This window comes from Rhodoplanes sp. P11 (assembly GCF_964266735.1).
GTDB classification, from domain to species: Bacteria; Pseudomonadota; Alphaproteobacteria; order Rhizobiales; family Xanthobacteraceae; genus Rhodoplanes; species Rhodoplanes serenus.
The window spans coordinates 55,586-111,397 of the sequence record NZ_CAXWGY010000001.1; the positions used below are offsets into that span (position 1 = coordinate 55,586).

The window sequence follows — 55,812 nt, forward strand, 5'->3', positions numbered from 1 at the left end:
CTCACGTCCGGTGTCCGGAGTGCTCCCCCGCGCTCCGGACACTCGGCACCGCGACGAACGCCGCGTCGCCGCCCGGTGGCGCAGCGTTCGTCCGTGGTGGCCCTTCACACTCCCGCCCCTTACCCGCCCGTCATGGACATCTGAGAACCACGGCTCCCTGGACCGCCGTGCGGGCGATCGACGCCGGCGGTCTGCGCCGCGGTCGCGGCGCCGCGTCGGTCGGCAGGCCGACTAAGTAATCCAACCAGCGCGCCGAGGCCCCATCGGCTGCGATACTGAGCATGGGCCCGACCACTGCCGGATCGAGGAGATCGGCAGGCGGGACATCGCAGCGCGAGCGGCCGTCGTTTTCGGGTTCCGTCGGCAGGGCGTCGGCCCGGGCGCATCCCGCCCGCTCCCTCTTGCCGGACGTCATCGTCGAGAAGACGACGCCTGCGAAGAAGACCAAGAGACTGGCGAGGCGAGACGTGAAGGTCGTGACGGTACGCTGCCCCTATCGCGGGCGCGCGGTGTCTACTGGAATCGAGATCGAGGACGCGGAGTTCGCCCGCCTGCCCGACACGCTGCTGGTGACGCGCTGCCCGCTCTGCGGGCTCGAACACGTGGTGTGGACCAGCGAAGCGTGGCTGGAGCCGGTGCGCTACGACAGAAGCGCCGGCGAGCCGACCTGAGCGGCAGGCTCCGCCGGCGTCGGGACGCTCGTCGTCGCGGGGTGGGGCTCGGCGTCCGCCGGTTCGGCCACCGGCAGGCCGGCCGTCACCGGCAGGCCGGCGGTGATCCCCTCGTCACCAGGCCGGGTGCCCTCCGGCGCCCCGTCCCAACGGGCGGCCGCGGTGCTCCACACCTCCACCTCGTGGACCGCATCGCGCATGCGCAGCACGAGCTCCTGCTCGGTGAAGTAGCGGCGCCATCGTCCGCTGCGATAGAGCTCGACGAGATGCGCCCGGCGGCGCTCCGCCAGCATCAAGCCTCGGCGAAGGGTAGCGGCCGAAATGGCACGCGGAATCGGAGAGGGCATCGGGTGCGCCCGCTGAGCTGACGATTCTGATGGTGGAACACGCGCACAAGGACGCGTACAGAAAGCGACCGACTCGGTACGCGATGCTGTGGCCACTTTATGGCGATACCGCCGTGACAGGCGAGCAAAATTTTTCGTGGCGGCCTCGATCGCGACGGAGGGCAGAACCGTTTTAGCCCGGATTGGCGGGCTTTCGGCGCCCCCCGTTCTGCGGCGCTTCATCGACGCATGCGAGACATGCGGAAGGCCACGAGGGAATCCCGTCCGGCGCGCCCGGGCGACGTCACTGGGCCTTGGCGACGAAGCCGACCACCGCCGTCTCGGCCTGCCAGGTGGCCAGCAGGCGGGCGAAGTCGTCGTCGGTCAACGCCTCGCCGGCGACGCGAACGCGATAGAGACCGCCGGGCTTCGGCCCGTCCACGATGGTGGCGCCGCGCGCCTCCAGCACCCTGGCGATGTCAGCCGCCGTCGCCTGCGGGACGAAGCGGACGAGGGCGAACGCCCCGGCCGCCGGAGCGGCCGAGCCGGCCGGCGCATCGTAGGAGGCCATCTCCAGCACGGCCCCGCCGCGCTCGCCGACCGCCAGGCCGGCAATCAAGCCGGCCTGCACCAGGATCACCACGGCGGCGGCGGCACCGGCCCAGGCCACCGCCCGCGGCGACAGCACGTCCAGCACGGCGGCAATCCGGCTCAGCACCGCGGCTGGGCCACGACGCGAGGCGGCACGCGGGTCGCGCGCCACCGCGTCCTGCGTCATCGCGGCCATCACGCGGTCCAAGGCGCGGGCCGACGGCGCTCCCAGGCTCTCGTTGAGATGGATGGTCTCCAGGTGCTCCTCGCGCACCAGCTCGTAGCGGCGGGCGAGCTCCGGATCGCGGGCCAGCGCCTGCTCCACCGCCTCGGCCTCGGCCCGCCCCAGGGTGCCGGCCGCATGCCAGGGCAGCATCTCCTCGAGGGCGGCCCGATCGAGACCCCGTTCGTGCGTCGTCGTCATGGCCAACCTCGTTCGACCCCGGCCGCCTTCAGCAGCTCGCCCAGCCTCTTGCGCGCGTAGAACATGCGCGTCTTCACGGTGTTCCCCGGGATGCCTACGATCCGCGCCACGTCCTCCACCGAGCGTTCGTGGTAGTAGACGAGGTCGATGATCTCCCGGTGCTCGGGCGACAGGGACATGAGGCACTTCTGCAACACCGCACTCTTGTCCTTCTTCTGAGCCGCGACCTCCGGATCGTCCGAAGGGTCCTCGATGGCCGCCGCCGCGTCGTCGTCCAGCGCCTCGTCGCCGCGCCGCCGGATCGCCGACAGCGCCTTGAACCGCGCGATGGCGAGGAGCCAGGTCGACACGGCGCTGCGTCCCTCGAAACGGTCCGCCTGGCGCCACACGTCCAGAAACACCTCGCCGATCATGTCCTCCGCGATCGTCTCGCTGCCCACGATCCGCAGCACGAAGCGATAGACGCGGACATGGTGCCTCGAGAACAGCACCTGCATGGCGAGCCGGTCGCCAGTCGCGATCCGGCCGATCAGCTCGGCATCCGAGGTGGCGGGATCGGCGTTCAACGGTCGGCTCGTGAGGGTAGTCGCGACCAAAAAGTCGGCGGTTCAAACGCGAACGTCATGAATGGGCCCATCCCCCCGCATGCCGGCCCGGGTGCGACCTTCCTGCAACACCCGGCTGCGCCCCATCGCGCCAACACGGGCGCGCACGGGGGAAGATCGCGGCCTTCCCCCTCGCCGCCCCGGCCCGGCGCCGTGCGCAGCAGCCCGTGCACGGCAGCCCCGCACACCCGATTCTGCGCGCATCGGGAGGCTAACACGGTCGGCACGACGATTCATCGCTCGAAAGCCCGACCGGCTAGCCAGTCCCTAATCGGGGCCGGTGCGAGACGCCACGACCCTCGCCGCGGGGCGAGCGGCATGCCGACGCAGCCGGTCGGCCGACCCGCGACCTGACGTCATAGCGGCGTCCCGCAGACCCCGGCCCCGGATCACTGCTTATTGATTCGTCTAGGATATATGGCGCTAGTGCATAACTGCCGCGAGGCCGGGGGATTCGACGAAGCAGCGGCCTTATGGTGTAGTCGCCCCGGCCGCGGTTCACGAACACTGATCTGGCCGAGGCCGCTTTGGTGCGGTGGACGGGGCACGCGACGCGACGTCGTCATTCATCAGGCATCGCGGAACAGGGGGGCGAGCATGCCGCTCGACGAGGAACTACGGTCGACGCTGGCGCGGCGACGCGACAAGGTGATGGCGGCCGGCGGCGCCAAGAAGACAGCCGATCGGCATACCAAGGGGCTGATGACGGCGCGTGAGCGCCTCGCCGCCCTGCTCCAGGACGGCACCTTCCAGGAATACGGCGCCCACATCCGCCACGGCTGCACCGCCTTCGGCATGTCCGAGGTGGACATCCCGGCCGACGGCGTGGTGGTCGGCACCGGCTATGTGGACGGCCGCCAGATCGCCGCCTTCAGCCAGGACTTCACCGTGGTCGGCGGCACGCTCGGCAAGTCGCACGGCCAGAAGATCGTCTGGGCCCAGGACTACGCCGAGAAGAACGGCGTTCCGCTGGTCGGCTTCAAGGACTCGGGCGGCGCCCGCATCCAGGAGGGCATCGACGCCCTCTCGGGCTACGGCGAGGTGTTCTACCGCAACGTCTCGCTCTCCGGCGTGGTGCCGCAGATCGCCATCATCGCCGGCCCGTGCGCCGGCGGCGCCTCCTACTCTCCCGCGCTGATGGACTTCATCATCATGACGCGGAAGAACGCCCAGATGTTCATCACCGGCCCGCAGGTGATCAAGGCGGTGTCGGGGCGCGACGTCAGCATGGAGGATGTCGGCGGCGCCGAGATGCACGCCGCGGTGAGCGGCAATGTCCATCTCCTCGCCGACGACGATCGCCACGCGGTGGAGCTGACCCGCAAGCTGCTGTCGTTCTTCCCGAGCAACAACACCGACGATCCGCCGCACGATCCGAGCCCGCAGCTCGACATGGAGCCGGACCCGGGGATGGACGCCCTGGTGCGTTCGGACGCCTCCGACCCGATGGACATGCTGGCCATCCTGCGGCGCGTGCTCGACGGCGGCGACCTGTTCCAGATCCACGCCAATTTCGCCAAGAACCTGATCGTCGGCTTCGGCCGCGTGCAGGGCGTGGTGGTCGGCGTGCTCGCCAACAACTCGATGGAGAAGGCGGGCTGCCTCGACATCGACTCCTCCGACAAGGGCGCGCGGTTCATCCGCTTCTGCAACGCCTTCAACATCCCGATCGTGACCTTCGTGGACGTGCCCGGCTTCCTGCCGGGCACCGACCAGGAGCGCGGCGGCATCATCCGGCACGGCGCCAAGATGCTGTTCGCCTATTCGAGCGCCACCGTGCCGAAGATCACCATCGTGACCCGCAAGGCGTATGGCGGCTCCTATCTCGCCATGTGCAGCCAGGAGATGGGCGCCGACGTGGTGTTCGCCTGGCCGACCGCCCAGATCGCCGTGATGGGCGCCGAGGGCGCGGTCAACATCCTGTACAGCAAGGAGCTGAAGGCGATCGAGGACGCCGAGGCCAAGAAGGCCAAGCGCAAGGAGTTCGTCGAGCACTATCGCAACGAGTTCGCCTCGCCCTATCTGGCCGCCTGCAAGGGCTACATCACCGACATCATCGAGCCGGAGCTGACCCGCGCCGTGGTGTCGATGTCGCTCCGCAAGCTGCTCACCAAGCGCGAGCTGCGGCCGCCGAAGAAGCACGGCCTGATCCCGCTCTGATCGATGTCGCAGCCAGTCCAGCCAAACGGAGTTCGCCGGTCATGAATCCGGAGATGCTCGAGGGCATCCTTCTCTATCTCTACGGCTCGTTCCTGGTGAGCGCCGTCGTCGCCGCCCTGACCGCGATCGTCACGGTGCGGATCATGACGGGACGCAACGCGGAGCGAAGCGCCGCCGCGGCCGTACCGGCCCCGGCCGCCACCGCGGCCATGCCGGCCGCAGCCGTGCCCGCCGCGGCTCCGGCCGTCGCGGCCGGCCCGAGCGCCGACGACTATGCCGTGGTCGCCGCCATCGCGGCGGCCGCCTTCGGGGCCCACCGCATCGTCTATATCGGCGAGGCGCGGTCCGGCTCCGGCTGGGCGGCGCAGATGCGCAGCCGCCATCACAGCTCCCACGCCCCCTATCACCCCAACCATTGAATCGCGCCGCTCGGGACGAGACCAATCATGATGAGACACCTGAGGATCACAGTCGACGGCCGGGTTTTCGACGTCGTCGTCGAGGACGTCACCGAGTCCGGCGGGGCGTCCGGCTACGCCTCCATCCCGGCGCCGGTCGCCGCCCCCGTGGCCCCGCGGCCCGCGCCCGCCCCCGTGGCACCGCCGCCGCCTGCCCCGGCAGCCGCTCCCGCCCCGGCCCCCGCCGCGCCGGCTCCGGCCGCGCCCGCCGCCAAGGGCGCCGGCCCGAGCGGCGGCGCCGACGACCGCCTCGCCCCGCTCGCCGGCGTGGTGCTGGAGGTCAGCGTCTCGGTGGGTGACAGCGTCGATGTCGACGACCAAGTGGTCGTGCTCGAAGCGATGAAGATGAAGACGGTGATCGGCGCCCACAAGGCCGGCAAGGTCACCGGCGTGCATGTGAAGTCGGGCGACGCCGTCGACGCCGACCAGCCGCTGGTGACGATCAGCTAGAGCATTTTCCGGCGAAGTGGGACCCGGTTCGCCGTCGAAAATGCGATCGAATAACGACTTCTAGAGCGGGGCCGATCCAGTTGGATCGGATACCGCTCCAGTCTTCCCGGATACGGGACACCAGAAAGCCGGCCGCGCTCGCGGCCGGCTTTTTTCGTCGTCGCTCGGCCGGGACCGTCAGACCGCCTCGCGCATCGCTCCCGCATCGCTGGCCGGCGCTTTTCCGGCCATGGCGTCGCGCAGCTTGCCGCGATCGAGCTCGCCCTCCCACCACGACACCACGATGCAGGCGACGCCGTTGCCGACGATGTTGGTGAGGGCGCGGCACTCGCTCATGAACTTGTCGATCGAGAAGACGATCGCCATGCCGGGCACCAGCACCGGGTTGACCACCGACAGTGTCGCGGCGAGCGTGACGAAGCCGGCGCCGGTGACGCCGCTCGCGCCCTTCGAGGTCAGCATCGCCACCAGCAGGATGGTGAGCTGGTCGCCGTAGCTCAGCTCGACCCCCATGGCCTGGGCGATGAACAGGGTGGCGAGCGTCATGTAGATGTTGGTGCCGTCGAGATTGAACGAATAGCCGGTCGGCACCACGAGGCCCACCACCGACTTGGAGCAGCCGAGCGCCTCCAGCTTGCGCATGAGCTGCGGCAGCGCGCTCTCCGACGACGAGGTGCCGAGCACGATCAGCAGCTCGTCCTTGATGTAGGCGAGGAAGCGCACGATGCGGAAACCGGCGATGCGGGCGATGGTGCCGAGCACCACGAACACGAACAGCGCCGCCGTCATGTAGAACAGGCCGACGAGGCCGGCGAGATTGCCGAGCGCGGCCGGGCCGAACTTGCCGATCGTGTAGGCCATCGCGCCGAAGGCGCCGAACGGCGCCGCCTTCATGACGATGGCGATGACGCCGAAGACGCCCTGCGCCAGCTCGTCGATCAAGGTGCGCACGCCATGGCCGCGATCGCCGAGCAGCATCAGGGCGAAGCCGAACAGGATCGAGAACAGCAGGATCTGGAGAATGTCGCCGCGCGCGAAGGCGCCCACCACGCTGTCCGGAATGATGCCGAGGACGAAGTCGACGGTGCGGTGCTCGCCCGCCTGCTTGGCGTAGCTGGCGACCGCCTGGGCGTTGGCCTGCGCTCCGATGCCGTGGCCGACCTGGAACAGGTTGCCGACCACGAGGCCGATCACCAGCGCGAAGGTCGACACCACCTCGAAGTAGAGCAGCGCCTTGACGCCGACCCGCCCGACCTTCTTGGCATCCTGGATGTGGGCGATGCCCGACACCACGGTGCAGAAGATGATCGGGCCGATCACCATCTTGATGAGCTTGATGAAGCCGTCGCCGAGCGCCTTGATCCACTCGTTGGTGGCGATCTGCGGCTCCAGCCAGCCGAGCAGGCCGCCCACCACGATGGCAAAGAGAACCTGCACGTACAGGGTCTTGTAGAAGGCTTTGCGGGCGCGCGCCGGCGTTCCCGCCTCCACATGCAGGGTCATGGTCGACATCGGGCTCTCCGGATCGAACGCATCGATTGACAATGCGGTGGAGAGTCACTGCGACGCAGCGCCGCTGTCCATCAGTAGAAATGACCGTTTTGGTAGAACTTTGGTCGCAAGCCTCAACCTCGACGAGAGTTTGGCCGCCGCCTCCCCTCAGCGGGCGCGAATGGTCTCCGCGCCCGGACGGGCCTTAGCGGCCTGGTCGATCAGCGCCACGAGCCCCTGCAACAGGTCGATCGGGCGTGGCGGGCAGCCGCGGATCGTGAGATCGACCGGAATCACCTTGTCGACCGCACCGACCACCGCGTAGCTGCCCTCGAACACGCCGCAGCCGGCGCCGCAATCGCCTACCGCCACCACCCACTTGGGATCGGGCGTCGCCGCATAGGTGCGCTCCAGCGCCACCTTCATGTTGCGGGTGACCGGCCCGGTCACCATCAGCACGTCGGCATGGCGCGGCGAGGCGACGAAGCGCAGGCCGAAGCGCTCGCAATCGTAGACGGCGTTGTTGAGCGCGTGGATCTCCAGCTCGCAGCCGTTGCAGGAGCCGGCATCGACCTCGCGGATCGCCAGCGAGCGACCGTAGACGCGGCGCACTCGCGCCTCCAGGGCACGGCCGACCTCCTCCAGCGCGGCGGTCGCAGGGTCCGGCGCCGGCACGGTGACGGGCCTGGCGAACAGCGACTTCAGGATCAGCGTGCGCATGAGGGCCTCGTCGCGAGGAAGCGGCCTCCGGGCATCGCCGCCGTCCTCATACTGTTTCCGGTGATCAGTTCGCCGTCGTTCCGGGGCGCGGGCACCCGGATCGGCGCTTCGCGCCGTCCGGGCGTCGCGAACCCGGAACCCAGCGAAACACGACATCCAGCGGCAAACTCCAAGCTCTCGGCTGGATTCCGGACAGCCGCTTCGCGGCTTCCGGAATGACGACCGAATTGATCAGCCGGATCTCGTATCACAGGTCGTGTCCCGAGTAGGAGCAGTTGAACGACTTGTTGCACAGCGGGAAGTCGGCCACGATGTTGCCCTCGATGGCGGCTTCCAGCAGCGGCCACTGGAACCACGAGGCGTCGCGCACATGGCAGCGCGCCACCCGTCCTCCCGCTGCGAGCCGCACCCACACCAGCAGATCGCCGCGGAACGCCTCGGTGACCGCGATGCCCTCGCACGGGGCCACCGCCTCGGGCACCGGCGCCAGGATCGGCCCCTCCGGCATGGTCGCCAGCAGCGCCCGGATCAGCGTCGCCGAGGCGGCGATCTCCCCGATGCGCACCCGGATGCGGGCGTCGACGTCACCGGCGGTGAACACCGGCACGTCGAAGGCGCGACCCTCGTAGGGCGGATAGGCGAGATCGCGCCGCGCGTCGAAGTCGCGCGCCGAGGCGCGCCCGACCGGCCCGCCGGCCGCGAAGCGCACCGCGAGGTCGGCGGCGAGATGGCCGGTGCCACAGGTGCGATCCTGGATCGACGGCGTGTCCTCGTAGAGACGGACGATCTCGTCGAAGGCCGGCAGCAGCGCATCGAGCGTGGCGACGATCATGCGGGCGGCCTCGGCCGTGATGTTGGCGGCGACACCGCCCGGCACGATCGTGTCCATCATCAGGCGGTGGCCGAACACGGCGGCGGAGAGCGCCAGGATGCGCTCGCGGAAAATGCCGCAATGGGCCAGCACGATCGCGAAGGCGGCGTCGTTGCAGATGGCGCCGACATCGCCGAAATGGTTGGCGAGCCGCTCCAGCTCGGCCATCACGCCGCGGATGGCGGCGGCGCGCGGCGGAACCGCGATGTCGAGCGCCGCCTCGACGGCACGCGCGAACGCGAAGCTCGCCGCCACGGTGGAATCGCCGGAGAGGCGCGCCACCCGCTCGGCGGCGCGGGCGATCGGCACATCGGTGGTGAGCGCGTCGATCCCCTTGTGGACGTAGCCGAGGCGCTCCTCCAGCCGCACCACCGTTTCGCCATTGGCGGTGAACCGGAAATGGCCGGGCTCAATGATGCCGGCATGCACCGGGCCGACGGGGATCTGATGCAGCGCCTCGCCGATCACCGGCAGCATCTCGTAGTCGGCCGGATCGCGCCGCACCGCCGGGCCGGCCGCACCGAGCGGGGCCGCACGGTCCCACGCCCCGTGGTCGAGCCACGGCCGGACGTCGGGCGCCCCCTCGGGCTCGTAGCCGAACAGGTCGCGGATCGCCCGCTCCGGCCGGATCGCCGGCGGATGCCAGCGGCCGACCGACGGGAAGCGGCCATCGACCACCGCGGTGGAGATCACGCACGGCATCTCGCCGACCATGCGGATCGCCATGTGGACCAGTCCGGGCTCGCCCCACAGGGCGAGAAGCTCGCGCTCGCCGGCGCCGAGCGCCTCGGCGATGGTGGCGAAGACGGCGGCGTCGACCTCGTGACGCGGCCACGGACGAAGTGGTCCGGCAGGAACGTCGGCGAGCAGAGCGGAAACCCGATCCTGACGCATCGCGATCACCCGAGCAGCGAGGCGACGCTGCGGAACCAGCGCACCAGCGCCTCCGGCAGCCACAGGCCGGCGACCAGCGCCAGCGCGAGATGGACGAACAGCGGCACGTAGGACGCCTCCACCGGATCGGCCTTTCCGCGCGGCTCGCCGAACACCACCTGCTGGAGGCGCAAGAGGAGCGCCCCGAGCGCGACCAGCAGGCCGACGACCAGGATCACGGTGAGGATCGGCTGGTGCGTGAAGGCGATGGAGATCAGCAGGAACTCGCTGGTGAACACGCCGAACGGCGGCAGCCCGACGATCGCCACGACGCCGAGCGCGAAGCCGACCGCCAGCATCGGATGGGTCGCCGAGAGGCCGCCGAGATCGGCGAGACGCTGGGTGCCCTTGGCCTGGGCGATGTGGCCGACCGCAAAGAAGATCGCCGACTTGACCAGCGAATGCATGCTCATGTGCAAGAGGCCGGCGAAGTTGGCGAGCGGCCCGCCGATGCCGAACGCGAAGGTGGCGATGCCCATGTGCTCGATCGACGAGTAGGCGAACAGCCGCTTGATGTCGCGCCGCCGGTACAGCATCAGGGCGGCGAACAGCACACTGACCAGCCCGAGCGTCATCATGATGGCGCCGACGTCGATCGCCCCGGCATTGCCGGCCAGCACCATCTTGAAGCGCAGCAGCGCATAGAGCGCGACGTTGAGCAGGAGGCCCGACAGCACCGCCGAGATCGGCGTCGGGCCTTCGGCATGGGCGTCCGGCAGCCAGGCGTGGAACGGAGCCAGCCCGACCTTGGTGCCGTAGCCGACCAGGAGGAACACGAAGGCGAGCGACAGGAGTCGCGGCTCCAGCTTGGCGGCGTTGACGAGAATCTGGTCCCACGCCATCGCCGGAACGCCGCCGCCGATGACGCTCGACGACACCATGTAGATCAGGATGGTGCCGAAGAAGGCCAGCCCGATGCCGACGCTGCCGAGGATGAAGTACTTCCACGCCGCCTCGATGGCCTCCGGGGTACGGTAGAGCCCGACCATCATCACGGTGGCGAGCGTGGCCACCTCCAGCCCCACCCACATCAGGCCGATATTGTTGGAGACGAGCGCCAGATTCATGGCGCCCATCATGGCTTGGTACATGGCGTGGTAGAAGCGCAGGAACACCGGCGTCAGCCGGCCGATGTCGAGCTCGTGGCCGATATAGCTGGCGCTGTACACGCTGGTCGAGAAGCCGACGAAGGCGGTGAGGACCACGAGGAAGATGTTGAAGTCGTCGACGATCAGGAAATCGCCGCGCACCCGCGGCGCGACCAGCAGCATCAGCCCCGCCACGAGCGTGAGACCGGAGGCGAGCACGTTGAGGCCGGCGCCGAGCCGATAGTTGGAGATGACGGCGAGCACCGGAATCGCGAGCGCCGGGATCAGCAGAACCAACGCCACCGGCGGCAGCGGCAGAGCGGCGACGAGGTCGGTCATCGCATCCTCGTCGAACTCTGAGTCGCCATGTCGGCGCGCGTCGCGGACATGACCAGGGACGGGCCGATGGCGATGGCGGCGATGCTCCCCATCACAGATGCTCCCGCCGCTCGCCGCGGAAGCGTTCGAGCACGTTGACGTCGACGGTGTCGAAGCGCTCGCGAATGCGGAACACGAACACCCCGAAGACGATGAAGGCGATCAGCACCGAGAAGGCGACCGACACCTCGACCACCAGCGGCATGCCCTTGGCGCCGGTGGCGGCGAGCACCAGGCCGTTCTCCAGCGACATGAAGCCGACCACCTGGGTGACGGCGTTGCGCCGCGTGATCATCATCAGCAGGCCGAGCAGCACCACGGCGAGCGCGAAGGCGAAGTCCTCGCGCGCCACCGGGTCGGCGGTGTCGACCACCGGCTCGACCAGCAGGATCGACAGCGCCACCAGGCCGAGGCCGGCCAGCATGGTCGGTCCGCCGCCGATCGCCCGCTCGACCTCGCGATGAACATCGAGCTTGCGGACGATGCGATGTAGCGCGGTCGGGATGATCAGGCCCTTGGCCACCAGCGCGATCACCGCGGTGGCGACGAGATGCGGCGCCCCCTGCACCACCGACTGCCAGGCGACCGACAGCGACAGCACCACTGCCTGGAGCGCGAACACGTTGATCACCGCGGTGATGCGGTCCTGGTAGAGCAGCGCCAGGCTGAGCACCAGCACGCCGCCGGCGAACAGATGCGCGATATCGAACCACAACGTCGACATCAGAACCCCCGCGAGACGAAGCGCAGGAACACCGCGAGCGCCGCCGCCGCGAAGGCGCTGCCGATGAAGGCCGGATAGCGGAACACCCGCATCTTGGCGACGGTGGTCTCGGCGATCGGCAGCAGCACCGCGAAGACGACCAGCTTGGCCACGAAGGTGGCGAGCCCGATGGCGAGCGCCGGCAACGTCTTGTCGCCGGTCGCCATGCCGAACGGCACGAAAAGGCAGCCGACCAGCGAGAAGTAGAGCACCAGCTTGAGGTGCGAGGCGGCCTCGATCATGGCGAGATGGCGGCCCGAGTATTCGAGGATCATCGCCTCGTGCACCATGGTCAGCTCGAGATGCGTCGACGGATTGTCGATCGGAATGCGGGCGTTCTCGGCGATGCCGACGATGACGAGAGCGAGCAGCGCCAGGCCGAGCGACACCCGCAGCCCGACATCCCCGGTGGCGAACAAGGCCGCGATGGCGGAGAGCTGGGTGGTGCCGGCGATCAGCGCGACCGCGAAGGCGATCAGCAGCATCGCGGGCTCCGCCAGCGACGCGATCATCATCTCGCGCGAGGCGCCGAGGCCCCCGAAGGCGGTGCCGACATCCATGGCGGCCAGCGCCAGGGCGAAGCGCGCGGTGCCGAGCAGCGCCACCACGGCGATCAGGTCGGCCGACCACGAGAACAACAGCCCGGTCGCGTAGGTCGGCACCAGACCGGCCGCCACCCAGGTCGCTGCGAACACCATGTAGGGAGCGCGGCGATAGACCCACGAGGCGTTGTCGGCGACCACCGCCTCCTTGTGCATCTGCTTCCACAGGTCGTGATAGGGTTGCAGCAGCGGCGGCCCGCGCCGGCGCAGGAGCCGTGCCCGCACCTTGCGGGTGATGCCGACGATGAGCGGCGCGATCGCCACCAACAGGGTGATCTGCACGAGCTGGAGCGCGAGATCGAGCATCATCGCCATGCCGCCACCACCAGCATGAGGACCACCAGGGCCGCGAACACCAGCGCGAGATAGCGGCGAATGGTCAGGAACTGGAGCCGGTTGAGTCGGCGGGCGGCCCGCTCGACGCCGCGCGCGAGCGGCCCGTAGAAGAACCGCCAGGCGGGATCGCGCACCCGCAGGCGGAAGCGCGCCGGCCGCATCTCGCCGGGGCGCGGCATGTCGACGGTCTCGTGCACCCCGAAGGTGACGGTGGCGAACACGCGGCGGATCGGCATCGCGAAGCTCGCTCCCGAATACTGGGTGAGCGGGCTGTCGAGCGGATAGCCGCAGTCCCAGGCGGGCGCCCGGCGGGTGCGCCGGCTCGCCACACGATGCACCGCGATGGCCGTGAAGGAGCCGGAGGCGACGAGGAAGAAGAAGACGACGAGGCCGTTGTAGGAGCTGCGGCTCTCGGCGATCGGCACGATCGACAGCCATGGCAGGCTGGCCTGCGCCGGCAGCGCGCTGCCGGTGAGATCACGGGTGACCGGCGCGAGCGCATCGATGACGAAGCCGGGCAGCGTGCCGGCGGCGAGGCAGATCCAGGCGAGCGTCAGCATGGCGGTGAGCCCGAAGGCGTCGATCTCGTGCGCCGTCGCGGCGGCGGGCGAGCGCGGCCGGCCCAGGAACACCACCCCGAACGCCTTGACGAAGCAGGCGCCGGCGAGCGCCGCCGCCAGCGCCAGCAGGGCGCCGACCGCCGGCACCGCGAACTTGAGCCCCCATTGCGGCAGCTGCGGGCTGAGCAGGATGGCTTGGAAGGTCAGCCACTCGGAGACGAAGCCGTTGAGCGGCGGCAGCGCCGCGATCGACATGCAGCCGAGCAGGAACACCACGGCGGTCTGCGGCATACGGTGGACGAGGCCGCCGAGCTTCTCCATGTCGCGCTCGCCGCTCCCCGCCAGCACCGCGCCGGCCCCGAAGAACAACAGGCTCTTGAAGGCCGCGTGATTGAGGACGTGGAACAGCGCCGCGGTCATCGCCAGCGCGGCCGCCGGCCCCTGCCCGTTGGCCCGGAAGGCGAGCGCCAGGCCGAGGCCGATGAACACGATGCCGACATTCTCGACCGTCGAATAGGCGAGCAGCCGCTTCAGGTCGCGCTGCATCACCGCGTAGAGCACGCCGAGCACCGCGGTGCCGCCGCCCGACATCACGACGACCAAGCCCACCCACGGGCTGAAATCGCCGATCACGTCGAACACGAGGCGGATGAAGGCATAGATGCCGACCTTGGTCATCACGCCGCTGAGCAGCGCCGAGACGTGGCTCGGTGCGGCCGGATGAGCGAGCGGCAGCCACACATGCAGAGGCATCAGACCGGCCTTGGAGCCGGTGCCGACGATCACCAGCATGGTGGCCAGCGCCGTCGCGGTCTCGCCCGCGCCGGCGGTGCGCAGATGCGCGAAGGTGAAGTCGCCGCTGGTCCCGGCGAGCAGGCCGAAGGCGAGCAGCAGGCAGAGGGTGCCGAAGCCCGCCATCAACAGATAGACGTAGCCGGCCCGCAGGCTGGCGGAGCTGCGATGATCGGACACCACCAGCGCCCACGAGGCCAGCGACATGAACTCCCAGGAGAGCAGGAACGTGAAGGCATCGGCGGCGAGCACCACCAGGTTCATGCCGGCCAGGAAGGTGCCGTAGAACGGCAGCACCCGCCGCGGCTCGGCCGCGTGGCGGCCGTAGCCGATGGCGTAGAGGCTCGCGGCGGCGGCGCCGAGATCGACCACCAGCATGAAGAAGGCGGCGAGCGGATCGAGGCGGACATGGGCGCCGATGCCGGGCAGCCCCACCGGCAGCACCGACGCCGTGGCCGGAGCCCCGCCGAACAGCACCCCGAGAGCGACCAGCACGCCGAGCAGCGCGATCGCGAGGCAAGCCCCGTAGACGAGCGGCGTGGCGAACGGACGGTTCCCCAGGACGGCGCCGACGACGCCCGCTCCGAGAAAGCCCGCGATGCACCACAGCGCGACTGCGACCTCAGGCATGCCGCCCACCTCGCCTTGCCGATCCGGGAGCCACGGTCGCCAGGGCGGCGGCCATCACGGCACGGCGAGGGCCGCCGTGCGGGCCGGGCAGGAGCATCGCAGGAACGGCCTGCGCGCAGCGCGAGCACGTCGCACCGCGGAATCCGAACTCGGTCCGGCCAGATCGGAAAGCGGTTCCTTATCGCACAGAACCGCGGACGGCCAGGGTTTTTTCCCGGAACAGGGCGTGAGGACGAGATCGAGCAACCGTGTGTTTGTCATTCTCGCCGCCGGCGCGCGCGGCGGGGCGGCCACCCGCCGCCAACTGGCGGCAGCAGCGCCGTCCAGCCCGAATCCACCCGGACGGCGAAGCTCAGAAACGCAACATGGCCAGGCTCGGCCCGGCTGACCCGCTCTCTCCGTCATGGCCGGGCCGGCCGCAGGCCGTGACCCGGCCATCCATCCCCTGGCGGGAGTCTCGTTTCTGATGATGGATACGCGGGTCGAGCCCGCGTATGACGCGCCTGGGCAGATGCGGGCGGGTCGAGCCCGCGTAGGACGAGCGGGCGAGCGGCGCCGCACGCCGCCCACCCGAAACGCGACATGGCCGGGCTCGGCCCGGCCATGTCTCACGTCACGATATCAATGCGGTCGACCGATGGTCAGCGGGTCAGCACGATGAAGTCGGTGCCGCGTCCGGTCTGCGGGCCGAGGCCCTTGTCGGAGACGATCAGCGAGGAGCCCGGCGCCATCATCTCGGCGAGGCGCTCCACCACCTCGGCGGGCAGCTCGATGCGTTCGAGCGCCTCGCGGGCGGAGGCGGTCGATCCGGCGGCCGTCGTCGCGGGCACAGCCTTGGCGGCGGCGCCGCGGACCTTGCGGCCCTCGACCGGCTCGGCGCGCGGCTCGGCCGGCAGCGACATCACCGACCAGCGCAGGCTGCGGCCGTTCTCGTCGAGCGCCATGGCGGTGAACACATGGGTGCCGAGCGCCGCGTCCGGCTGGGAGATCGTCACCGGGGTCTCGTAGATCGGCTCGAAGTTCTTGCGAACGAAGAGCTTGCCTTCCTTCTTGCTGACGAAGATCGAGATCGGGCCGGACTTCTGCGGCAGCGGCGGCCCGTACTCCACCAGCGGCGCCGGCGGCCCGGCCGGGGCCGTGGCAGATGGCGCCGCGGCCGGCGCGTCCGCCGGAGCGGGGATTGCGGCCGGCGCGGCCTCGCCCGCACCGGACGTCGAAGTGGCCAGCGGCATCGCCGGCTTCGGGGCATCCGACAGGGTCTGCTCGGCCGCCGCCGTCTTGATCGGCGCGGCCGGCAGCGTCACCACCGGGGTCGCGGCATCCGGCTTGCGGTCGAAGCGGGCGAGCTGCGGGTGGCTGATCTCGACCGGCGTCACCGTGCTGCGCGCCACGATCACCCGGGTGCCGAGCTTGGTCATGCCCCACAGATGCGACGCGAACGAGTTCGGCATGCGGATGCAGCCGTGCGAGGCCGGATAGCCGGGGAGCGCGCCGGTGTGCATGGCGGTGCCCGACCAGGTCAGCCGCTGCATGTAGGGCATCGGCGCGTTGGCGTAGAGATTCGAGAAGTGGTGGCGGTTCTTCTGGATGATGCTGAACACGCCGGTCAGGGTCGGGTGGCTCTTGGTGCCGCTGGAGATCGGCGCCTCGGCGACCTGGCCGCCGGCATCGAACACGCGCACCCGCTGGTCGCCGAGCGACACCGAGACGAGCAGCGGCCCGCGCGGCGCCCGCGCCGCGGCCTCACCCTTCGGCTTGCCGGCCTGCGGCTGGTCGGCGGCCGGGCGGCGCGCCTTCTTGGCGGCGGGGCGCGGCGTCGCCGGCAGGTAGACGCTGCCCGGCGCATAGGCGCTCGGATGTCCGTAATAATAGTAGTACGAGGCATCGGCCGTGCCGACCGAGAGAACCGTCAGCGCCGCCCCGAGGGCGAGCCCGGCGAGACCGCCATGGCCGAACGTCGCGCTTCCGCGCAGCCGGCCGCACGCACGCAGCACGTCACACGTCGTATCGGTCACGAGCTCCCCCCGTGTTGAACGGCGCGCCGATGTCCGCTTCGCGCCGTGTATAAGAACGCGAATGCCCCGCCAAGGTTCCAGCGCTGTTTGTGCTTATTGTCGCCTTCAATTCTTAAAGGACATGGCCATCCGGCCACACCCCGCCGGGGCGCAACACCGTACGAAACGTCGTTTCGGGCGCGAGGGTTAGCCTCGTCTTCGGCGGATCGGTCGAATTCTAACGAGTCGCGGAGACCCCCTCCTCGACCAGCCGACGCAGATAGGCGCCGTAGGAGGTCTTGTCGAAGCGGCCGGCGATTCGCAGCACGCTGTCGCCGTCGATGAAGCCCTGGAGATAGGCGATCTCCTCCAGGCAGCCGACCAGGAGGCCCTGGCGGGCCTGGATCGAGCGGACGAACTCGGAGGCTTCCAGCAGCGCGTCGTGGGTGCCGGTGTCGAGCCAGGCATAGCCGCGGCCGAGCTTCACCACCTCGAGGGCGCCGAGCTCCAGGTAGCGGCGGTTGACGTCGGTGATCTCCAGCTCGCCGCGCGGCGACGGCTTCAGGTCGGCGGCGATGTCGAGCACCCGGTTGTCGTAGAAGTAGAGGCCCGTCACCGCCCAGTTGGACCGGAACGTCTGGGGCTTCTCGATCAGCTCCACCGGCCGCCCGGCCGCGTCGAAGACGACGACGCCGTACTGGCTAGGATCGCGCACGTAATAGCCGAACACGGTGGCGCCCGCCGGCGAGGCCGTGGCCTGCGCCAGCGCGGCCGATAGGCCGTGGCCGTAGAAGATGTTGTCGCCGAGGATGAGGCACACCTTGTCGCCGCCGACGAAGTCGCGGCCGAGCACGAAGGCGTGGGCGAGACCGACCGGCTTGTCCTGCACCACGTAGTCGAGCCGGATGCCCCAGGTGGAGCCGTCGCCGAGCAGCCGCTGGTAGAAGCCGAGATGCTCGGGCGTCGAGATCAGCAGGATGTCCCGGATGCCGGCCAGCATCAGCACCGACAACGGGTAGTAGATCATCGGCTTGTCGTAGACCGGCAGGAGCTGCTTGTTGACCGCTAGCGTCGCCGGATAGAGCCGGGTGCCGCTGCCGCCGGCCAGGATGATGCCCTTCATGAGTCGGTCCTGCGCAGAAGCCGCTCGACCGTGGTGGCGAGCGTGGCCCGCCAGTCGGGCTGCACCACGGCGAAGCGGGCGAGGGTGTCGGTGCAGTCGAGCCGCGAATCGGCGGGACGCTGCGCCGGGGTGGGGTACTCGGCCGTGGTGATCGCCGCGACGGCCGGGACACGGGCGAGCCGCGACCCGGCGGTCTCGAAGATCGCCCGGGCGAAGCCGCACCAGGTGGTCTCGCCGGCGTCGGTGTAGTGGAAGGTGCCGCCCGGCTGGTTCGGATCGGCGACGAGGCGCACCGCCACGGCGAGGCAGGCGGCCGCGAGGCTGGCGGCCGCGGTCGGCGTGCCGCGCTGGTCGTCGACCACCCGCAGGGTGTCGCGCTCGCCGGCGAGCCGCAGCATGGTCTTGAGGAAATTGGCGCCGAACGGGCTGTACAGCCAGGCGGTGCGCAGGATCACGGCGCGGCCGCCGGCGGCGCGGACCGCCTGCTCGCCCGCCTCCTTGCTGGCGCCGTAGACGCCGAGCGGCGCCACCGGATCGTCGGGCCGGTAGGGCGCGCCCTTGCGGCCGTCGAACACGTAGTCGGTGGAGACATGGAGCACCGGGACGCCCTCGCGGGCCGCCGCGGCGGCGAGGCGGCGCGGCGCCTCGGCGTTGATGGCGAAGGCGCGGTCGCGCTCCTCTTCGGCCCGATCGACCGCCGTGTAGGCGGCGGCGTTGATCACCACGTCGAAGGGCTGCGAGTCGATCAGCGCCTCGATGGCATCGGGCGCCGCGAGATCGAGCTCGTCGCGGCCGGGCGCCGCGACGCGCACCCGGGGCGGTGTTTGCAGCAGGATCTCCCGGCCGAGCTGACCGCTGCCGCCGAGAAGGAGAATGTTCATGACCGTGATCCTCGCCTCGACATGCTCAACGGCCGACGCCGGCAAGCCCGCGCCGCGCGGCGGCGTCGTGCGTCCTCACCAGCGGCTCCCACCAGGCGCGGTTGTCGAGATACCATTGCACCGTCCGGGCGATTCCGGATTCGAACGACTCCTGCGGGCGCCAGCCGAGTTCGCGCTCCAGCTTGGAGAAGTCGATGGCGTAGCGATAGTCGTGGCCGGGGCGATCGCGCACGAAGGCGATCAGGTCGGCGTGCCGGCCGGACGGCCGCGGCGCCAGATCGTCCAGCACGGCGCACAGCGTCCGCACCACGTCGATGTTGCGCCGCTCGGCGGCGCCGCCGACATTGTAGGTCTCGCCCACCCGGCCGCGAGCGAGGATGAGGGCGAGCGCCCGGGCGTGGTCCTCGACATAGAGCCAGTCGCGGACGTTCCGGCCCTCGCCGTAGACCGGCAGCGGCTCGCCGGCGAGCCCCTTGATGATCATCAGCGGGATCAGCTTCTCGGGAAACTGCCGCGGGCCGTAGTTGTTGGAGCAGTTGCTGATGATCACCGGCAGCCCGTAGGTGTGGCCGAAGGCGCTGACCAGATGGTCGGAGGCCGCCTTCGAGGCCGAGTAGGGCGAGCGCGGATCGTAGGGCGTCGTCTCGGTGAATTGCCCGTCCTCGCCGAGCGCGCCGTACACCTCGTCGGTGGAGACGTGATGGAAGCGGAACGCCGCGGCGCGCTCCGTCGGCAGGGCGCGCCAGTGGGCGAGCGCCGCCTGCAACAGCGTGCAGGTGCCGACCACATTGGTCTCGATGAACGCCATCGGCCCGTCGATCGAGCGGTCGACATGGCTCTCGGCGGCGAGGTGCATCACCGCGTCGGGATCGAAGGCGGTGAACAGCGTCGCCATGCGGGGCGCGTCGCAGATGTCGGCCTGGACGAAGCGATAGCCCGGCCGACCGTCGAGGCCGCCGAGCGAGGCGAGATTGCCCGCATAGGTGAGCTTGTCGATCACCAGGACGTCGGCCCCGACCTCGTCGACGAGGTGGTGGACCACGGCCGACCCGATGAAGCCGGCCCCGCCGGTGACCAGGATGCGTCGCGGCGTCCCCATGGCTCCCCCTCCCCCCTTGTGTCAGACCGAGTCGAGGGCCGTCAGCGGCACCCCATCGTAATCGAACGGGCTCACCCAGTCGCGCAGCGCCGGCAGCAGCGCGTCCTTGTCCGACACGCAGGCGCCCTCCTCCGGCAGCGGCCACGGGATGCCGATCTCGGCATCGTCGAAGCGGATGCCCCCCTCGCTCGCCCGGTCGTAGAAGCCCGACACCTTGTAGGCGACCAGGACGTCGTCATCCAGGGTGCAGAAGCCGTGGGCGAAGCCGACCGGCACGAAGAGCTGGCGGCCGTTCTCGGCCGACAGCTCGGCGCCGACGAACCGGCCGTAGGTCGGCGAGCCGCGCCGCACGTCGACCGCGACGTCGTAGATGCGGCCGCGCACCGCCCGCACGAGCTTCGCCTGGGCGTGCGGCGGCGCCTGGAGATGCAGGCCCCGCACGGTGCCGCGGCGGGCCGACCAGGACTCGTTGTCCTGGACGAAGTCCACCGCGAGACCGAGAGCGGCCAGTCGGCGGGCGTTGAAGGTCTCGCAGAACCAGCCGCGCGAATCCGCGAACCGTTGCGGCACGATCAGCCGCGGCAGCGCGCTCCCCGCATGGGGAGCGGCACCGGGCGGTCGGGGCGGCGCCGAGCCGGCGGCCGGATGCGGGGATTGGTCAGTCATGGGCATCGTGGTGATCGGGCGAAGCGGTCCGGGGTGCGGCACGGACCCTATCGGGTCGGCGGCGCGCTGGGAAGCGTGACGCCGCCGGCCGCAATGGGCACCCGCCAGGATCGATTTCTGTTTTATTGTCTTGGACTTGACCGTGTCGACGGCGCGGCCGGGGACGGCGCGCAGCTCACCGCCGCAACTCGTAGACGACAAAGACCTCGAACCCGATCGAGCGCTCCGCCACCAAGCGCGCCGAGAATCCCGCCTCGGCGATGAGGCGGCCCAGCCGATGCAGGTCCGAGTCGGAGGAGAAGAGCACGTACATGCAGCCGTCCGGGTTGAGCCGCTCGCCCGCCTGCTCGAACAGGCCGGCGATGTCGCGATAGTCCGGTCCCGCCACCCAGGCCCGATCGGCGATGTCACGCGGCTCGCCCGGGAACGACGGCGGGCTGGCGATCACCACGTCGAACAGCGGCCGGGCCGCCACCGCCGACAGGAGATCGGAGGCGGCGGTCACCACCCGGTCGGCGAGCCCGTTGCGGGCGGCGTTCTCGGCCACGGCCTGTGCCGCCTGCGGATTGATGTCGAGAGCGACCACCCGATCAGCGCCGGCGCGCGCCGCCGCGAGCGCCAGGATGCCGGAGCCGGTGCAGACATCGGCGACCGCCCGGCCGCGCAGGTCCAGCGTGCCAATGAAGCCGGCGAAGAACTCGCTGGTGAGAAAACGCCGCGGATCGAACACGGTAGGCAGCACGGCGAGGCGAAACCCGGCCGCCTCGACGACACGCCGCGACCGCCTGAGGAACAGGTGATACGAGAAGAAGTGAATGGCCGACCGCACGAAGCGCCGGCCTGGCCCGGCCGGCGGCCGCGGCTCACCGAGACGGTGACGGTCGGATGCCGGCTTCGGCGACGGTGGTGGCGTCGACACGCGATCGTGCAAGAGCGTCCCTCCCCGGCGAGCCGCCCGACGGCGGCATGGCACCCACCTGCCCGACAACGTGGCGCCGGCCGCACGGTTCTCCCGCTAGGGCGCGCTCCGCTCCCGCGATCTCGCTGCACCGCAACGAGAACCACGCGCCGGCAGTTCGCGCGAGCGTGATCGACCGCGGCACCGTCGCGCTTGCCAGCCGCCGGTATTGCCGCGACGCTGGTGTCCAGGAAACGCCCGTGCCCAAGGGGGACGCCATGAGCCGCCAGCACCACGCCACCGCCGACACGCCACTGTCCACCGCCGTGCCGACCGCCGCCAACGATTCGGTGGCGCCGGTCCGCCGCGCCGACCCGCAGATCCGCACCGTCGCCGTGCGGGACATCGCCGAAGCCGTTGCCGCCGGTCTCCGCGATTTTCAGGCGGCGCCCTTCTACGGTCTCGCCTTCGGCGCCCTCTATGCGCTGGGCGGGCTCGCGGTCGTCGTCTTCACGGTCGCGGCCGGGGTCGGCTATCTGGCCTACCCGATGGCGGCCGGCTTCGCACTGCTCGGCCCGTTCGTCGCGGTCGGGCTCTACGAGGTCAGTCGCCGACGCGAGGCGGGCGCACCGCTGTCGTGGCGAGCGGTGCTCGGCACCATCGTGGCCCAGCGCCACCGCGAGCTCGGCTGGATGGCGTTCGTCACGCTGTTCGTGTTCGTCGTCTGGATGTACCAGGTCCGCCTGCTGATCGCGCTGTTTCTCGGGCTGCGCAGCTTCTCGTCGCTGCAAGAGTTCCTGCTCGTGGTGACGACGACGCCCGAGGGCTGGCTGTTCCTGGTGATCGGCCATCTGGTCGGGGCGGCGCTGTCGCTCGTCCTGTTCTCGCTGACGGTGGTGTCGTTCCCGCTGCTGCTCGACCGCGACGTCGACTTCGTCACCGCCATGATCACCAGCGTGCGCGCCGTGGTGACGAGCCCGCTGCCGATGATCGGCTGGGCGGCGACCATCGTGCTGCTGCTGATCGTCGCCTCGCTGCCGGGGTTCCTCGGCCTGGTGATCGTGCTACCAGTGCTGGGTCACGCGACCTGGCACCTCTATCGGCGGATCGTCGTTCCGACGACCACCTGACCGGCCCGCCGGGTCGCTCCGTCCCACCTCTCGTCGCGCCGTCGCGGCCCTCGCGGCGGCGGCGCGATGTTTCGTCCGGAGCCCCCGCCCATGATCGCCATCGACGGCGACCGCCTGCTGGCCGACCTCGACGCGCTCGCCCGCTTCGGCGCCTGCGAAACAGGTGTCGATCGCGTCGCCTTCTCGGCCGCCGACGTGGCGGCCCGCCGCTGGCTCGCCGAGCGGATGCGCGAGGCCGGCCTGGACGCGACCATCGATCGGGTCGGCAACGTGATCGGCCGCGATCCCACGGCACGGCATGCGGTCCTGCTCGGCTCCCACACCGACACGGTGCCGCGCGGTGGCCGCCTGGACGGCGCCCTCGGCGTGATCTGCGCCATCGAGATCGCCCGCAGCCTGCGCGCCGCCGGCGCCGCGGGTGGGGCGATCGGGGTCGACGTCGTCTCGTTCCAGGACGAGGAAGGCACCTATCTGCCGTTCCTCGGCAGCCGCGCCTTCTGCGGCACCCTCGACGCGGCCGAGATCGCCGCCGCCCGCGCCGAGGACGGCACCGCGCTCGCCGACGTCATGGCGGCCTTCGCGGACGGCCCGGAGCCGCAGCGGCTCGACCCCACCCGCCACCTCGCCTATCTCGAAGCCCATATCGAGCAGGGGCCGCGGCTGGAGACCGCCGGCCGCCGCATCGGCGTCGTCACCGGCATCACCGGCATCCGGCGCTTCCGCGTGGTCGCCACCGGCACCGCCAATCACGGCGGCACCACCCCGATGGCGCTGCGGCGCGACGCCGGCGCCGCGCTGGTGCGCCTTGCCGGCTGGGTCCATGACCGCTTCCCGGCCCTCGGCGGCCCGGAGACCGTGTGGACCATCGGCGCGATGGCGTTCCGTCCCGGCGCCGCCAATGTGGTGCCGGGCGAGGCCGAGATGTCGGTGGAGATGCGCGATCTCGACGTCGCCGTGCTCGACCGCATGGAGGCGGCGCTGGCGGCCGAGGTGGCGGCGGCCGGACGCGGCGGCGTCGCCGTGTCGATCGAGCGCACCACCGTGGTGACGCCGACCGCGATGGCCGGCGATGTGGTGGCGGTGCTGGCCGAGGCGGCGGCCGCCCATGGCGAGACGCCGGTGCGGCTGCCGAGCGGCGCCGGCCACGACGCCATGGTGCTCGGCCGCATCGTGCCGGCCGGCATGCTGTTCGTCCCCAGCATCGGCGGCATCAGCCACAACGTCGCCGAGAACACCGCGAGCGCCGACATCGTGCTCGGCTGCGCCGTGCTGGCCGAGGCGGTGGCCCGGCTGTGCCAAAGGCTCGCCGTCGCCTCCCGTTGAATCCGCACTCGGGCTGAGTCCCTCCGCGTCCGATCCGTCGAAACACGCTGTCGTCGGCGCCGCCGCGGTGCCATCATGGCGACGCAACATCCACGCGGCCCCCGACGCACCCTGCCGGGCGCGCGCGACGATTGTCGCCCCGTGGATTTTTTTGCGGCGCCCGCTGCGCCGCCCCGGAGTTTCGAGAGACACACGCGACGATGGTTCTTCGTCTCAACGTCAACGGCACCGTCCGCGAGACCGCGGCGGCGGCCGACACGCCGCTTCTCTACGTGCTGCGCAACGACTTCGCTCTCACCGGCACCAAGTTCGGCTGTGGCGCCGGCGAGTGCGGCGCCTGCACGGTGCTGGTCGACGGACGCCCCCTGCGGGCGTGCCGCACCCCGGTGGGCGAGCTGACGAACGCCCGCATCCTCACCATCGAAGGACTCGGCACCGCCGCGCACCCGCATCCCTTGCAGGCGGCGGCGCTCACCGAGCAGGCGGCCCAGTGCGGCTGGTGCACCGGCGGCATGCTGGTCGCCGCCAAGGCGCTGTTCGACCGCAATCCCAAGGCGACCGAGAGCGAGGTGCGCGCCGCCCTCGCCGACCATCTGTGCCGCTGCGGCAGTCACAACCGGATCGTCCGTGCCGTGCTGCGCGCCGGCCGCGCGCCGCGGAGGACCTGACATGCGCGCGCCGATCTCCCGCCGCGCCGTCCTCGCCGGAGCCGGCGGCCTCGTCGTCGGCTTCATGCTCACGCCGGCGATCGCGGCCGAGCCCGAGCCCGCCGCGGCCCCGGTCGTGGCCGACGATATCGCCGCCGATCAGACCGACTCGCCGCCGCACGACGCTTGGCTGCGGATCGGCGCCGACGGCCGCGCCACGCTGTTCACCGGCAAGGTCGAGCTGGGCCACGGCCTGCTCACCGCCCTCGCCCAGATCGCCGCCGAGGAGCTGGACCTGCCGGTCGACCATGTCACGGTGATCTCGGGCGACACCGAGCGGGTGCCGAACGAGGGCGCCACCACCGGCAGCCGTTCCATCGAGACGACCGGGGCGGCGCTGCGCAGCGCCGGCGCCACCCTGCGCGCCATCCTGATCGATCGCGCGGCCGAGCGGCTCGACGTTCCGGCCGATCGCCTGACGGTGCGCGACGGCGTCGTCACCGCGCCGGACGGCCGCAGCCTCGATTACGCGGCGCTCGCCAGCGACGGCGACCTCCGCAGCACCGCGCCCCGCCGGGCCGATGCCCCGGCGGTCCGTCCCAAGCCCCCCGCGGAGCGGCGCATCGTCGGCACCGCGGTGCCGCGCCGCGATCTGCCCGCCAAGGTGACGGGCGCCGCCCGCTTCGTGCAGGACATCGCGCCCAACGGCCTGCTGTACGGCCGCGTGGTGCGGCCGCCGCGCTACGGCGCGGTGCTCGACACCGTCGACACCGACGCCGTGAAGGATCTGCCCGGAATCGTCGTGCTGGTGCGCGACGGCAGCTTTCTCGGCGTGCTCGCCGAGCGCGAGGAGCAGGCCGTGCGGGCCCGCACGGCACTGCGGCGCGCCACCGTGTGGTCCGGCGGCACCACCCTGCCGGCGCCCGACCGGCTGTGGGAGCACCTGCGCACAGCCCCGGCCGAGACCCATGTGATCGACCAGCGGGGCGGCGACGTCGCCGCGGCGCCAGCCGGCGCGGTGGCGCTGACGGCGAGCTACCGCAAGCCCTATGTGGCGCACGCCGCCATCGCGCCGCCGGCCGCGGTCGCGGTGTTCGACGACGGCTTTCTCACCGTGTGGACGGCGTCGCAGGACGTGTTCGCGCTGCGCGAGGCGCTGGGCGCGGCGCTGCACATGCCGGCCTCCGACATCCGCTGCATCCATGCCGAGACCGGCGGCAGCTTCGGCCAAGACGGCGCCGACGACGCGGCGCTCGACGCCGCACTCCTCGCGCGGGCCGTGCCGGGCCGCCCGGTGCGGCTGCAATGGGAGCGCGACGAGACCTTCGCGTGGTCGCCGTTCGGGCCTGCCATGATGGTCGATCTCGCCGGACACGTCGGCCGCGACGGCCGCATCGCCACCTGGTCGCACACGGTGTGGAGCAACACCCACGCGATGCGGCCGGGCGACGCGGAGGAGCCGAACCTTCTGGCGGCCTGGCAGCTCGACGGCACCGCCGAGGCGGCCCCGCCGCGCACCGCACCGGCGACGGCCGGGGGCGGTGCCGAGCGCAACGCCGTGCCGCCCTATGATCTGCCGCGCCGGCGCATCGTCGAGCACCGGGTTCTAGACATGCCGCTGCGGGTCTCGGCGCTGCGCTCGCTCGGTGCCTTCGCCAACGTGTTCGCCAGCGAATCCTTCATGGATGAGCTGGCGCGGGCGGCCGGCGCCGACCCGCTGGCCTTCCGGCTCGCTCATCTGTCGGATGTGCATGCCCGAGCCGTGCTGGAGGCAGCGGCGCGGCGCGCCGGATGGCCGGGGCGCCGCGGCGGCAACCGTCCGGGGCTGGGGATCGGCTTCGCCCGCTATCGCGACGACGGCGCCCATGTGGCGGCGGTCGCCGAGGTCGCGGTCGACCGCCGCAGCGGTGCCGTGCGGGTGGCGCGCGTCGTCATCGCGGTCGATGCCGGCACCATCGTCAATCCGGATGGCGCCGCGGCACAGATCGAGGGTGGCGTCATCCAGGCGACGAGCTGGACGTTGCGCGAGGCGGTGCGCTTCGACGCGACCGGCATCACTAGCCGCAGCTTCGCCGACTACCCGATCCTCACCATGCCCGACGTGCCCTCTGTCAACGTCGTGCTGACCGACCGTCCAGAGGCGCCGTCGCGCGGTGTCGGCGAAGCCGCACTCGGCCCCACGGCGGCCGCCATCGCCAACGCGGTCGCGGCGGTGACCGGCGCCCGTATCCGCGAGCTGCCGCTGACGCCGGCCCGTGTCCTCGCGGCGCTGGCGGCATCGCCGTCCCAGACCACGCCGGAGAAACGGCGGCGCGGCTGACGCGCCGCGCCTGACATCGACGCATTATAACACGACGTTATTTCTCATCAGACTCGCCGATCCGATCTGATCAGCACGCAACGCTGCCGGCCCTTGTCCGGACTGTTGCGCAATTGCGCTGCGCCGCTCTATCCCCTATGGCAATAAGATTATCACGCGAGAGCCTCGCAGCCACCGCGGATTTCCTGATTGTTTCTGTGAGTCCAATGAGTTCCGCAGTGCAGACCGGGTCGACGGCGGCCGGCTCCCCGATTTTCGCTCACCTCCGCGCGCGACGACGTCCGGGCGACGCCCGGCCACGCCTGCGCGCACAAGACCGAAGGGGACCACCATGAATCGGCAGGCCGCCCGCCGCGCCACGGCGCCGCTCTACGATCCACAAGCCGAGACGATGCCGCGGCGCGATCTCGCCGACCTCCAGCTCGCCCGCCTGAGGAAGACGCTGCGGCACGCCTACGACAACGTCCCCCACATGCGCCGGCGCTTCACCGAGACCGGCGTGACGCCCGACCACCTGAAGACTCTCGCCGACATCCGCCACTTCCCGTTCACCGGCAAGGCGGACCTCCGCGACAACTACCCGTTCGACCTGTTCGCGGTGCCGCGCGACGAGATCGTCCGTGTGCATGCCTCGTCAGGCACCACCGGCAAGCCGATCGTGGTCGGTTACACGGCGGCCGATATCCGGGTCTGGGCCGACCTGATGGCGCGCTCGCTGGTCGGCGCCGGGGTGACGCGCCGCGACATCGTCCATATCGCCTACGGATACGGCCTGTTCACCGGCGGGCTCGGCGCCCATTACGGGGCCGAAACGCTGGGCTGCATGGTGGTCCCGGTCTCCGGCGGCATGACGGAGCGGCAGGTGACCCTGATGCGCGACTTCAGCGCCAACGTCCTGTGCTGCACGCCCTCCTATGCGCTCAACATCGCCGAGGTGGCGGAGGCGAGCGGAATTCCGCGCGGCGCCCTCGCCCTGCGGGTCGGCGTGTTCGGCGCCGAGCCGTGGAGCGAGGCGATGCGCCACGAGCTCCAGACACGGCTCGGCCTCCAGGCCATCGACATCTACGGGCTGTCCGAGATTCTCGGTCCGGGCGTCGCCTGCGAGTGCACCGAGCAGGCCGGCCTGCATGGCTGGGAGGATCATTTCCTGTTCGAGGTGGTCGATCCCAAGACACTCGAGCCGCTGCCGCTCGGCGAGACCGGCGAGCTCGTGATCACGACGCTCTCGAAGGTCGCACTGCCGATGGTGCGCTACCGCACCCGCGACATCACCCGCCTGACCGACGCGCCGTGCGCCTGCGGCCGTTCTCATGTGCGGATCATGCGGGTCACCGGCCGCGACGACGACATGATGATCATCCGCGGCATCAACGTGTATCCGTCGCAGGTCGAGTCGGTGCTGGTCGGCCTGCCCGGCATCGCGCCGCATTATCAGATCGTGCTGACACGCGAGCAGGCGCTCGATCAGATGGCGGTCGAGGTCGAGATCGCGCCGGACGCACCACGCGACGACGCGGCCCGCGCCCGCATCGCCCGCGACGTCCAGCACCGCATCAAGTCGACCATCGGGATCAGCTGCCGCGTCGCCGCCATGCTGCCCGGCGAGGTGCCGCGCTCCCAGGGCAAGGCGGTGCGGGTGAAGGACGAGCGCCACAAGACGAGCTGAGCCGCGTCGGTTTGACCTTTCTCAACACCGGCGCGGACGAGACGCACCAGAGTGCGCGCCGGATACCCGACCGCCCCCTGCGGTCGATGCGCCGATCTGAATTGGGCAACCGACCGCTTGGGCGGACGCCCGTGCGGACCGCTTCGGCGCCGGCACTGCGACAGCCCGGAATGACGGGCGTGCCGCGAAGCGCGACGAAGCCGGCCCAAAGGGGCCAGGAGGGGAGACGAACGTGACTGCCGAAACGCTGGAGGCCGTCTCCCGGACCGGCCGGACCACCATTGCCGAGGCGCTGCCGCTGACCGGCAACGAGGCCATCACGCGCGGCGCCTGGGAGGCCGGCGTGCGGGTCGCCGCCGCCTATCCAGGCACGCCGTCGACCGAGATTCTGGAGAGCTTCGCCGACTACGATCCGGCCGAGGTGACGGCGCAGTGGTCGGTCAACGAGAAGGTGGCGCTCGACACCGCCATCGGGGCGTCCTTCGCGGGCGTCCGCGCGCTCGCCGCGATGAAGCATGTCGGACTCAACGTCGCGTCCGACTCGCTGATGAGCATGTCCTATATCGGCGCCCATGGCGGCCTGGTGATCGTCGTGTGCGACGACCCCGGCATCCACTCGTCGCAGAACGAGCAGGACACCCGCCTGTTCGCCAAGCTGGCCGGCGTGCCGATCCTGGAGCCGGCCGACGCCCAGGAGGCGCTGGAATACACCAAGGTCGCCTTCGCGCTGAGCGAGGAGTTCGAGACGCCGGTGATCCTGCGCGGCACCACGCGGCTGTCGCACACCCGCAGCGTCGTCCGGGTCGGCGCCCGCACGGTGCCCCCATCGCGCGGCTTCGTCGGCGACCACACCCGCACCGTGACGATCCCGGCCAATGCGCGCCGGCTGCACCCCAAGGTGATCGCCCGCGAGGCGGCGCTGGCCCGCTGGTTCTCCGAGACGCCGCTGACGCTGCGCGACGACGGCGACGGCGACGGCAGCACGCCGGAGGGCGCGGCCGGCGGGCGCTGCGGCATCGTGACGACCGGCATCGGCTATCTCTACGTCAAGGAGGCGGCGCCGCACCTGCCGGTGCTCAAGCTCGCCGGCAGCTATCCGCTGGCCGCCGAGGCGATCCGCGCCTTCGCGGCGACCGTCGACCGGCTGATCGTGGTCGAGGAGCTGGAGCCGGCGCTGGAGGAGGCGATCCGCGGCCTCGGCCTGCCGTGCGAGGGCAAGAGCCTGTTCCCGCGGCTCGGTGAGCTGTCGGTCGAGCTCTTGCGCGAGGGGCTCGCCAAGGCCGGCCTGATGGCGCCGCCGGCGCCGGTGCCGCCGGCCGCCATCGCCCCGATGGCGCGGCCGCCGGTGCTGTGCTCGGGCTGCCCGCACACCGCGAGCTTCCTGGCGCTGCGCAGCATCGGGGCGCATGTGGCCGGCGATATCGGCTGCTACACCCTGGCGGCCATCGATCCGCTGCGCTCCATGGACACCTGCGTGTGCATGGGAGCGAGCATCGGCAACGCCATCGGCATGGCCAAGGCGGGCGCCGAGAAGCCCGTCGTCGCCACCATCGGCGACTCGACCTTCCTGCACTCCGGCATTCCGCCGCTGATCGACGCCGTCTACAACAAGGCCGACATCACCGTCGTGATCCTCGACAACCACATCACCGCGATGACCGGCGGCCAGGACCATCCCGGCACCGGGCGGACGCTACGCGGCGAACCGGCCCCCCGGGTCGATTACGCGGCGCTGTGCCGTGCCGTCGGCATCGACTGGGTGCGGGTGGTCGACCCCTACGACGTCGGCCGGCTGATGCAGACATTGCGCGAGGCGACCGCCTATCGCGGAGTCTCAGTGGTGATCGCCGAGCGCCCCTGCGTGCTCGATCCGGTGAAGATCAAGGGCGCCCCGCTGATGGTGCGGCCGGAGGGCTGCATCGCCTGCCAGGCGTGCATGAATCTCGGCTGCCCGTCGATCACCTGGTCGGGCGAGCTGTTCGAGGGCCGCCACAAGGTGGCGATCGACGCCACCACCTGCATCGGCTGCACCCTGTGCGCGCAGGTTTGCACCACCGACTGCATCCAGCCCGTCACGGCGTGAGGCACCAACGTGATGCGTCCGCTCCCCAACGACGATTTCGCCCCGGCCCCGCGTTGCGTCGAGACCGGCCTCAACATCCTGGTGGTCGGCGTCGGCGGCCAGGGCGTTCTGATGATCTCCAAGGCGCTCGCCCTGCTGGCGCAGCGGCGCGGCTTCGAGGTCAAGCAGAGCGAGGTTCACGGCATGGCCAAGCGGGGCGGCATCGTGTTCAGCCACGTCCGCTTCGCCCCCAAGGTGTGGTCGCCGACCATCGCCAAGGGCGAGGCCGACGTGCTGATCGCGCTCGAATGGGCCGAGGGGTTGCGCTGGCTCGATCACCTGCGCCCGGGCCGCGGCGTGTTCATCGCCGATACCCGGCGCATCGTGCCGCCCTTCGCGTGCCGCAGCCGCAAGCCGGGCGCCCCCTCCGCCTATGCGCGCGAGACCCCGGCCGAGATCGTCGGCCGCCATGCCGACGGCTGCGCCCTCGACGCCACCGAGATCGCCACCGCGCTCGGTGACGCCCGCACCGCCAACACCGTGCTGCTCGGCCGCCTCTCCGCCTGGCTCGACTACCCGGTCGGCGACTGGCACGCGGTGGTCGAGGCCATCGCCCCCAAGGGCACCGCCGAGATCAACCGCCGCGCCTTCGACGCCGGCCGCGCCTGGACGCCACCACGAACCGACATCGGTGATCCCGGGACGGCCGATGCGACGGTGGCTTCACCGCCGCCGGCCGCTCTGCCGGATCTCCACATCAGCGTCGCCATCGATCCGGCCTGGTGCAAGGGTTGCGCCATCTGCGTGAAGCTGTGCCCGGAGCGCTGCCTCGCCATGGACGGGCCGATCGCCGTGGTGGCGACGCCCTCGGCCTGCACCGGCTGCCGGGTGTGCGAATGGCTGTGCCCGGACTTCGCCGTCACGGTCCGCAACGAAGGAGTGCCGGCATGACCGCACGGCTCACCGCTCTGCACGGCAACCACGCCTGCGCGCTCGCCGCGGTGGCGGCCGGCTGCCGCTTCTTCGCCGGCTATCCGATCACCCCGTCGTCCGAGATCGCCGAGCACATGTCGCACGCGCTGCCGCGCGCCGGCGGCGTGTTCGTGCAGATGGAGGACGAGATCGCCTCGATCGCGGCGGTGATCGGCGCTTCTCTCGGCGGCATGCGCGCCATGACGGCGACCTCCGGCCCCGGCTTCTCGCTGATGCAGGAGAACATCGGCTACGCCGCGATGACCGAGGTGCCCTGCGTCGTCATCGACGTGATGCGCGGCGGCCCGTCGACCGGCATGCCGACGCGGCCGGCCCAGGGCGACGTGATGCAGGCCCGCTTCGGCAGCCACGGCGACCGTCCGGTGGTGGCGCTGGCGCCCGCCTCGGTGCAGGAGATCTACACCGAGACCATCCGCGCCTTCGACCTCGCCGAGCGGCTGCGGACCCCGGTCACCGTGCTGTACGACCAGGTGATCGCCCAGCTCCTGGAGAGTGTCGCCATTCCGCCGCCCGAGGCCGTCAAGGTCGCGACCCGCAAATGGGCCAACGGCGCGGGGGGCTTCCAGCCCTACGCGGCCGACGACGACGGCGTGCCGGCGATGGCGCGGCCGGGCGACGGCCACCGCGTCCACACCACCGGGCTGACCCACGCGGAGAGCGGCTTCCCGACCCAGTCGCCGACGGTGGCCGACCGCATGATGCGCCGCCTGCTCGGCAAGATCGACCTGCATCTCGCCGGCATCGAGAAGACCGAGACGCTCGCCACCGAGGACGCCGAGGTGCTGGTCGTCGCCTACGGCATCACGGCGCGCGCCGCGCGCCGCGCTGTCACCGAGCTGCGCCGCGACGGCGTCAAAGCCGGGCTGTTCCGCCCCGTCACCGTGTGGCCGTTCCCGGAGCGGGCGCTGCTGCGCGCCGCCGAGACCGCCCGCGCCGTGCTGGTGCCGGAGATGAACGCCGGCCAGCTCGTGCTCGAGGTGCAGCGCGTGATCGGGCACGCGCCGCCGGTCCGCCCGCTCGGCCGCATCGACGGCGAGCCGATGACGCCCGGCGAGATCGCCGCCGCCGTGAGGGAGCTCGCCCGCCATGCTTGAGGCCACCCGAACGCTGCCGTTCGACATCAAGGACTATCTGCGGCTCGACACCATGCCGCACTTCATGTGCCCGGGCTGCGGCCACGGGATCGCGCTGCGGGCGCTGCTCGCCGCCGTCCACGACTGCGGCATCGACAAGGACCGGCTCGCCGTCGTCTGCGGCATCGGCTGCTCCGGCCGGGTCGGCGGCTACATCGACGCCAACACGTTCCACACCACCCACGGCCGGCCGCTCGCCTTCGCGACCGGGCTGAAGCTGGCGCGGCCAGACCTCACCGTCGTGGTGGTGACCGGCGACGGCGATTGCCTCGCCATCGGCGGCAACCACCTGATCCACGCCGCCCGGCGCAATCTCGACATCACCTGCCTGATGCTCAACAACGAGGTCTACGGCATGACCGGCGGCCAGGCGTCGCCGACCACGGCGGCGACCCGCCTGACCTCGACGACGCCGTCCGGCGCCATCGAGCCGGTGTTCGACGCCTGCGCGCTCGCCGCCGCCGCGGGGGCCGGCTTCGTCGGCCGCGAGGTGACCCGCCAGGCGCCGGCGCTGAAGACACTGATCGCCCGGGCGCTGCGCCACCCCGGCTTCGCCTTCGTCGAGGTGATGTCGGACTGCACCGAGATCTACGGACGCAAGAACGATCTCGGCGAGGCCCCCGAGATGATCCTGAGCCAGAAGGCCGACATGCGGCCGGAAGCGCGGCGCGACGCGCCCGACCAGCCGTTCCGCCCGAACGCGCTGCCGACCGGCGTGTTCGTCGAGCGCGACCTGCCCGAGTACGGCGAGCGCTGGCGGGCCCATGCGGCAGCCCTGCGCGGAGAGACAGAGCGATGACCCGGAGCACCCCACAAGGCCGGCCGGCCGCCGACCGGCTGGAGATCCGCCTCGCCGGCAGCGGCGGCCAGGGCCTCATCCTCGGTGCCCGCATCCTGTTCGAGGCGCTCGCGGTCGAAGGGCGGCGCGCCTCGCAGTCGCAGAGCTACGAGCCCACCTCGCGCGGCGGCTTCTGCCACTCGGACGTGGTGGTCACCGAGGACCTGTCGGACTTCCCGCTGGTGACCGGGCTCGACGTGCTGATCGCCCTCGACCAGGTCGGCTACGACCGCTCGGCCGGGCTGATCAAGCCGGATGCGCTCGTCCTCGTCGACGAGGGCATCGCCACCGGCCCGGCGGGCGGACGCCTGCACCGGCTGCCGATCGCGGCGCGCGCGGTGGCGACCGGCAGTCCGCGCATCGCCAACATGGTCGCCCTCGGCGCCTTCGTGGCGCTGTCGGGCCTGTGCGGGCCGGAGGCGCTCGCCGAGGCGATCCGCCGCGAGACGCCGGAGAAGTTCGCCGATCTCAACCTGGCGGCGGCCCGTGCCGGCCTGTCGCTGGCCGAGCCGCTGGCGGCGTGAGGAATTGCAAGGCCGGGAGCCTGGCTCGTCCGGTCCTCACCCCTCGCAGCGCTTGTTGGAGGCCGCGTCGGTGCCGGACGTGGCGCGGCACTGGCAGCGCGGCGGCCGCTCCAAAAGCGACACCGTGACGGTGGTGATGCGGTCCTTCTTCACCACCAGCTCGCACAGCGGGATCGGATCGCCCGAGGTGGCGACACCCAGCTTGTGGGTGCCGACGCTCTGGCGCAGCACGGCGCTGCCCTTCTTGAACGGATCGAGCTTCGCGCTGCCGAGGAACAGCGTCATGCTGGGCGGCGGCGTCACCGGCACGGTGCGAATCTCCACATAGCCGGTGCCGCCACCGTCGAGCTTGCAGGCGGCGATGCCGCCGAGCGCCAGCGCCGCCGCCGCCCCGGCGGCGAGCACGACTTTGCGCATCGCTCACACTCCCGGCGGCTTGAGGCCCCCGATCAGGGACTTCAGCTTGCTGGAGGCGTCACGGATCTCGCGGGTGAGGTTGCGCATCACCGCCAGCGCCTCGGTGGCGCGGCGCACCTGCATCAGCTCGTCGATGAAGTCCTCGCGGGTCTGGAGCGTGCGCAGGAGATCGGCGAACTCCTTGCGGGCGCTCTCCAGGTCCTCGGTGGCGCGCTCGGTCTCGGCGACCAGCCGGCGCCACTGGTCGAGCAGGAACTCGCGCTCCTCCGGCTTGAAGCGGGCGTCCTGCTCGATCGATTTCAGCTTGCCGCGGCCGTGCGCCAGCGCCTTGGCGCCGAGCTGCGACACCGTGCCGTTGTCGGAGACGGCGCCGAGCAGGCCGGCGACGACGGCGCGCAGCTCCTCGATCTCCTTGCGGGCGGTGCCGACATCGCTCATCTCGTCGATGGTGCGGGCCGATTCCTCGATGCGCTTGCCGAGATCGGGATAACCCTTCTTCAGCTCCTCGACCTGCTTGGCGTACTCCTCGACCGGGGTGACGGCGTCGGCGCCACCACGGCCCGTCTGCGCCTGCGGCTGGCCCGCGGCCTGGGCGGCCGCCGGCCCTGCTGCCGACAGCGCGGCGAGCGACAGCCCCGCCGAAAGGACGACAGCAGCGGCGAGCATGGCGACGGGGCGCAGCCGCGACGCCATGGCGGCAAACGACCGGGAAACGACGAGCCCGGAGACGACGAGACGGAGCATGGCGCGGCCTTGCTGGCGGACCCACGGAAGCGGATCAGTCTTCGACGACACTTGGGGCGGATCTGCGGCGCCCGCAAGCCCTATCGTCAGCCGTCCGCCCCCGCCGGCGCCCCGGCCGGTCCGTCAGTTCTTGACCTTGGAGGCGTCCATCTTCACCGCCGGATCGAGGAACCGGGTGGTGAAGGCGGTGGCCGGGTCGAACGGCTTGTCCAGTCCGATATAGGTCTGCACCAGCTCGTAATCGGCCTTCAGCCGGTCACCGTCGATCCAGCCGAGGCCCTTCTCGGTGGTGAAGCTGTCGGTCATCAGCCACTTGATGCGCTCCCACTGGCGCCGCTGGGTGGCTTCGTCGAGGCCCGACACGCCCTCGGTCAGCGCCTTCAGGCAGGGCGTGAAGTCGGCGACGCACTGGGCGAAGGCGCGCTGCGAGATCTTGACGAAGTTTTCGACCACGGCCGGCTTGGCCTGGAGAAAAGCGCCGTTGACGATCACGGCGTTGCCGTACGGATTGAGGCCGACCTGCTTCCACGGCAGATGGACGAGATCCTCGCCCATCTCGATCACCTTGGTGTCGTGCTCGTTGAAGAAGTCGCTGATGACGTCAACGGTGCGGCTCTTCAGCGCGGCGTTCTTGGCCTGCGGCGTGATGTTGACGAAGGTGACGGAGGCCGGATCGAGACCCACCGCCTTGGCGAAGGCCGGCCACATGATGCGGGCCGCGTCACCGGGCGGGTTGCCGATCTTGCGGCCGGCGAAGTCCTTCGGGCCGCCGATGCCGGAGCTCTTGAGCCAGTAGAAGCCCTGCGGCGAGTTGGCGTAGACGATCATCACGGCGGCGAGATCGGCGCCCTTGCCCCTGGCGACCAGCGAGGTGGCGAGATCCGACACCCCGAACGCGGCGCCACCCGAGCCGACCTTCTGGGCCGACAACGCCGAGCCGCGTCCGACCTCGATCGAGAGATCGATGCCGGCCTTGGCATACAGACCCTGCTGCTTGGCATAATAATAGGCGGCGTGATCGGCCGTCGGCACCCAGTTGAGGACAAGCGTCACCTTCTCGGGGGCCTGCGCCTGCGCGACGCCCGGCAGCGCGAGCGCCGCGACCACGCCCGCCGCGAGGACGGTGCCGGCGACCCGCGCCGACCATCGACCGATCCCGGAAATCCGGGCCGCGTTCGTCTCGACCATGATGCAAGCTCCGCTGCGGGCGGCGCGGCACTTCGGCCGACCCCCCTGGTTGACCGCCCGAACGACCGGCCCGCTGCGGCTTGCGCGGCTGAACGCCTGCGCCGCGATGGCCGAATCATACTGTTTCCGGGTGATCAGCTCGCCGTCGTTCCGGTGCGCGGCGAAGCCGCGAACCCGGACCCCAGCGCAACACGTCATCCCGCGGCAAACTTCGGACTCTCGGCTGGATTCCGGACAGCCGCTTCGCGGCGTCCGGAACGGCCACGGAATGGATCACCCGGATCTCGTATCACTCCGCCGGAGGAGCCTCGCGCTCCGGCACGGCTTGTGAGGCCGCCACGGAATCGGTACCAACGAGGTGACAGCGCGTCAATGAACATTCAACTGGCTGGTTGGTTCGGATGGCGAGGCGACGGAGCGGCCCCGGCGGCGAGATCGGGCGAGGCGACGGCAGGCGAGGCGACGGCGCAGCATCGGCCGGGGGCACGCGCGCGCGCACCAAGCAGGGCGGTCCAAAGCAGGCCAGCACTAAGCAGGCCGGCGCCACGCGCCGCGACGCCGCGGCGCAAGCCCCGTCGTCCCGCAGCATCGCCCCTTGCAAGACCGAAGCCTCCCCGTCGCGGCCGGCCCGCCGAACCCGCGACCCTGCGGCGACGCGCCGCGCCCTCTTGGCCGCCGCCCGCACCGAGTTCGCCGCCAAGGGCCTCGCCGGCGCCCGTGTCGACGAGATCGCGGCCCGCGCCGGGGTGAACAAGCAGCTCGTCTATCATCACTTCGGCGACAAGGACGCGCTCTATCTCGCGGTGCTGGAATGGCTCTACGACGAGATCCGTGCCGCCGAGCGCACCGTCGATCTCGCCGGCATGGCGCCCGCCGAGGCGATCGCGCATCTGATCGGCATCTCGTTCGATCACCTCGCGGCCCATCCGGACTTCGTGTCGATCCTCACCGACGAGAACCGCCACGGCGCCGTGCATGTGCGCCGCTCCGGCAAGCTGCCGACCATGCATTCGCCGCTGATCGCGCTGATCGCCGCGACCCTCGACAAGGGCGTCGCGGCCGGCGTCTTCCGGCCCGGCGTCGATCCGCTCCAGCTCTATGTCTCGATCGCGGCGCTCGGCTACTTCTACTTCTCCAACGCCGCCACGCTGTCGACCATCTTCAAGCGCCGGCTCGACAGCCGGGCCGCGGTGGCGACGCGCCGCGCCCACGTGGTCGATCTGGTGATGAACGCCCTGCGGCCGTGACGCCTATCAACCAGACGGTTGATATGGGGCGCGGGCCGCGCTACATCTGAAGGCCGACGCCCGTGCGACGGGCGGCCGAACGAGAGGACGGCCGGTGAACGCGGATCGTACAGGCGACGTACCGAATCCTTCTGCCGCCACGGCGACCGTCGATGCCGCGGGCGCCGGCGCGATCGACGCGGGCGTGCTCGACGCCGGCGTGCTCGACGACGGTGCGCCGCCGGGTGGTGACCCCTCCCGCGCCGCCGCCACCCGCGCGGCCCTCGCCAAGACCGCCACGGTGATCGCCGTCCATCTCGGCGTCGTCCTCGTCTGGCAGCTCGCCGTCGACCTGTTCGCGATTCCCGCCTTCGTGCTGCCGTCGCCGCGCGCCACCCTGGCGACGCTCGCGCAGCCGCACTATGCCTGGCTTCCGAACGTGACGGTGACCGCGATCGAGATCTTCGGCGGGTATCTGCTCGGCGTCGTGGTCGGCGTCGTCTGCGCCGTCGCCTTCTCGTGGTTCCGGCTGATCGCCGTGATCCTGCTGCCCTTGTTCGTCACCCTCAACATGGTGCCCAAGGTGGCGCTCGGGCCGCTGATCATCGTCTGGTTCAGCTACGGCATCGTGCCCAATATCCTGATCGCCTTCTCGATCTGCTTTTTCCCGATCCTGCTGACGACGGCCCGCGGCCTGAGCGAGGTCGATCCCGACCTGCTCGATCTCGTCCGCTCGCTGAAGGGATCGCGCTGGCAGCTCTTCCAGAAGATTCAGCTTCCCGGCGCCCTGCCCTACCTGTTCTCGGGCATGAAGGTCGGCGCCATCCTGGCCGTCGCCGGTGCCACGGTCGGCGAGTTCATCGCCTCGGAACGCGGCCTCGGCTACCTGATGATCCAGGTTCAGGCCGGACTCGACACCGCCGGCATGCTGATGGCCGTCATCCTGCTGACGCTCATCGGCGTCGTCCTCTACGGGCTGGTGCTCCTGCTCGAACGTCTGGTCGTCGTGCGCGACGCCCGCATCCAATGATGCTTCATCCAGTGAGGCCCGCATGACCGCCCCTCCGTCCGTCACGCCGCCCGTCGCGCCACTGCTCGACGACGGCCTGCCCGCGCGCATCGCCGATCTCGCGGCGCTCGACGATCTGCTGTGCCGGCCGACGCGGGCGCTGATCGACGATCTGGCGCAGGTCGACGGCGATATCCTGGTGCTCGGCGTCGGCGGCAAGATGGGGCCGACGGTGGCGGGGCTCGCCAAGGCGGCGGCGCCGGCCAAGCGGGTGATCGGCGTCGCCCGCTTCAGCGAGCCGGGCCTGCGCGAGAGCCTGGAGGCCCGCGGCATCGAGACGCTCGCCTGCGATCTGCTCGACGAGGCCGCCGTCGCGGCGCTGCCCGAGGTCGCCAACGTCATCTTCATGGCGGGTCGTAAGTTCGGCGCGGAGGGCGATCTCGCCCTCACCTGGGCGATGAACGTTTACAGCCCCGCCGTGGTGGCGCGCCGCTTCGCCCGCTCGCGCATCGTCGCCTTCTCGACCGGCTGCGTCTATCCGTTCGTGCCGGTCGACGGCGGCGGCGCCGGCGAGGCGACCCCGCTCGATCCGCCCGGCGAATACGCCCAGTCCTGCGTCGGCCGCGAGCGCCTGTTCTCCTACTTCTCGGCGCTGCACGGCACGCCGGGCCGGCTGTTCCGCCTCAACTACGCGATCGACATGCGTTACGGCGTGCTGCACGACATCGCCGCCAAGATCGCGGCGGGGCAGCCGATCGACGTCACCATGGGCCATGTCAACGTGATCTGGCAGGGCGACGCCGCCGCGCAGGCGCTGCGCTGCCTGCGCCACGCCACCACGCCGACCAGCCCGATCAATGTGAGCGGACCCGAGACGCTGTCGGTGCGCAGCCTCGCCGAGGCTCTGGGACAGCGTCTCGGCCGCGTCCCGGCGATCACCGGGCAGGAGGCGGCGACCGCCTGGCTCACCGACACCCGCGCGGCGCAAGAGCTGTTCGGGCAGCCCGTGGTCGGCATCGAGCCCATGCTGGACTGGACCGCCGACTGGGTCGGGCGGGCGATGCCGAGCCTCGGCAAGGCGACCAAGTTCGAGGTGCGAGATGGGCGCTATTGACCTCGGCGCCATGACGCCGCTCGCGCCGCACGAGACGCGCGCCGCGCTGGCGCTGTCCGACGAGGCGCGGTGGAACCAGACGGCGGACGACTGGACACTGTTCCGCACCCGCGGGCGGGTGCTGGCGATGCGGGCGGACGACCGGCTGGTCGCCACCGCGGCGCTGCTGCCCTACGCGCCGCTCGGGGAAGCGCCGCGCATCGCCTGGATCAGCATGGTGCTGGTGACGGCGACCTGGCGTCGCCACGGCCTCGCCTCGGCGCTGCTGCACCGCTGCATCGAGACCGCCGAGGCCGAGGGCGTGACGCCGCTGCTCGACGCGACGCCGCAGGGCGCCGCCGTCTACGGGCCGCTCGGCTTCGTGCCGGTCATCGATCTCGTGCGGCTGCGGCGGACGCGGCCCGCGACCGACGAGCGACCCGGCGAAACTGCCATCGACCCGGCCGGCCGCGACGTGCTGCTCGCCCTCGATCGGCGCGCCCTGGCGGCCGACCGCGCGGCGCTGATCGACGACATCCTGGCGCGGCCCGGCACCGTGCTGCACGCCCGGCCGGGGGCCGCCTGCCTGGTGCGGGCCGGCCGCTGCGCCCGCCATATCGGCCCGCTCTACGCCGAGGACGAGGCCGCCGCGGCGGACCTGCTCGACGCGGTGATCGCCCGTGAGCCGGGACCGCTGATCGTCGATCTGGTGGCGCGGCGGGCCGACCTGCGGGCACGCCTCGCCGCGCATGGCTTCGTCGAGGAGCGGCCGTTGCAGCGGATGGTGCGGGGCGAGGCCCCGCGCGGCGACACGGCGATCGCCATGGCGATCGCCGGGCCGGAGTTCGGGTGAGCGGAACGCCGCAGCGGCTCTGCGGCAGCGCCGCCGACACGAGGAACGAGAAGCACCATGAGCCTGCATCGATCCCGGCTCGACCCCGACATCCTCCGTCTCCTGGCGGAGGGCACCGTCATTCCGGCGCATCCGCTGGCGCTGACCGAGGCGCGCACGCTCGACACCCGCCGCCAGCGCGCCCTCACCCGCTACTATGTCGATGCCGGCGCCGGCGGCCTCGCGGTCGGGGTCCACACCACCCAGTTCGCCATCCGCGACGTCGGGCTGTACGAGCCGGTGCTACGGCTCGCCGCCGAGACGGCGCGGGCGTGGACCGAGCGGCCGCTGGTGATGATCGCGGGGCTCGCCGGCGACACCGCCCAGGCGGTCGACGAGGCGCGAACCGCGGTGGCGCTCGGCTATCACGCCGGCCTGCTGAGCCTCGCGGCTCTGAAGGGGCGCGACGAGGACGCGATCGTCGCCCACTGCGAGGCGGTGGCGGCCGAGATCCCGCTGGTCGGCTTCTATCTCCAGGTGGCGGTCGGCGGCTTGCGGCTCTCGGCCGACTTCTGGCGGCGCTTCGCGGCCATCGACAATGTCGTCGCCATCAAGATGGCGCCGTTCGACCGCTACCGCACGCTGGACGTGATCCGCGGCGTCGCCGAGGCCGGCGCGCTCGACCGCGTCACCCTCTACACCGGCAACGACGATCACATCGTGCTCGACCTGGTGCTGCCGTTCGATGTGCGGATCGGCGGCCGCACCGTGCGGGCCACCATCAAGGGCGGCCTGCTCGGCCACTGGTCGGTGTGGACCGCGAGCGCCGTGGCGCTGTTCGAGCGCTGCCGGGCGGCGCGCGCCGCCGGCACCGTCGACGCCGATCTGCTCGCCCTCGACTCGCGCGTCACCGACTGCAACGCCGCCTTCTTCGACGTCGCCAATGCGTTCCACGGCTGCATCGCCGGCTGCCACGAGGTGCTGCGCCGCCAGGGCCTCCTGGCCGGCACCTGGTGCCTGGACCCGGGCGAAGGGCTCGGGCCGGGCCAGGCCGAAGCCATCGACCGCGTGCTGCGCGAGCACGCCGATCTGTCCGACGACGCCTTCGTGCGCGCCAACCTGGAGCGGTGGCTGGCATGAGCGAGCCGTTCATCACGCTGAAAAACGTCCGCAAGGTCTATGGCCGCGGCCGCACCGCCCATCTCGCCGTCTCGGACGTCACCATGGAGGTGGCGGAGGGCGAGCTGGTGTCGCTGGTCGGCCCGTCCGGCTGCGGCAAGTCGACGGTACTGAAGATCCTGGCTGGCCTGCACGGCCACGAGAGCGGCATCGTCCAGATCGGCAACAGCACCACGCGCTTCGATCCCGGCCGCGACGTCGGCATGATCTTTCAGCAGGCGCTGCTGCTCAAGTGGCGCACCGTGCTGGACAACGTTTTGCTGCCGGCCGAGATCATCGGCCTGCCCCGCCGGGCGAGCCGCGAGCGCGCCCGCGACCTCCTCGCCATGGTCGGCCTCGCCGGCTACGAGGACAAGTATCCGCAGCAGCTCTCGGGCGGCATGCAGCAGCGCTGCGCCATCGCCCGCGCCCTCGTCCACGATCCCAAGCTGATCCTCGCTGACGAGCCGTTCGGGGCGCTGGACGCCATCACGCGCGAGCAGATGCAGCTCGAGCTGCAACGGATCTGGCGGCAGAGCCGCAAGACCATCGTGTTCGTCACCCACGACATCGGCGAGGCGATCTTTCTCGGAACCCACTGCGCCGTGCTGACGGCGCGGCCGGCCCGCATGGCGGAGTTCTTCCCGATCGAACTGCCGCAGCCGCGCGCCTTCGACGTCAAGACCACCGATGCGTTCGCGCAGTATGCCCGCCGGGTCTATGCCCGGCTGGGCTTCTTCGGCGGGCACTGAGGCCCGCCGAGCAGTCGATCAACGGGCGTCGACATTGGCGTCCGCGATGGTCTCGCGGAACGACTCCCAGCCGGCCCGGCCGAACGCCATCACGGCGCCGACCAGCGCCAGGCCGCAGCCCAGCATGATGTCCTCCAGCCGCTCGACGATCAACGCCGTCACCGAGCGCGGATCGGGCAGCGCCAGCCGGAAGGCGATCAGCAGCATCACGGCGATCAGCGCGGTCTGTAGCCAGAACCGATGCGGGAAGAACAGCGGGATGGTGGGCGCGATGGCTATGGCGATCACCACCAGCGGCGCCGACGGCAGCGAGTGGATGAGCACCCAGGCGACCACCACCCCGATGGTGGTGCCGAACATGAACTCGACGATCCGCCGATAGGTGATCTCGGCACCCGGCTGCATCACGACGAGCGGCGCGATGGTGATCCAGATGGCGCGCGTCATGCCGAGCGCGATGCCGATCCACAGGCCGAGGGCGCCGACCACCGCATAGGCGACGGCGAAGCGCAGCCACTCGACGCGGCGGTCCAGCCGCGGCGGCACGAAGCCGTGCGGCATCGGCATCGCGCCGTGCCAAAGATGATCGACGGTGCGCACCACGCCGGCCACCACGACGGCGAGCGCCGCATAGAGATGGTGGTGCGGCTCGACGTCCGGGAAGCCGGCCGACAGGCCGAGCGAGATCGCGGCGTAGCGCGCCGCCAGATGCGGCCCCTTGCCGAACTCGGTGAGCCAGCCGGCGAAGAACAGCGCCAGGCCGAACACCAGCCAGAACGGATCGGCATAGCCGCGCAGATGGGTGCCGATGGTGGTGCCGACCAGCATGCCGAGCGCGATCTGGGCGAGGATCAGCAGCCGCGCGCCGAGGCCGCGTTCGTCCTCGTCGGCGAAGCCGCACATCATGCCGACCAGCGCGCCCATGACGGCGCCGCGCGGATCGCCGATCAGCGTGCCGGCCGCGAACGGGATGCCGATCGAGACGAGGAACAGCCAGGAGCGCCGGCGCCCGGGCCCATCCGGCACGGCACGGCGGGAGAGATCGCGGGCGGCGTGCCAGGCCCGCCGGTAGGTGAAGCGAGGGACGGACGATTGCGGCCGGCGCGCGTGCGTCGGCACCAGCGCGCGATCGGAGACGGAAGGACGAACGGACATGGGGGAGATCGGAACTCGGACTCGTATTGCGGTCTTCAGGAACGCGAGACCGACCCGCCGCGAGGCAAGCGGCCGGCACACGTCATGGTGGTTACGGAGACGACGACGGCGGCCCGGAGACCGGGCCGCCGCGACCGTCTTGGGTTCGATTGATGCAGTGCACCTACCACCGGATCGGGGCAGGATTATGAAGGTGGCGCCTTACTCGGCCGCGGTGCGCGCGTGGCGGCCTTCGCCGAACTCCTCGATCATCTTGCGGTTGAAGGCCGGGATGTCCTGCGGCTTCCGCGAGGTGACGAGTCCTTGATCGACCACCACCTCCTGGTCGACCCATTTCGCGCCGGCGTTGCGCAGATCGGTTTGCAACGACGGCCAGGACGTCACCGTCCGCCCCTTGGCGATGCCCGAATCGATCAGCATCCAGGGACCGTGGCAGATCGCGGCGACCGGCTTGCCGGTCTTGCCGAAGTGACGCACGAAGTCGACCGCCTTCGGCTCCAGCCGCAGTGCGTCCGGGTTGATCACGCCGCCGGGCAGCAGCAGGGCCGCGTAGTCGTCCGGCCGCGCCTCGTCCAACGTGCGGTCGACCGCCACCGTGTCGGCCTTGTCGTGATGGTTGAAGCCCTGGATGCGGCCCGCCTTGGGGGATACCACCTGGACCTCGGCGCCGCTCTCGCGCAACGCCTTCACCGGCTCGGTCAGCTCCACTTGCTCGAATCCGTCGGTGGCCAGCACCGCCACCTTGCAGCCTTTCAGCGTGTTCGCCATGGGTTGATCTCCTGTGTCGGGGGAGACGCGGGTCCGCGGGGGCTCACCGGCACGAACGGCCGTCGATCGATCCGCCGTGGCGGCCGGAACGGGCCGGCACCGACGGCACCGGCCGACGACGGTACCGGACGACGACGCGCGAGGTGGCGCGAGCCCCGCTCGCGGTGCCCGCTCACCCTCACCGTCGCTGTTCGCTCGAACAGGCTGCGCCCCCGCGGGCGCGCCGGATGCGCCGGTCACGTCCGGCCTGCGCCGGCGCGATCGGCGCCTGCCGGGTGAACGCATCGCGGCGGCGCTGGTTCGCACCGATGGCGTATGTCGCGTCGCCGGCTCAGCAGACGGTGGCGAAGCGCTCCAGGCAGGTCGCCAGCACCTCGTCGCCGGGCCGCTTCCACCAGTTCTCGGCCGAGAAGATCTCGACCTCGTGGAAGCCGGCATAGCCGGCGTTCTCGATCATCTGGCCGATCGCCGGCAGGTCGATGACGCCGTCGCCCATCATGCCGCGATCGAGCAGGAGATCGCGGGTCGGCACCAGCCAGTCGCAGATGTGATAGGCGAGAATGCGCTTGTCGCGGCCGGCGCGGGCGATCTGGGCGGCGAGATCGGGGTCCCACCAGACGTGGTAGGCGTCGATGGCGACGCCGACGTCGGGGCCGAGCCGATCGCAGAGATCGAGCGCCTGGCCGAGCGTGTTCACGCAGGCGCGATCGCCCGCATACATCGGGTGCAGCGGCTCGATGGCGAGCGGCACCCCGACGGCGCGGGCGTGCGGCAGTACCGCCGCCATGCCTTCGGCCACCATCTCGCGGGCGCCGGCGAGATCGCGCGAGCCGGGCGGCAGGCCGCCCACCACCAGCACCAGGCACTGGGCGCCCAGCGTGGCGGCCTCGTCGAGGGCACGGCGATTGTCGTCGATGGCGGCGAGCCGCCCGTCCCGATCGGCCGACGGGAACATGCCGCCGCGGCAATAGCCGGTGACCGTCATACCATGGTCGCGGATGACCTTGGCGGAGTCGGCGAGGCCGTAGCCGGCCACCTGATCGCGCCACGGATCGACGGCGCGGATGCCATGGCGGGCGCAGGCGGCGACCGCCTCGCCCAGGTTCCACTGCTGGCGCACCGTGGCGAGATTGACGGACAGACCTTGGTTGGGCATCGCTGATCCTGGACTGAAGGAGGGCGGCGGGTCGCCGGCCGCGGCGGCGCCTCAGCCGACCGCTTGCAAAATACCGCGCAGAAAACCGACGGCGCGCGCCGCACAGGCCGGGCCGTCGGGGATGTAGACGAAAGGCTCGATCGCCGCATCGGCGGAATAGCGGGTCTCGCGCAACGCCGCGACGATCGGCGCGACGGGGAGGTCCCCCTCGCCCGGCCCGCGCCGGTTCGGGTCGTTGAAGTGGACGTGACCGACGAGGCCGGTCGGAACCCAGCGGCGGATCAGATCGGGGATCGGCTCCGCCTCGCTCACCGCCGCGGACGAGCAGTCGATCATCGTCCGCAGCGCCGGGCTGCCGACCGCACGAACGATCGCGACCGCCTGCTCCACCGTGTTGATGCAGTTGGTCTGCGCCGGCGACAGCGGCTCGATGCAGTAGACGACACCGGCCGCCGCGGCGGCCGCGGCGGCCACCGCGAAGGCGTCGGCGGCGCGCTTCGTTCCCTCGGCCTCGGCGCCGGGATCGAGCCGGCGTTGATCGGGCGAGCCATGCACCAGCACGGTCGCGCCGAGATCGTGAGCCAGCTCGCACAGACCCCGCATCACGTCGAGGCTCCCGGCCCGCACGGCCGGATCGGCCGTGGTGATCGACAGCCCGGCCGGCGCACGCATCAGATAGTGCAGGCCCGTGATGGCGATGCCGGCATCGGCTGCGGCCTGCCGCAACGCGGCGCGCTCCGCCGCCGGCATCCGGTGCGGCGCGTCCGACACCGTGAAGGGAGCCAGCTCGACGCCGTCGTAGCCGACCGCGCGGGCGAAATCGCACTGCGCCGCGAACGGCAGCGCCGCGATCACCTCGTTGCACAACGAGAGGCGCATCACGCCTTGTCCCATCCCATCAGCCGGGCAAAGCCGCGCTGCACGCCGGGAATCGCCGCGACGATGACGAGCGCGGTCGTCACCCACAGGATGGCGCTGATCGGCCGGGTGAAGAACGGCGTGAAGTCGCCGTCGGCCAGCACCAACGCACGGCGCAGGCTCTTGTCCAGGATGTCGCCGAGGATGAGGCCGAGCACCAGGGGAGCCATCGGGTACTTCATCTCGCGCAGGATGAAGCCGAGCACGCCGAAGAACAACGTCACGTAGATGTCGAACAGCCGCAGCGTGATGGCGTATGGACCGATGATGCACAGCACGAACACGACCGGCATCAGCCGCTCGCGCGGAACCCGCAGGATCTTGAGAAGCGGCCGGGTGAGCGCGATGCCGAACACCGCCATCGCGATGGTGGCGAGCACCACCATCCACACCACCTGGAACACGAAGTCCGGCGACTCGATCATGATCATCGGGCCGGGCCGCATGCCGTGGATCAGCATGGCGGCGAGCAGCACGGCGGCCGGCGCCGAGCCGGGCACCGCGAGCGTCAGGGCCGGGATGATGGCCCCGGGAATGGCAGCGTTGTTGCCGGTCTCGGCGGCGCACAGGCCCTCCTTGGAGCCCTTGCCGAACTGGTCCTTCTCCTTGCTGGCGCGACGCGCCGCCGCGTAGGAAATCCAGGCACCGATGTCCTCGCCGACCCCGGGGATGATGCCAACCGCGGTGCCGATGACGCCGGAGCGGACGACGGTGCGCTTGTACTTCCAGAGATCGCTTAGCCGCGGGATGACGTGGTCGACGACGCCGGTCGCCATCTCGGCCGCACGGTTGCGCATCACGGTGAGGATCTCGGCCACCCCGAAGGTGCCGACCAGCGCCGGGATCAGGGCGATGCCTCCGGACAGCTCCGACCAGCCGAAGGTGAACCGCTCCTCGGCGTGGATGCCCTCCTGACCGATCATCGCGACGAACAAGCCGATGAAGCCGGCGATCCAGCCCTTCATGGCGTCTTCGAACGAGCACATCTGGCCGGCGATCACGATACCGAAAATGGCGAGCCAGAAGTACTCGTAGGACTGGAAGCCGAGCGCGACCTCGGCGAGTGCCGGGGCGATGATGGCAAGGAACAGGACGCCGATCAGGGTGCCGATCGCCGACGACGTCGTGGCCAACCCCATCGCCTCGCCGGCGCGGCCGGCACGCGCGAGCGGAAAGCCGTCGAGCGTCGTCGCTGCATTGGCCGGTGTGCCGGGAATGTTGAGCAGGATGGCGGAGCGCGAGCCGCCGTAGATGGCCCCCACGTAACAGGAGATCAGCACCAGGATCGCCTGCTCGGGCGCCATCTTGTAGGTCAGCGTGGTCAGCAGCGCGACGCCCATGGTTGCGGTCAGGCCGGGCAGCGCCCCGATGATGATCCCGACCAGGGTGGCCCAGGCGACATTGAAGAGGGTGCCGAAATTGGCGAACGTCTCGAACGCCGCGAAGAGGTGGACAATTCCATCCAACATGACGATCCTCTAGGGCAGGCGCACGAGAAACAACGTCTCGAACATGAACGGGATGACCGCCGCCGCCAGGAACGCGATCGCCGCCGCGATTGCGAGCTTGCGGAGCCGCACCGGCGCGAGGTCGGCCCTGTCCCATTCGAACACTGCGATGAAGGTGAAGACGAACAGTGCGGTCGCCAGCCAGAACGGCGTGTGTCCGACCAGCACGACCGCATAGATGAAGCAGAGAACCGCGCATACGGACAGGCGCCAGCGAGCGGCGCGGCGCTCGTCCGGGGTCATGTCGTCGAGCGGAAGCTGCGGCCCGAACGCGCCGGAGAACACGGAGCGAAGCGCCAGGACGCCCCCGAGCACGGCGATGATGATGCCGAGCATGCCCGGCACGACACCAGGCGCCGTCCACGGATTGATGCTGCGCTCTTCGAGCCGCGGCATCCCATATGATTCGGCGAAGGCTGCGATTCCAAACACCACCAGGACAACGCCGGTGATGAGATCGGCGCGGGCGAGAGGTCGAGTTGCCATGGATCCTCGCTAGAGGCAGCAGACGGAAGACGGACCGGGCGCCGGCCCGGCCCGCTTCGTCAAGAGACGATATCAGGGCCTTGGAATGCCCACGGTCTCAGGATTGACCTTGCCTTCCTTGCGGTCCCACATGCCCCAGGCGAACTCCTGGACGGCCGGCATGACGGCGGCCTTGGCGGCGTCGCCGAACACCGGGGCCACGATGGCGCCGCGGCTGGTCGCATACTTCTTCAGCGCCTCGGAGTTGGCGATCTTGTCGGCCCAAATCATCTCGAGGGTCTTGACAACCTCGGCGGGAACGCCCTTCGGCACGAAGATGCCGAAGTAGTTGTCGGTCGCCTTGAAGGCCGGGAGCTGCGACGAGACGGTCGGAATCTCGCCGACGCCTTCGAGCTGGAGCGCCTTGGTGCTGAACACGGCGAGCGGCCGCAGCCGCTTGGCCCGCAGCATCTCGGCCTGCTCGACCGCGAGCTGGGTGGTGGCCTCGGTCTCGCCGCCGGCGACGGCGATAACCGCCGGGTTGCCGCCGTCATAGGTCACCTGGCGGGCCTGGACGCCGGCCGCCTGCGAGAAGGCGCCGAGCGCGGCGCCGCCCGACGAGTTGATGCCGGCGGTCGCCACGGTGACGCCGTTCGGCTTGGCCTTCATGGCCTTCACCAGGTCGTCGAGGGTTTTGTAGGGCGTCGCGGCATTGACGCTGATCACCGAGGCGTTGATCACGCCGAGGAAGAGATGCCAGTCGTCGAGCTTGGTGTTCAGGAGGCCCGTCACCGCATAGGTGCCGGCGTCTTTCGCGGCACCCGAAGCCCAGGTGTAGCCGTCCTTGGCCCCCTCCAACACCGACTTGGTGCCGATCGAGCCGGAGGCGCCGGGCTGGTTGACGATCACGACCGTCTGGCCGAGCGCACCTTCGATCTCCTTGGCCAGGAGACGGACGACCTGATCGGTCGAGCCGCCGGCGCCCCACGGCACCACCACGGTGACGGGCTTGGTCGGCTTCCACGGATAGGTCTGTGCATCGGCGACGCCGGTCACGGCGAGGATCGCCGCGGCGGCCGCGAGCAAGGTTCGTTTCATGCGAAGTCTCTCCCTGATCATCGATGGGCTGAGGTCATCGATCATTTCGGCGGACGGATCGTGCTTCTGCCGGGGCCGTGAGAAAAGGCGGGAGCCCCGGCCGGGAGACCGGCGGCCCGCCCCGGCCGCCGGCAGAGGAGCGATTGCGCCGGATGCAGGTTGGCATGGCGCGCCTCACATCGGCATGGGGCGCATCGACGCCCAATCCGGCATGGCGCCGACCGCGAGGCCGGGCACCGCGGCGAGCGAGCCGAGCGCAACCGCACCGCCCCGGATGGCGAGGCGCACCCGGCCGTGGCTGCGGGCATAGAGGTCCGGATGGGCGGCGAGAACGCGCGCCTGCTCCTCCTCGCTCGCCCCCGCCATGCCGTCGACATAGTGATGGCCGTTGCGCTCGACATGACGGACCCCGACCAGGGTGGCGAGCGCCAGATCCTGCTGCACCGCGACGCCGGCCTGGGTGGTGAGGTCCTCGGCCGACATGAAGAAGCGTCCGTCGCGGCCGGCGGCGCGCTCCGCGGCGTTCCAGTGCGCGACGCGCGCCCGATTGAGCAGGGCGCGGTAGATGCCCTTGCAGGACTTGGCCGAGACGCCGCGATAGCCGAGCGCCCGCGCCCGCGGGAACACGTCGATGTCACAGTCCGATTCATCCACCTCCACCGGCACCAGATCGGCGAGCGCGTGGACCGGCTCGGAGAGCGCCCGCGCCCGGGTGATCGGCTGCTCGATATGCAGCGTGGAGGCGACCAGCCGGGCGAGCCGGGGCTCCTCGCCCATGCGCCGCCACAGCGCCACCGCGGCCTCGACGGTCTGGTACTGCTCGTTGCCGTCGAGGGTGACGACATAAGGATCACTGATGCGATCGAGCACCGCCGCGATGCCACACAGACGATTGATGTCGGCGCCCGCGTCGCCCGACACCTTGAGCTTGAAATGCCGGTGGCCATACGCTTCGATCACCTCCTCGAGACTCTCGGGCAGACCGTCGTCGAGGTGGTGGCCGAGGGTTTCGGCCCGGGTGAGCGCGTCGACCATGCCGACGGTGTGGCGCACGAAGATCGACGGCGACGGCGCGAGGCCGCGCAGGAAGCCGTCGAGATCGAAGCCGGCGAGATCGGGTGCCGGGCGTGTGGTGAGGCCGATCCGATTGGCCGCCACCAGAGCGAAGGCGGGGGCGCGGTCAAGCCGGGCGAGGGCGTCCAGGATGGCGCGATCGAGCTCGGCGAGCCCGAAGGAGGCGACGAGATCGTTGAGACCGGCCGCCGCGCAGGCCGCCCGGTAGCTGGGCTCGAGGCCGGCCGAGAGGCCGAAGGCGGTGTCGGGCCCCGCCGCGAGATAGTGATCGCGCGCCATCGCGAGGGCGCGCCGAAGCTGGTCGAAGTTGTCCTCGTTGGAGAGGTCGGGCGACTTGTCGAACCACTTGGGCACCAGGAGCTCGGCCGTGATCCCCTCGCCCTCGCGGCCGTCGGCGGTGCGGACCCGCACCCGGACGAACGCCTGCGGCGCCTCCCGCAGGGTCACCACGCCGAACCGGAACGGCAGCCGCAGCCGCACCGGGCGCTCCAGGAACGTCGCCTCCAGAACCCGGAGCTTCGGCGCGTCGGGCGCGACCGCGGCCCGGGACACGACGCTGTCGCTGCTCGCTGCTGTCATGATCGCTCCCTGGCCCCCTGCTCCGGCCGGCACCGCGGCCCCTTCGCTCTGGTATCATGCTCTGGTCGCAGGGCAGGGTCGTCCGGCCGGCCGAATTTGCGCGAACGACTTGACCCCATGACGGCCGGCTCCTTTAATTAATAACCGGATGGTTACATCCGGGACGGCACCCTCGCAAGGTACTTCGGCAAGGACATCGGATGAGGTCGGCCATGCGGAGATTGCAGACGATCCTACAGGCGCCGTGGCTGCGCCCGCTGATCTTCCTGGTCGTTCTGATAGCCCTGTGGGACGTCGCCATCCGGGTGTTCAACATCCCGCCGTACCAGGTGCCGGCCCCGATCGACGTGGTCCACACCCTGTGGGCCGAGTGGCCCAAGCTCCTGGCGGAAGCCTGGCCGACCACGCAGGCCACGGTCTGGGGCTTCCTCCTGTCGGCGGTGTTCGGCATCCCGGTCGCCATGTTGATCGCCAGCTCGCGCACCGTCGAGAGCTATGTCTACCCGCTGCTGGTCTTCTCGCAGTCGATTCCGAAGATCGCCATCGCGCCGCTGTTCGTCGTGTGGTTCGGCTTCGGCATGCTGCCGAAGGTGCTGTCGGCGTTCCTGCTCGGCTTCTTCCCGGTGGTGGTGTCGGCCGTGCAGGGCTTCAAGTCGGTGGAGCCCGACATGCTCGATCTCGCCCGCGCCATGGAGGCCAGCCGGCTTCAGATCTTCCGCATGGTGAGCCTTCCCTATGCGATGCCGGCGATCTTCTCGGGCCTCAAGGTGTCGATCACGCTGGCCGTGGTGGGCGCCGTGGTGGGCGAGTTCGTCGGCTCCAACTCGGGGATCGGCTACGTGCTGCAACGCTCGATCGGCAACTTCGAGCTGCCGACCATGTTCGCCGCCCTGGTCGTCCTCGCGCTGATCGGGGTGATTCTGTTCTGGATTCTCGACCTCATCGAACGCCTGGTGATCCCCTGGCATGCCAGCCAGCGCCAGGACCTCATCGTGGCCGCGTGATCGAGCCCATCATCGAAGGGAGGTTCATCGTGATCCGGTTTCTGACGACGATCTTCGCCGTGCTTCTCGCCGGCCCCGCCCTGGCGGCCGACAAGGTCACCCTGATGATCAACTGGTACGTCTACGGGGAGCATGCGCCCTTCTATTACGGCAAAGCCAAGGGCTACTACGCCGCGGAAGGCATCGACCTGGAGATCCAGGAAGGCCGCGGCTCCGGCACGGTGACCCAGGTGGTCGCCGCCCGCAGCATCCCGTTCGGCTATGTCGACGTGCCCACCATGATGCGGGCGGTCATCAAGGGCGCCCCGGTCATCTCCACCGGCGTGCTGCTCCAGACCAGCCCGATGTCGGTGATGGGCTTCACCGACAAGAACATCCGCAAGCCGGACGATATCAAGGGCAAGACGGTCGCCACCACGCCGGGCGATTCGATGTCGCAGATCTGGCCGCTGTTCCTCAAGAAGACCGGCCTCAAGGAAAGCGACTTCAAGGTGGTGTCGGGCGACGCGACCACCAAGCTCAACGCCGTCATCAACAACCAGGCGGATCTCCTGCTCGGCTACGTCATGGATCAGAGCATGAAGATCAAGGATGCCACCGGCAAGGACGTGACCCCGATCAAGTTCTCCGATTACGGGGTCAATCTGGTGTCCTCCGGCATCATCGCCAACACCGAGTACGTGAAGGAGAACCCCGACCTGGTGCGGCGCTTCATGCGGGCCAGCATCAAGTCGGTCGAGGAGGCCGTGAAGGACCCGAAGGCGGCCGCCCAGTCGATTCTCGACGCCAATCCGAAGGGCGGCAAGCTGCCGACCCTCACCGAGGGCTTCGAGCTGACCATCCCGCTCTACAAGGACCCGACCAGCCAGTCCAAGCAGCCGTTCCGGGTGGCCGATGCCAACATGAAGGACTCGGTCGACCTGATGGTCGAGTACGGCGGTCTCGATCCGACCGCCAAGGACAAGCTGAAGATCTTCTACACCAACGACTACCTTCCGGCTCCGGGGCTGTGATGCTCGCCACCGACAAACCGGCGGCTGCGCGCGCGATGATCGAGATCACGCGCGTGGCCAAGACCTACCGGACCAGGGACGGCGAGATTCCGTCTCTGCGTCCGATCGACCTGGCGATCGCCGACGGCGAGTTCGTCGTCGTGGTCGGCCCATCCGGCTGCGGCAAGACCACGCTGCTGCGGATGATCGCCGGCCTGATGGCCCCGAGCGAAGGCGAGATCCGGGTCGGGGACCGCATCGTCACCAGCCCGCACAGCGATGTCGGCATCGTGTTCCAGTCGGCCCTGCTGCTGCCCTGGCGCACCGTGCTGGCCAACGTGATGATGCCGGTGGAGGTCAAGGGGCTGCCGATCGAGCAGTACCGGCCGCGCGCCGAGGCGCTGCTCAAGATGGCCGGCCTCGCCGGCTTCGAGAGCAAGCATCCGTGGCAGCTCTCCGGCGGCATGCAGCAGCGCGTGGCGATCTGCCGGGCACTGGTGCACGATCCCAAGATCCTCCTGATGGACGAGCCGTTCGGCGCCCTCGACGCGATGACGCGCGAGCGCATGAACGCCGAGCTTCAGCGCATCCAGCTGGAGACCAGGAAGACGGCGCTGCTGATCACCCACTCGATCCCGGAGGCGGTGTTCCTGGCCGACCGCATCGTCGTGCTGTCGGAGCGGCCGGGCGGCATCGCGGCGATCTACACGGTGCCGCTGGAGCGTCCGCGCCAGCTCGACGTGCTCGGCAAGCCGGGCTTCATCGAGCTCACCCAGACGATCCGCAAGCACTTCAACGCGCAGATCGACTGATCCGGCGGGTGTCGGAGATCAGCCGGGCCAGATCAGAACCGCCAGCGCGGCGGCCGGCGGACGAACACGAAGCGGTCGTCGGGCCGCCACAGCACGTCGGCATGGCCGTCGTGGACGTCGAGCCAGAGCCCATCCTCGTCACAGTCCACCGTGAACAGCAGCGGGTCCTCGGGATCACCGACCGGCGGCATGGCGACCACCAGCCGCTCGCCCACCGGCTGGTCACGATAAGCCAGGCGGAGCGCCGCCCCGGTCTCGGCCGGGCACGGCCCCAACCGCAGCTTGCGGGCGCGGTCGCGAAGCTCGTCGTAGCGGGCCCCATGGGCGAAGCCGAGCTCCGCCGGCGACACGGTCGCCAGCTCGACCGGCCGCTTGCGCTCGGCGACCCGCAGGCCGGGACGGGCGAGCAGGCGGTCGGCATCGCCGCTGACCTGGATGCCGGCTTCGGCGAGCGTCCGGCGATACGCCTCGGCATTGCGGGCCTGGCCGAGCAGCACGGTGCGCCAGAGCGGCGGCTGCGGACGCGCCGCGCCGGTCTGAAGCCATCGTCCGACCGTGCTCCAGTTCAAGATGTCCAGCATCCCTGCCCTCGACCGGCTCGCACCTGCGGCCGGACCTGCCTGCGACCGAACTTGCCCGCAATCCGAACTCGCCCGCGACCGCGTCGACCGCCGGCGGCCTGCCGGGCGGGCGGCCTGACCGGGCGACCTGTCGCGGAGACCTCGGCCGGTGATCGCTCATACGGGCCGAAAACGCAACGGTCGACACGTCTTCCACAGGAGGGCGACGACCCGACTCCACCTTGGCGTGCGCTGATCCCGCTCGCTGTCACCCCGGTTTTCGCTCGGCCCGCCCGCAGGCGGCACCGGCGCCTCCCGAAGCCGTGACTTGCCGGGGCGTCGCACCGCCCCTAGCTCTCGGGGGCGCACGCCACGCTGAAACAAGCGGCGCCCCTCGTTCGTATCTCTCCTGTGTGGCGGGCCCTGCCCCGCCACGACCCCCCGGGAGCCCGACATGCCGGTGATCCGCCGCCGCCCCTGGGCGCTGCCCAACAGCGCCGCGACCCCCGAAGCCGTCTTCCTCGACCGCCGCCGCCTGCTCGCCGGCGGTGCGGTGCTGGCGGCCGGCGCCTTCCTCCCGACCGCCGCACCGGCGCAGCGGATCGGCGACGTGCCGGACCCGTCGGCCGGGCTCTATCCGGCGCGACGCAATCCCGCCTACGCGCTCGACCGGCCGGTGACGGACGAAGCGGTGAATCTGAACTACAACAACTTTTACGAGTTCGGCCCGTCGAAATCGATCGCCCGCGCCGCCCAGGCGCTGAAGACGCGGCCGTGGACCGTGGCGATCGACGGCATGGTCGAGGCGCCGTTCGAGATCGGGATCGACGATCTCCTCAAGCGGGTGACGCTGGAGGAGCGCCTCTACCGTCATCGCTGCGTCGAGGCGTGGTCGATGGCGATTCCCTGGACGGGCTTCCCCATGGCCGCGCTGGTGGCGCTGGCCAAGCCCCTCGGCAGCGCCAAATACGTCCGGATGGAGACCTTCAAGGACCCGACGGTGGCGCCCGGCCAGCGCCAGGTGTGGTACCCATGGCCCTATGTGGAGGGACTGACCATCGCCGAGGCCACCAACGAGCTGGCCTTCCTGGTCACCGGCGCCTACGGCAAGCCGGTCGCCAAGCAGATGGGCGCACCGCTGCGCCTCGCGGTGCCGTG

At 70.7% G+C, this 55,812-nt stretch carries 52 protein-coding genes (1 of these 52 running past the window's edge); 24 read left to right on the plus strand and 28 right to left on the minus strand.

Annotated features, from left to right (window positions below):
* Positions 1 to 476: 476 nt before the first annotated feature.
* Positions 477 to 671 (plus strand): hypothetical protein, encoded by a 195-nt coding sequence (locus tag ACFQUV_RS00265; protein WP_378393924.1) that lies wholly within the window; start codon positions 477 to 479, stop codon positions 669 to 671.
* Here ACFQUV_RS00265 and ACFQUV_RS00270 read toward each other — a convergent pair.
* From ACFQUV_RS00270 to ACFQUV_RS00280, 3 genes are all read right to left on the minus strand, one after another.
* Positions 641 to 964 carry a hypothetical protein gene (locus ACFQUV_RS00270; protein ID WP_129611542.1) on the minus strand — a complete coding sequence of 108 codons (324 nt, stop codon included), beginning with the start codon at positions 962 to 964 and terminating at the stop codon, positions 641 to 643. The two genes, ACFQUV_RS00265 and ACFQUV_RS00270, sit on opposite strands and share 31 nt — an antisense overlap.
* 337 nt (positions 965 to 1,301) lie before the next feature.
* On the minus strand, positions 1,302 to 2,012 hold the full coding sequence (locus ACFQUV_RS00275; protein WP_129611541.1) for a hypothetical protein: 711 nt from the start codon (positions 2,010 to 2,012) through the stop codon (positions 1,302 to 1,304).
* Positions 2,009 to 2,578, minus strand: coding sequence for a sigma-70 family RNA polymerase sigma factor (locus ACFQUV_RS00280; RefSeq protein ID WP_129611540.1), 570 nt, complete (start codon positions 2,576 to 2,578; stop codon positions 2,009 to 2,011). Before ACFQUV_RS00280 ends, ACFQUV_RS00275 begins: the two co-directional genes overlap by 4 nt.
* A 636-nt stretch (positions 2,579 to 3,214) precedes the next feature.
* Here ACFQUV_RS00280 and ACFQUV_RS00285 point away from each other — a divergent pair.
* Genes ACFQUV_RS00285 through ACFQUV_RS00295 form a run of 3 tightly spaced genes read left to right on the plus strand, consistent with a single transcriptional unit; the run spans position 3,215 to position 5,685 of the window.
* Entirely contained in the window at positions 3,215 to 4,777 is a 1,563-nt protein-coding gene (locus ACFQUV_RS00285) for an acyl-CoA carboxylase subunit beta (RefSeq protein ID WP_129611539.1), read from the plus strand.
* A 41-nt stretch (positions 4,778 to 4,818) separates the two neighbouring features.
* Positions 4,819 to 5,196, plus strand: a complete 378-nt coding sequence (locus ACFQUV_RS00290; RefSeq protein ID WP_111385084.1) for a hypothetical protein — start codon at positions 4,819 to 4,821, stop codon at positions 5,194 to 5,196.
* A gap of 27 nt (positions 5,197 to 5,223) precedes the next feature.
* Complete coding sequence (locus tag ACFQUV_RS00295; RefSeq protein ID WP_378393927.1) at positions 5,224 to 5,685, plus strand: biotin/lipoyl-containing protein; 462 nt, start codon at positions 5,224 to 5,226, stop codon at positions 5,683 to 5,685.
* A 177-nt stretch (positions 5,686 to 5,862) separates the two neighbouring features.
* Here ACFQUV_RS00295 and ACFQUV_RS00300 read toward each other — a convergent pair whose 3' ends face one another.
* The 13 genes from ACFQUV_RS00300 to ACFQUV_RS00360 form a co-directional block, all read right to left on the minus strand.
* Positions 5,863 to 7,197 (minus strand): dicarboxylate/amino acid:cation symporter, encoded by a 1,335-nt coding sequence (locus ACFQUV_RS00300; RefSeq protein WP_129608483.1) that lies wholly within the window; start codon positions 7,195 to 7,197, stop codon positions 5,863 to 5,865.
* Positions 7,198 to 7,344: 147 nt separating this feature from the next.
* Entirely contained in the window at positions 7,345 to 7,896 is a 552-nt protein-coding gene (locus ACFQUV_RS00305; protein WP_129608484.1) for an NADH-quinone oxidoreductase subunit B family protein, read from the minus strand.
* Positions 7,897 to 8,143: 247 nt separating this feature from the next.
* Complete coding sequence (locus ACFQUV_RS00310) at positions 8,144 to 9,661, minus strand: NADH-quinone oxidoreductase subunit C (RefSeq protein ID WP_129608485.1); 1,518 nt, start codon at positions 9,659 to 9,661, stop codon at positions 8,144 to 8,146.
* A 5-nt stretch (positions 9,662 to 9,666) separates the two neighbouring features.
* Entirely contained in the window at positions 9,667 to 11,127 is a 1,461-nt protein-coding gene (locus ACFQUV_RS00315) for a hydrogenase 4 subunit F (RefSeq protein WP_129608486.1), read from the minus strand.
* A 91-nt stretch (positions 11,128 to 11,218) separates the two neighbouring features.
* The gene (locus ACFQUV_RS00320) at positions 11,219 to 11,890 is read right to left on the minus strand and encodes a hydrogenase-4 component E (RefSeq protein ID WP_111385080.1); all 672 of its coding nucleotides are present in this window, start codon (positions 11,888 to 11,890) and stop codon (positions 11,219 to 11,221) included.
* On the minus strand, positions 11,890 to 12,846 hold the full coding sequence (locus ACFQUV_RS00325) for a respiratory chain complex I subunit 1 family protein (protein ID WP_129608487.1): 957 nt from the start codon (positions 12,844 to 12,846) through the stop codon (positions 11,890 to 11,892). Before ACFQUV_RS00325 ends, ACFQUV_RS00320 begins: the two co-directional genes overlap by 1 nt.
* A complete protein-coding gene (gene hyfB, locus ACFQUV_RS00330; protein WP_129608488.1) occupies positions 12,837 to 14,849 on the minus strand; it encodes a hydrogenase 4 subunit B in 2,013 nt (670 codons plus the stop codon). Before hyfB ends, ACFQUV_RS00325 begins: the two co-directional genes overlap by 10 nt.
* Before the next feature lie 641 nt (positions 14,850 to 15,490).
* Positions 15,491 to 16,864 carry a L,D-transpeptidase gene (locus ACFQUV_RS00335; RefSeq protein ID WP_155478463.1) on the minus strand — a complete coding sequence of 458 codons (1,374 nt, stop codon included), beginning with the start codon at positions 16,862 to 16,864 and terminating at the stop codon, positions 15,491 to 15,493.
* A gap of 217 nt (positions 16,865 to 17,081) precedes the next feature.
* A complete protein-coding gene (gene rfbA, locus ACFQUV_RS00340; protein ID WP_129608490.1) occupies positions 17,082 to 17,966 on the minus strand; it encodes a glucose-1-phosphate thymidylyltransferase RfbA in 885 nt (294 codons plus the stop codon).
* Positions 17,963 to 18,847, minus strand: coding sequence for a dTDP-4-dehydrorhamnose reductase (gene rfbD / locus ACFQUV_RS00345; protein WP_129608491.1), 885 nt, complete (start codon positions 18,845 to 18,847; stop codon positions 17,963 to 17,965). Before rfbD ends, rfbA begins: the two co-directional genes overlap by 4 nt.
* Positions 18,848 to 18,872: 25 nt before the next feature.
* The gene (gene rfbB, locus ACFQUV_RS00350) at positions 18,873 to 19,946 is read right to left on the minus strand and encodes a dTDP-glucose 4,6-dehydratase (protein WP_129608492.1); all 1,074 of its coding nucleotides are present in this window, start codon (positions 19,944 to 19,946) and stop codon (positions 18,873 to 18,875) included.
* 21 nt (positions 19,947 to 19,967) lie between these two features.
* Positions 19,968 to 20,612 carry a dTDP-4-dehydrorhamnose 3,5-epimerase gene (rfbC, locus tag ACFQUV_RS00355; RefSeq protein ID WP_207211423.1) on the minus strand — a complete coding sequence of 215 codons (645 nt, stop codon included), beginning with the start codon at positions 20,610 to 20,612 and terminating at the stop codon, positions 19,968 to 19,970.
* A 175-nt stretch (positions 20,613 to 20,787) separates the two neighbouring features.
* Complete coding sequence (locus ACFQUV_RS00360; RefSeq protein ID WP_207211424.1) at positions 20,788 to 21,441, minus strand: 50S ribosomal protein L11 methyltransferase; 654 nt, start codon at positions 21,439 to 21,441, stop codon at positions 20,788 to 20,790.
* A 329-nt stretch (positions 21,442 to 21,770) separates the two neighbouring features.
* Between ACFQUV_RS00360 and ACFQUV_RS00365 the strand changes: the two genes are divergently transcribed.
* From ACFQUV_RS00365 to ACFQUV_RS00410, 10 genes are all read left to right on the plus strand, one after another.
* Positions 21,771 to 22,640 carry a DUF2189 domain-containing protein gene (locus ACFQUV_RS00365; protein WP_371851696.1) on the plus strand — a complete coding sequence of 290 codons (870 nt, stop codon included), beginning with the start codon at positions 21,771 to 21,773 and terminating at the stop codon, positions 22,638 to 22,640.
* A 90-nt stretch (positions 22,641 to 22,730) separates the two neighbouring features.
* Positions 22,731 to 23,963: a M20 family metallo-hydrolase gene (locus ACFQUV_RS00370; RefSeq protein WP_129608494.1), complete on the plus strand. Its 1,233-nt coding sequence runs from the start codon at positions 22,731 to 22,733 to the stop codon at positions 23,961 to 23,963.
* Positions 23,964 to 24,163: 200 nt separating this feature from the next.
* Positions 24,164 to 24,631: a (2Fe-2S)-binding protein gene (locus tag ACFQUV_RS00375; protein WP_129608495.1), complete on the plus strand. Its 468-nt coding sequence runs from the start codon at positions 24,164 to 24,166 to the stop codon at positions 24,629 to 24,631.
* 1 nt (position 24,632) lies between these two features.
* Complete coding sequence (locus tag ACFQUV_RS00380) at positions 24,633 to 26,930, plus strand: molybdopterin cofactor-binding domain-containing protein (RefSeq protein WP_129608496.1); 2,298 nt, start codon at positions 24,633 to 24,635, stop codon at positions 26,928 to 26,930.
* A 331-nt stretch (positions 26,931 to 27,261) separates the two neighbouring features.
* Entirely contained in the window at positions 27,262 to 28,596 is a 1,335-nt protein-coding gene (locus ACFQUV_RS00385) for a phenylacetate--CoA ligase family protein (RefSeq protein WP_129608497.1), read from the plus strand.
* A gap of 232 nt (positions 28,597 to 28,828) precedes the next feature.
* Positions 28,829 to 30,679 carry an indolepyruvate ferredoxin oxidoreductase subunit alpha gene (iorA, locus tag ACFQUV_RS00390; RefSeq protein ID WP_307719447.1) on the plus strand — a complete coding sequence of 617 codons (1,851 nt, stop codon included), beginning with the start codon at positions 28,829 to 28,831 and terminating at the stop codon, positions 30,677 to 30,679.
* 12 nt (positions 30,680 to 30,691) lie between these two features.
* Positions 30,692 to 31,609 (plus strand): 2-oxoacid:acceptor oxidoreductase family protein, encoded by a 918-nt coding sequence (locus tag ACFQUV_RS00395; RefSeq protein WP_129608527.1) that lies wholly within the window; start codon positions 30,692 to 30,694, stop codon positions 31,607 to 31,609.
* The gene (locus tag ACFQUV_RS00400) at positions 31,606 to 32,745 is read left to right on the plus strand and encodes a 2-oxoacid:acceptor oxidoreductase subunit alpha (RefSeq protein ID WP_129608498.1); all 1,140 of its coding nucleotides are present in this window, start codon (positions 31,606 to 31,608) and stop codon (positions 32,743 to 32,745) included. Before ACFQUV_RS00395 ends, ACFQUV_RS00400 begins: the two co-directional genes overlap by 4 nt.
* Entirely contained in the window at positions 32,738 to 33,583 is an 846-nt protein-coding gene (locus tag ACFQUV_RS00405; protein WP_129608499.1) for a 2-oxoacid:ferredoxin oxidoreductase subunit beta, read from the plus strand. Before ACFQUV_RS00400 ends, ACFQUV_RS00405 begins: the two co-directional genes overlap by 8 nt.
* A complete protein-coding gene (locus tag ACFQUV_RS00410) occupies positions 33,580 to 34,146 on the plus strand; it encodes a 2-oxoacid:acceptor oxidoreductase family protein (RefSeq protein WP_129608500.1) in 567 nt (188 codons plus the stop codon). Before ACFQUV_RS00405 ends, ACFQUV_RS00410 begins: the two co-directional genes overlap by 4 nt.
* A gap of 36 nt (positions 34,147 to 34,182) precedes the next feature.
* Here ACFQUV_RS00410 and ACFQUV_RS00415 read toward each other — a convergent pair whose 3' ends face one another.
* The 3 genes from ACFQUV_RS00415 to ACFQUV_RS00425 all read right to left on the minus strand — a co-directional run bounded on the left by ACFQUV_RS00415 (position 34,183) and on the right by ACFQUV_RS00425 (position 36,495).
* Positions 34,183 to 34,563 (minus strand): hypothetical protein, encoded by a 381-nt coding sequence (locus ACFQUV_RS00415; RefSeq protein WP_111384361.1) that lies wholly within the window; start codon positions 34,561 to 34,563, stop codon positions 34,183 to 34,185.
* A 3-nt stretch (positions 34,564 to 34,566) separates the two neighbouring features.
* Entirely contained in the window at positions 34,567 to 35,307 is a 741-nt protein-coding gene (locus tag ACFQUV_RS00420) for a hypothetical protein (protein ID WP_129608501.1), read from the minus strand.
* A 123-nt stretch (positions 35,308 to 35,430) separates the two neighbouring features.
* On the minus strand, positions 35,431 to 36,495 hold the full coding sequence (locus ACFQUV_RS00425) for an ABC transporter substrate-binding protein (RefSeq protein WP_129608502.1): 1,065 nt from the start codon (positions 36,493 to 36,495) through the stop codon (positions 35,431 to 35,433).
* Positions 36,496 to 37,163: 668 nt separating this feature from the next.
* On the opposite strand from ACFQUV_RS00425, the gene ACFQUV_RS00430 reads away from it, so the two are divergent.
* From ACFQUV_RS00430 to ACFQUV_RS00455, 6 genes are all read left to right on the plus strand, one after another.
* A complete protein-coding gene (locus ACFQUV_RS00430) occupies positions 37,164 to 37,742 on the plus strand; it encodes a TetR/AcrR family transcriptional regulator (RefSeq protein ID WP_244601518.1) in 579 nt (192 codons plus the stop codon).
* Positions 37,743 to 38,022: 280 nt separating this feature from the next.
* Positions 38,023 to 38,751 (plus strand): ABC transporter permease, encoded by a 729-nt coding sequence (locus ACFQUV_RS00435; RefSeq protein WP_244601522.1) that lies wholly within the window; start codon positions 38,023 to 38,025, stop codon positions 38,749 to 38,751.
* 22 nt (positions 38,752 to 38,773) lie between these two features.
* Complete coding sequence (locus ACFQUV_RS00440) at positions 38,774 to 39,844, plus strand: NAD(P)-dependent oxidoreductase (protein ID WP_129608504.1); 1,071 nt, start codon at positions 38,774 to 38,776, stop codon at positions 39,842 to 39,844.
* Complete coding sequence (locus ACFQUV_RS00445) at positions 39,831 to 40,676, plus strand: GNAT family N-acetyltransferase (protein WP_129608505.1); 846 nt, start codon at positions 39,831 to 39,833, stop codon at positions 40,674 to 40,676. The genes ACFQUV_RS00440 and ACFQUV_RS00445 overlap by 14 nt, the downstream gene beginning before the upstream one ends.
* Positions 40,677 to 40,733: 57 nt before the next feature.
* Positions 40,734 to 41,795, plus strand: a complete 1,062-nt coding sequence (locus ACFQUV_RS00450; protein ID WP_244601519.1) for a dihydrodipicolinate synthase family protein — start codon at positions 40,734 to 40,736, stop codon at positions 41,793 to 41,795.
* On the plus strand, positions 41,783 to 42,565 hold the full coding sequence (locus ACFQUV_RS00455) for an ABC transporter ATP-binding protein (protein ID WP_165363832.1): 783 nt from the start codon (positions 41,783 to 41,785) through the stop codon (positions 42,563 to 42,565). The genes ACFQUV_RS00450 and ACFQUV_RS00455 overlap by 13 nt, the downstream gene beginning before the upstream one ends.
* Before the next feature lie 18 nt (positions 42,566 to 42,583).
* Here the strand turns inward: ACFQUV_RS00455 and ACFQUV_RS00460 are convergent, their stop codons facing one another.
* The 8 genes from ACFQUV_RS00460 to ACFQUV_RS00495 all read right to left on the minus strand — a co-directional run bounded on the left by ACFQUV_RS00460 (position 42,584) and on the right by ACFQUV_RS00495 (position 51,286).
* The gene (locus ACFQUV_RS00460; RefSeq protein WP_129608507.1) at positions 42,584 to 43,720 is read right to left on the minus strand and encodes an FUSC family protein; all 1,137 of its coding nucleotides are present in this window, start codon (positions 43,718 to 43,720) and stop codon (positions 42,584 to 42,586) included.
* A gap of 201 nt (positions 43,721 to 43,921) precedes the next feature.
* Positions 43,922 to 44,488, minus strand: coding sequence for a type 1 glutamine amidotransferase domain-containing protein (locus ACFQUV_RS00465; RefSeq protein WP_129608508.1), 567 nt, complete (start codon positions 44,486 to 44,488; stop codon positions 43,922 to 43,924).
* A gap of 331 nt (positions 44,489 to 44,819) precedes the next feature.
* A complete protein-coding gene (locus ACFQUV_RS00470) occupies positions 44,820 to 45,644 on the minus strand; it encodes a sugar phosphate isomerase/epimerase (protein ID WP_129608509.1) in 825 nt (274 codons plus the stop codon).
* A 51-nt stretch (positions 45,645 to 45,695) separates the two neighbouring features.
* Positions 45,696 to 46,523, minus strand: coding sequence for a sugar phosphate isomerase/epimerase (locus ACFQUV_RS00475; protein ID WP_165363833.1), 828 nt, complete (start codon positions 46,521 to 46,523; stop codon positions 45,696 to 45,698).
* The gene (locus ACFQUV_RS00480; protein WP_129608511.1) at positions 46,523 to 48,031 is read right to left on the minus strand and encodes a tripartite tricarboxylate transporter permease; all 1,509 of its coding nucleotides are present in this window, start codon (positions 48,029 to 48,031) and stop codon (positions 46,523 to 46,525) included. The genes ACFQUV_RS00475 and ACFQUV_RS00480 overlap by 1 nt, the downstream gene beginning before the upstream one ends.
* Positions 48,032 to 48,040: 9 nt before the next feature.
* Positions 48,041 to 48,556 (minus strand): tripartite tricarboxylate transporter TctB family protein, encoded by a 516-nt coding sequence (locus tag ACFQUV_RS00485; RefSeq protein WP_129608512.1) that lies wholly within the window; start codon positions 48,554 to 48,556, stop codon positions 48,041 to 48,043.
* A 72-nt stretch (positions 48,557 to 48,628) separates the two neighbouring features.
* Positions 48,629 to 49,633: a tripartite tricarboxylate transporter substrate binding protein gene (locus tag ACFQUV_RS00490; RefSeq protein ID WP_129608513.1), complete on the minus strand. Its 1,005-nt coding sequence runs from the start codon at positions 49,631 to 49,633 to the stop codon at positions 48,629 to 48,631.
* A 174-nt stretch (positions 49,634 to 49,807) separates the two neighbouring features.
* Positions 49,808 to 51,286 (minus strand): mandelate racemase, encoded by a 1,479-nt coding sequence (locus ACFQUV_RS00495; protein WP_207211425.1) that lies wholly within the window; start codon positions 51,284 to 51,286, stop codon positions 49,808 to 49,810.
* Between the two features lie 212 nt (positions 51,287 to 51,498).
* Here ACFQUV_RS00495 and ACFQUV_RS00500 point away from each other — a divergent pair, with 212 nt between their 5' ends.
* From ACFQUV_RS00500 to ACFQUV_RS00510, 3 genes are all read left to right on the plus strand, one after another.
* Complete coding sequence (locus ACFQUV_RS00500) at positions 51,499 to 52,290, plus strand: ABC transporter permease (RefSeq protein WP_244601520.1); 792 nt, start codon at positions 51,499 to 51,501, stop codon at positions 52,288 to 52,290.
* A gap of 104 nt (positions 52,291 to 52,394) precedes the next feature.
* Positions 52,395 to 53,303, plus strand: a complete 909-nt coding sequence (locus ACFQUV_RS00505) for an ABC transporter substrate-binding protein (RefSeq protein WP_129608531.1) — start codon at positions 52,395 to 52,397, stop codon at positions 53,301 to 53,303.
* Entirely contained in the window at positions 53,303 to 54,094 is a 792-nt protein-coding gene (locus ACFQUV_RS00510; protein ID WP_111383834.1) for an ABC transporter ATP-binding protein, read from the plus strand. The genes ACFQUV_RS00505 and ACFQUV_RS00510 overlap by 1 nt, the downstream gene beginning before the upstream one ends.
* A gap of 32 nt (positions 54,095 to 54,126) precedes the next feature.
* Here the strand turns inward: ACFQUV_RS00510 and ACFQUV_RS00515 are convergent, their stop codons facing one another.
* Positions 54,127 to 54,675, minus strand: a complete 549-nt coding sequence (locus ACFQUV_RS00515; protein WP_129608514.1) for a hypothetical protein — start codon at positions 54,673 to 54,675, stop codon at positions 54,127 to 54,129.
* A gap of 433 nt (positions 54,676 to 55,108) precedes the next feature.
* On the opposite strand from ACFQUV_RS00515, the gene msrP reads away from it, so the two are divergent.
* Positions 55,109 to 55,812 carry the 5' portion of a protein-methionine-sulfoxide reductase catalytic subunit MsrP gene (gene msrP / locus ACFQUV_RS00520; RefSeq protein WP_129608515.1) on the plus strand. 265 nt of this gene lie beyond the right edge of the window, so only the first 704 of its 969 coding nucleotides appear in the window; it begins with the start codon at positions 55,109 to 55,111; its stop codon lies off the right edge, out of view.

Excerpts from the sequence above, each read along its gene's own strand:
- ACFQUV_RS00505 (WP_129608531.1), top strand. The coding sequence starts at position 52,395 with ATGATCAACTGGTACGTCTACGGGGAGCATGCGCCCTTCTATTACGGC.
- ACFQUV_RS00425 (WP_129608502.1), bottom strand. The coding sequence starts at position 36,495 with ATGGTCGAGACGAACGCGGCCCGGATTTCCGGGATCGGTCGATGGTCG.
- ACFQUV_RS00305 (WP_129608484.1), bottom strand. The coding sequence starts at position 7,896 with ATGCGCACGCTGATCCTGAAGTCGCTGTTCGCCAGGCCCGTCACCGTG.
- ACFQUV_RS00395 (WP_129608527.1), top strand. The coding sequence starts at position 30,692 with ATGCGTCCGCTCCCCAACGACGATTTCGCCCCGGCCCCGCGTTGCGTC.
- ACFQUV_RS00370 (WP_129608494.1), top strand. The coding sequence starts at position 22,731 with ATGATCGCCATCGACGGCGACCGCCTGCTGGCCGACCTCGACGCGCTC.
- rfbA (WP_129608490.1), bottom strand. The coding sequence starts at position 17,966 with ATGAAGGGCATCATCCTGGCCGGCGGCAGCGGCACCCGGCTCTATCCG.
- ACFQUV_RS00270 (WP_129611542.1), bottom strand. The coding sequence starts at position 964 with ATGCTGGCGGAGCGCCGCCGGGCGCATCTCGTCGAGCTCTATCGCAGC.
- ACFQUV_RS00405 (WP_129608499.1), top strand. The coding sequence starts at position 32,738 with ATGCTTGAGGCCACCCGAACGCTGCCGTTCGACATCAAGGACTATCTG.
- ACFQUV_RS00500 (WP_244601520.1), top strand. The coding sequence starts at position 51,499 with ATGCGGAGATTGCAGACGATCCTACAGGCGCCGTGGCTGCGCCCGCTG.
- ACFQUV_RS00410 (WP_129608500.1), top strand. The coding sequence starts at position 33,580 with ATGACCCGGAGCACCCCACAAGGCCGGCCGGCCGCCGACCGGCTGGAG.
- ACFQUV_RS00510 (WP_111383834.1), top strand. The coding sequence starts at position 53,303 with ATGCTCGCCACCGACAAACCGGCGGCTGCGCGCGCGATGATCGAGATC.
- ACFQUV_RS00465 (WP_129608508.1), bottom strand. The coding sequence starts at position 44,488 with ATGGCGAACACGCTGAAAGGCTGCAAGGTGGCGGTGCTGGCCACCGAC.
- ACFQUV_RS00375 (WP_129608495.1), top strand. The coding sequence starts at position 24,164 with ATGGTTCTTCGTCTCAACGTCAACGGCACCGTCCGCGAGACCGCGGCG.
- rfbC (WP_207211423.1), bottom strand. The coding sequence starts at position 20,612 with ATGACTGACCAATCCCCGCATCCGGCCGCCGGCTCGGCGCCGCCCCGA.
- ACFQUV_RS00485 (WP_129608512.1), bottom strand. The coding sequence starts at position 48,556 with ATGGCAACTCGACCTCTCGCCCGCGCCGATCTCATCACCGGCGTTGTC.
- ACFQUV_RS00315 (WP_129608486.1), bottom strand. The coding sequence starts at position 11,127 with ATGACCGACCTCGTCGCCGCTCTGCCGCTGCCGCCGGTGGCGTTGGTT.
- rfbB (WP_129608492.1), bottom strand. The coding sequence starts at position 19,946 with ATGGGGACGCCGCGACGCATCCTGGTCACCGGCGGGGCCGGCTTCATC.
- ACFQUV_RS00450 (WP_244601519.1), top strand. The coding sequence starts at position 40,734 with ATGAGCCTGCATCGATCCCGGCTCGACCCCGACATCCTCCGTCTCCTG.
- ACFQUV_RS00515 (WP_129608514.1), bottom strand. The coding sequence starts at position 54,675 with ATGCTGGACATCTTGAACTGGAGCACGGTCGGACGATGGCTTCAGACC.
- ACFQUV_RS00320 (WP_111385080.1), bottom strand. The coding sequence starts at position 11,890 with ATGTCGACGTTGTGGTTCGATATCGCGCATCTGTTCGCCGGCGGCGTG.
- ACFQUV_RS00420 (WP_129608501.1), bottom strand. The coding sequence starts at position 35,307 with ATGCTCCGTCTCGTCGTCTCCGGGCTCGTCGTTTCCCGGTCGTTTGCC.
- ACFQUV_RS00300 (WP_129608483.1), bottom strand. The coding sequence starts at position 7,197 with ATGTCGACCATGACCCTGCATGTGGAGGCGGGAACGCCGGCGCGCGCC.
- ACFQUV_RS00380 (WP_129608496.1), top strand. The coding sequence starts at position 24,633 with ATGCGCGCGCCGATCTCCCGCCGCGCCGTCCTCGCCGGAGCCGGCGGC.
- ACFQUV_RS00445 (WP_129608505.1), top strand. The coding sequence starts at position 39,831 with ATGGGCGCTATTGACCTCGGCGCCATGACGCCGCTCGCGCCGCACGAG.
- ACFQUV_RS00285 (WP_129611539.1), top strand. The coding sequence starts at position 3,215 with ATGCCGCTCGACGAGGAACTACGGTCGACGCTGGCGCGGCGACGCGAC.
- ACFQUV_RS00440 (WP_129608504.1), top strand. The coding sequence starts at position 38,774 with ATGACCGCCCCTCCGTCCGTCACGCCGCCCGTCGCGCCACTGCTCGAC.
- ACFQUV_RS00480 (WP_129608511.1), bottom strand. The coding sequence starts at position 48,031 with ATGTTGGATGGAATTGTCCACCTCTTCGCGGCGTTCGAGACGTTCGCC.
- ACFQUV_RS00495 (WP_207211425.1), bottom strand. The coding sequence starts at position 51,286 with ATGACAGCAGCGAGCAGCGACAGCGTCGTGTCCCGGGCCGCGGTCGCG.
- ACFQUV_RS00415 (WP_111384361.1), bottom strand. The coding sequence starts at position 34,563 with ATGCGCAAAGTCGTGCTCGCCGCCGGGGCGGCGGCGGCGCTGGCGCTC.
- ACFQUV_RS00470 (WP_129608509.1), bottom strand. The coding sequence starts at position 45,644 with ATGCCCAACCAAGGTCTGTCCGTCAATCTCGCCACGGTGCGCCAGCAG.
- ACFQUV_RS00295 (WP_378393927.1), top strand. The coding sequence starts at position 5,224 with ATGATGAGACACCTGAGGATCACAGTCGACGGCCGGGTTTTCGACGTC.
- hyfB (WP_129608488.1), bottom strand. The coding sequence starts at position 14,849 with ATGCCTGAGGTCGCAGTCGCGCTGTGGTGCATCGCGGGCTTTCTCGGA.
- ACFQUV_RS00460 (WP_129608507.1), bottom strand. The coding sequence starts at position 43,720 with ATGTCCGTTCGTCCTTCCGTCTCCGATCGCGCGCTGGTGCCGACGCAC.
- rfbD (WP_129608491.1), bottom strand. The coding sequence starts at position 18,847 with ATGAACATTCTCCTTCTCGGCGGCAGCGGTCAGCTCGGCCGGGAGATC.
- ACFQUV_RS00490 (WP_129608513.1), bottom strand. The coding sequence starts at position 49,633 with ATGAAACGAACCTTGCTCGCGGCCGCCGCGGCGATCCTCGCCGTGACC.
- ACFQUV_RS00385 (WP_129608497.1), top strand. The coding sequence starts at position 27,262 with ATGAATCGGCAGGCCGCCCGCCGCGCCACGGCGCCGCTCTACGATCCA.
- ACFQUV_RS00310 (WP_129608485.1), bottom strand. The coding sequence starts at position 9,661 with ATGCGTCAGGATCGGGTTTCCGCTCTGCTCGCCGACGTTCCTGCCGGA.
- ACFQUV_RS00325 (WP_129608487.1), bottom strand. The coding sequence starts at position 12,846 with ATGGCGATGATGCTCGATCTCGCGCTCCAGCTCGTGCAGATCACCCTG.
- ACFQUV_RS00275 (WP_129611541.1), bottom strand. The coding sequence starts at position 2,012 with ATGACGACGACGCACGAACGGGGTCTCGATCGGGCCGCCCTCGAGGAG.
- ACFQUV_RS00290 (WP_111385084.1), top strand. The coding sequence starts at position 4,819 with ATGAATCCGGAGATGCTCGAGGGCATCCTTCTCTATCTCTACGGCTCG.
- ACFQUV_RS00400 (WP_129608498.1), top strand. The coding sequence starts at position 31,606 with ATGACCGCACGGCTCACCGCTCTGCACGGCAACCACGCCTGCGCGCTC.
- ACFQUV_RS00475 (WP_165363833.1), bottom strand. The coding sequence starts at position 46,523 with ATGCGCCTCTCGTTGTGCAACGAGGTGATCGCGGCGCTGCCGTTCGCG.